Below are 57,671 nucleotides of genomic sequence, written 5' to 3'. Positions count from 1 at the left end.
ACCAGAGCGAAGTACGTGCACAGGCCAGAATCCAGGCATACAACAATACCATCATCAATGCCGGATGGCGTCGCGACAGTGACAAGGGCGGATGTGTGTATGTGCAGGAAAATGCGGCCGTACATGTGTTCAACAACCTGATGGTCAACTGTAAGTTCAGAGCCATGACTCCCGACCTGGACCAGCCGGCATCACCGGAAGACGGCCGCTACGACGATGTAAATTCAGTCATCGACTACAACTACTATGCTTCAGGCAGCCAGAAGGTAGATCCGAACTATGTATATAAGAGAGGTATCGAGTATTCATGGGAAGGATACAACTACGAAGAAGACGGCAAGCCGTTTGATGAATACGATGTAGAAAAGGTAGACAAGCACAGTGTCATTGCCACAGAAGAGGATTCCAAGGATCCGTTGTTCGTGAACTTCCCGATCAACGAGGTTTCACTGACTGAGTATGTCTACAACGATGCGTGGGACTTCCATGTACAGGCCGGTTCTGCAGTACTGAACGGTGCCTACAGCGGCAACGATGCCAAAATGGCTCCATTGTTCGGCACAGAAGGTCTGACCGTAAACCAGAAGGTATATACTTCACCTAGAGTGGAAGCACGCTTCGGAGCTTACGGAACTAAATAACAATCTCTATATACAATAGCACTTTAGTGAAGAAAGGTTCGAAATACCCTCCGAGATTTCGAACCTTCTTTTTACCCCAAAAACAGATTTCGGATTTCAACATTTTTTCAGATTTGCTTCTTTACTTTGCATCAGCAATCAAGAATCTTACAATTATGAATTCAATGAAAAAAACAATTATCACACTTTGCGCACTGTGGATTACAGTATGCGGTTTCGCACAAGATGCGGCAACCTGGAAGAGCTTGGAAAAGCCTGTCAATTTCTATCTGGCCAACGACTTGGGACGTAACGGATATTACGACCAGAAGCCTATCGCTGAGACCATGGGCAAGATGGCAGAAAACGTAGACATTGAGTTTGTGGTCGCTGCGGGTGACGTACATCATTTCGAAGGAGTCCGGAGTGTCAATGACCCGCTTTGGATGACCAACTACGAACTGGTTTACAGTCATCCGGACCTGATGATTCCCTGGTATCCCATCCTGGGAAACCACGAATACCGTGGAAATACGCAGGCAGTCATCGACTACAGTCAGGTCAGTGCCCGCTGGAGAATGCCGGCACGCTATTATACCCGTGTAGAAGAGAATGACGATGTCACTGTCCGCCTGGTCATGATCGATACGCCTTCCCTGCTCGACAAATACCGTAAGGATACCGACAAATATCCTGATGCATGCAAACAGGACCTGAACAGACAGCTGGCATGGATTGACTCTGTTCTGACTGTAGCGAAAGAAGACTGGGTACTGGTAGTGGGACACCATCCGATTTATGCAGATACCGACAAAAGCACGTCGGAACGCACTGACCTCCAGAAGCGTCTCGATACCTTGCTGCGCAAGCACAAGAACGTAGACATGTATCTGTGCGGACACATCCACAATTTCCAGCACATCCGCAAACCGGGAAGCCACTTAGATTACGTGGTGAATTCTTCCGGCTCACTGAGCCGCAAGGTCAGCCCCGTCGAAGGTACTCAGTTCTGCAGCGACCAGGCAGGTTTCTCTCTCATTACGGCCGACAAGAAGGTACTGAACCTGTACATGATGGACAAGAACGGAAAGATACTTCATACGGTAACCCGCAGCAAATAAACCGTTCTCCGGAACCGGAAACTGCACATGGCTGACCGGTACATACAGCAGATCCCCCATCGGAACACATATGCTTTTCCGATGGGGGATCTTTTCTGTCTCATCCAATACAATCCTTGTCGGATTACCGGTTCTCTGAGTTTCTTTCCTTCTCCTTGGCTTCGTTCCAGATTGCATCCATTTCCTCCAGTGTCATATCGGTCAGGTTTCTTCCCTGCTTCAAGGTATGCTCCTCCAGGTAATTGAAACGACGGATAAACTTCTGGTTGGTTCGTTCCAGGGCATTGTCCGGATTGATCTTGTACAGACGGGCCGCATTGACCAGACTGAACATCAGGTCGCCGAACTCCGCTTCGGCCTTGTCACGGTCCATGTGAGCCACTTCCGCTTCAAATTCAGTGATTTCTTCCTTCACCTTGTCCCAAACCTGTTCACGCTCCTCCCAGTCGAAACCGACATTGCGTGCCTTGTCCTGGATACGATAAGACTTGATCAATGAAGGCAAGGCTTCAGGCACTCCGCTCAATACCGATTTGTTGCCTCCCTTCTCCTTCAGCTTGATCTGCTCCCAGTTTTCCGAAACCTGTTCAGCCGTATCGGCCTTCACCTCACCGAAGACATGAGGATGACGGAAGATCAGTTTATCACACAAGCGGTCGCACACATCCTTGATGTCAAAGTCGCCCGTCTCACTGCCGATTTTCGCATAGAAAACGACATGCAGCAACACATCCCCCAGCTCCTTGCAGATATTGGGAGTATCCTTTTTCATCAAAGCATCACAAAGCTCATATACCTCTTCAATCGTATTCGGGCGCAGACTCTCATTGGTCTGCTTACGGTCCCACGGACATTTCACCCTTAACTCATCCAACACATCCAGCAAACGGCCGAATGCCTTCATCTGTTCTTCTCTTGTATGCATCATATCCTCCATTTACAACAAAAGCGTTGAAGCGGCTTCCGCCCTGTCAACGCTTTTGTCCATTATTTAAAACTTCAAATTATTTCAATTTAATCAGAAATTCTCCGTCCTGTTCGTTCAAAACCACCTTGTCTTCTCTCAGCAGCCATCCCAGACCCAGATACAGGTCCTTGTCTGCCCGCACTTTCAAGGCTTTTTTCAAATCTTTCTGTGACAACTCACCTTTTTCGTTCAATGTTTCCCAAATTTTACCTGCAATAATACCTGCTTTTTCCTGTAACATAGTTCATCAAATTTTAAATAAATACTATCATTCTCTTTCATTCACTAAAGAGAAAGTGCTTGTGTTTCTGCAACAAAATTAGTAAAAAAGAAATAAAGAACGAGCATTTTATTTCAAAAATTTTCCATTTTGACGAAGGTTTCCGGCAGAAAATCAGAGTCTTCCGTGCTCTTCCAGGTAATCTCCCCATATTCTGGCAGCCGTTTCCACCATTTTCGCACAAGGACGCTTGGCGTAATACTGGGCGGTACGTACTTCCGGAGTAGCCACAATCGGATCCTTTTTGGTCAGTCCCAGCAGGTCGGCACACCTCAAGGCGCCATTCTTTTCCTTGAACTTTCCAGCCAGTTGCTGCACCAGGGCATAGTTGGCTCCTTTACCTTCCCTGTCGGCTCCGTCCGTCGCTCCGGTCTCCAGTCCCGCCAGCAAGAACATGCCGCAGGCAGCTCCACAGGTCTCACGCATGCGACCGATACCTCCTCCGAAAGAAGCAGACATCCGCAACGCCTGTTCCCTAGTGAAACCATACATATCTGCAAAGGCTGTCACAACCGACTGTGAGCAGTTGAATCCTTCTTTAAACAAGGCTACCGCCTTCTCTATTCTTTGTTCTTTCGTCAACATATTCGATGATATACTGTTAAACTTAACCGTTTCGGTTCTCATTTCTTCTCCCGGTCACTCTCCGGGCATTCAGCCCACCACATTCACCGGACTGCCCGCTACCCAGGCCTTGATGTTTTCCACCACCCGGTCGAGCAGGCGCGCTCTGGCCTCTGCCGTTGCCCACGCAATATGAGGCGTAATGAAACAGTTCGGCAAGTGAATCAGCGGATGATCGGCGGCAGGAGGTTCCGATGTCAGCACATCCAGTCCCGCTCCCAGCAGTCTGCCTGCCTTCAAAGCCTCAGCCAGTGCAGCCTCATCCACAAGGCCTCCTCTTCCCGTATTGATCAGAATGGCTCCCTGCTTCATCTGTGCCAGACGGGATGCATTCACCATCTCCGCAGTCTGCTGGTTCAACGGACAATGAAGAGATACCACATCCGAAGAAGCAAACAGTTCATCCAGCCCCACCTTATGATAGCCTGCCGGCAAAGCCGATTCCGGTTTGCTGGTATACACCGCTACCTCCATGCCAAAGGCAGCTGCCAGACGTGCCGTCGCCGCCCCGGTACGTCCGAATCCGACAATACCGATACGCTTTCCGGCCAGTTCGATTACCGGTGTATTCCGGTAGCTGAAATCCGGCTGGTTACTCCATACGTTGTCACGTACCTCAGCCGCATAATGTCCTACCTGCTGCGTAAGGTTCAGGATATGGGCAAAGACCATCTGGGCAACAGACTCTGTACTGTAAGCCGGCACGTTGGTCACGACAATCCCCTTTTCGGCAGCAGCCTGAATGTCTACAATATTATATCCCGTTGCCAGTACCCCGATGTATTTCAGTTCCGGAAGCTGCTCCATCACCTGACGGTCTATCACACACTTGTTTGTCAGCAGCACCTCAGCCTGCCGTGCACGCTGTACGATATCTGCCTTCTCCGTCCGGTCATATACCACCGTTTCTCCCAATTCATCCAGTGCCCGCCAGTCGTTACGGTCGGCAGACAAGGTATATCCATCCAATACCACAATTTTCATACGCTATATTTTTATAAAATTCATATTCAGTTCCAACCTGCCTTTTACTTTTCGAAACGCTCCCCCCACAGGCGCAGCATGCGCTCCTTCAGTTTCGCTTCCGCCGCATTGTCCTGTGCATGCCAGATACGGTGCTCCTGCAACTCATCGGGCATAAACTGCTGCCGGACAAAATTACCGGGGTAAGCATGGGCATACTTATAGTCCTTGCCGTATCCCAGTTGCTTCATCAATTTGGTCGGAGCGTTTCGCAGGTGCAAAGGCACGGGCAGGTTACCGGTCTCACGCACCAGTTCCAGTGCCGAATTGATTCCCTCATAGGCCGAGTTGCTCTTCGGACTCGTTGCCAGATACACCGTTACCTCCGCCAAAGGAATCCTTCCTTCCGGCCAGCCGATTTTCATGACAGCCTCAAAAGCAGCATTGGCCAGCAGCATCGCATTCGGATTGGCCAGACCGATATCTTCCGAAGCCGAAATCAACAGCCGTCGGGCAATGAAAGCCGGGTCTTCTCCCCCTTCTATCATACGTGCAAGCCAGTAGAGAGCGGCATCCGGGTCACTTCCCCGAATCGATTTGATAAAGGCCGAAATGATATCATAATGCATCTCTCCATCCTTGTCGTAGGCCAGCGGATTCTGCTGAAGCCTGTCGGTCACCATCGCATCCGTAATCTCTATGGGCTCTTTTTCCTCGGCTTCTACCACGAGTTCAAGAATATTCAGCAGTTTCCGTGCGTCTCCACCGGAATACCGGAGCATGGCGTCGGACTCCAGGATACGGATGTCCTTTTCCTTCAGTACCACATCCTTGGTCAGAGCCAGGTGCAACAGTTCCAGCAGGTCCTCCTTCTCGAGGGATTTCAGCACATACAACTGACACCGGGAGAGCAGCGGACGAATCACTTCGAAAGACGGATTCTCGGTAGTGGCGCCAATCAGCGTCACGACACCCGTCTCCACTGCCCCCAGTAAGGAATCTTGCTGAGACTTGCTGAAACGATGAATTTCATCAATAAAAAGAATCGGACTCTGCTGCGAAAAGAAACGGTTGCTGCGGGCCTTGTCAATCACCTCACGTACCTCCTTCACCCCCGAGGTAACCGCACTCAGCGTATAGAAAGGAACCTCCAGACGGTGAGCGATAATCTGTGCCAAAGTGGTTTTTCCTACTCCCGGCGGTCCCCACAGAATAAAGGATGAAATACGCCCGGCGTCAATCATGCGGCGCAAGACTGCCCCTTCTCCTACCAAATGTTTCTGTCCGATATAATCCTCCAATGTACGCGGACGCATTCGTTCTGCCAACGGTTGTGCCATATTCTCAAATAATAAATTACCAATTCGGTAACAAGTAAGATTTTCATGAATTCGAAGACAGTGAAAAGCGAGAGCAGAGACAAAAAGAAAAACCACGTTTTCAGTTTTTGGCCTTGCCGAGCCGCCTCCTGTCTTCGCGTAAGCAAAGATAGTGAAAAGTGAGGGCAGAGACAAAAAAGAAAACGTAGTTTTATTCTTAAGGCTTTGCAGAACCGTATCCGCAGGAAGGTGCAGAACTGAATCAGCAGGGAGGTGCAAAGCCGTATCAGCAGGGAACTGCAAAGCGGCATCACCGGGAAGTTGCAAAGCCGTATCACCGGGATTTTATGCAGCCGTGGCTTATCTTATGAACAAAGAGTGAGCGCCGGCCAGACAACCTACTTCATGGCTTCCACCGTATATCCCTGTTGCTGAAGCAGTTTCAGCAGTCCCCGCGTACCGGGCAGATGTCCGGCACCCACGACAAACAGGGTGGGTGACTGTTTCATGATTTCCGGCAACTGACGGCTCCAGTTCTCATTGCGGTGATAGACAAGGGCATCAATCTCTTCCGGAGTATTGTCACAGACATCGTCCGCCTGTTCTTCCATCACGGCCAAAAGCCCATCCAGGTCCTGTGCCATATAGGCCCGGTTCATGCGGACAGCCTGATCGATTCCCTGTCCGATGTGTGTAGCCGCACAGTACAGCAAACTTGCCTGCCGTGCCAGGCTCTGCGACTGGTAGAGAAGATCGGCCTGCATATCAATGGTTTCCAGGCTACCCACCTTCTTTCCTGCCCGCCGTGCCTGGGCCTGAAACCAGGTATCAAGCTGCTCCTGCGGATTAAATCCCTTCAACGACCTCATGGCCAGTACCACCGACAGCTGTGCCGTAATGGCAGCCGGTTTCACTTTATCCAACATGGCAAGATTTACCCCCATGTAATTCTTCACCACAGCGGCCAGAGTATCATATTCCGCCTGTGTATAAAGACTTTTCAGGGTAGTATCGGCGGGAAGTGTCATGGCCCGCTGCATCACCATGACTGCTTCCGGACTGATGGAATCTCCCATGATGATTTCACCATATACCTGTTCCGTCCGGTCGATGACCTGCTGCAGACTAGCGATGCTGTCCTTGATGCTGAGAGGTGCCAGATGATGGGTTCCAAATACGTACGAAGGACGGTCAAGTCCGTTGCCGGATACCTTCCATAACAGTTGCGCCTGAGCGCCGAGGGTGATGCAGAGCAGCACCACAATTGCCAATGTCTTTTTCATCGTGTTCATTTTTTATTTTAGTGAGACTTCATTCAAAGGTTTTCTGATAGTGCAAAGGTAAGTACAGGAAAGCAGAATTTAGGTTATCACTAAGTTATCTTTAGGTTAATACTTCCACCTTCACCTTACGGTCCACACCGCTACATACGGGTACACCCCGCCCCGACTTCCCCCTTCGGAAAATCCTACATAAAGAAAAAGAAAATCTCCCTTGGAAACAAATCAGAAAAACCGCGGAAACCGGTGGAATACCTCCTGCACTGGCGGCTTTCGGGATACAGAGGCTATAAAATAAAAAAAGGCGCTTTTCACAAAGAGCCTTTTTTAAGTTTTCAATAGGTATTAGTTTTTTTTTAAGGTAAAAAGATTGTTTTCAGGATAACACCGCAAAGATGCAGGCTTTTTTTGAGGTAGGCAAATAAAAAACTATGTCGTTAAACATGTTTTTATTTTTTTCTTCTTTTTCTTTCAAAAAAGGGCCTGTTCACGTCTGGCCGCACCCTACGGTAAGACAAAGATAGTATTTTTTTCAAAAACACAACAGTATCACTTCCTTTTTATAGGTAGTTCAGGAAAGAATCATTAAATTTGCAGAATTAAGTGTAATATAAAGAAACGCTATGACTGAAATGAATACAACTGAAAGTTCAGAAAAGAAAAGCTTGAACTTCATAGAACAAATTGTAGAAAAAGATCTAAAAGAAGGAAAGAACGGCGGCAGAATACAGACCCGTTTCCCGCCAGAGCCAAACGGATATCTGCATATCGGTCATGCCAAGGCCATCTGCATGGACTTCGGTATTGCACAGCGTTATGGAGGTGTATGCAACCTTCGTTTCGATGACACCAATCCTACCAAGGAAGATGTAGAATACGTAGAAGCGATTAAAGAAGATATACAGTGGCTGGGATACCAGTGGGGAAATGAATATTATGCTTCCGACTATTTCCAGCAGTTGTGGGACTTTGCCATCCGTCTGATCAAGGAAGGCAAGGCTTATGTAGACGAACAGACTTCTGAAGAGATTGCGGCACAGAAAGGTACTCCTACCCAGCCGGGAACGGAAAGTCCTTACCGCAACCGTCCGATTGAGGAGAGTCTGGCCCTGTTCGAAAAGATGAACAGCGGAGAAATCGAAGAAGGAAAGATGGTACTCCGTGCCAAAATCGATATGGCCAACCCGAACATGCACTTCCGTGACCCGATCATGTACCGTGTGGTAAAGACTCCTCATCACCGTACAGGCGACAAATGGAAGGCTTATCCGATGTACGACTTTGCACACGGTCAGAGCGACTATTTCGAAGGCGTAACCCATTCACTCTGTACCCTGGAGTTTGTGGTGCACCGTCCGTTGTACGACCTGTTCGTCGACTGGGTGAAAGAAGGCAAGGACCTCGACGACAACCGTCCTCACCAGTATGAGTTCAACAAGCTGAACCTGAGCTATACGCTGATGAGTAAGCGTAACCTGCTGACTCTGGTGAAAGAAGGACTGGTAAACGGCTGGGATGACCCTCGAATGCCGACCCTCTGCGGTTTCCGCCGTCGTGGATACTCACCGGAGTCTATCCGCAAGTTCGTGGACAAAATCGGATATACCACTTACGATGCGCTCAACGACTTCGCCCTGCTCGAAAGTGCGGTACGTGAAGACCTGAACGCACGTGCTACCCGTGTTTCTGCCGTACTGGATCCGGTGAAACTGATTCTGACCAACTATCCGGAAGGAAAGGTGGAAGAAATGGAAGCCATCAACAATCCGGAAGATCCGAACTCAGGTACTCACACCATCGAGTTCAGCCGTGAGCTGTGGATGGAACGCGACGACTTCATGGAAGAGGCTCCGAAGAAATTCTTCCGCATGACTCCGGGACAGGAAGTGCGTCTGAAGAATGCCTACATTGTAAAATGTACCGGATGCAAGAAAGACGAGAACGGAAAAGTAGTGGAAGTATATGCCGAATACGATCCGAATACCAAGAGCGGTATGCCGGAAGCCAACCGCAAGGTGAAGGGTACCCTGCACTGGGTAAGCTGCGACCACTGTCTCCCGGCAGAAGTACGTCTGTACGACCGTCTGTGGAAGGTGGAAAATCCGCGCGATGAGATGGCTGCTATCCGTGAAGCCAAGAACTGTTCACCGCTCGAGGCTATGCAGGAAATGATCAATCCCGACTCTCTGAAGGTACTGAGCAACTGCTACGTAGAGAAGTTCCTGCAGGAAGCCAAACCGCTCGATTACCTGCAGTTCCAGCGCATCGGCTACTTCAATGTCGACAAGGACAGTACTCCAGACCATCTGGTATTCAACCGTACCGTATCTCTGAAGGATACCTGGAGCAAGATCAACAAATAACCGGCACACACCGGATACCGGCTCTCACAGGCCCTGATATTGCCACTTGCCTCACCGCAGGTGGCAATATCTATCTAAACTAGAAATTGCATCAATTTTTTATTCCACCAAGCAGTAATGAGAAATGACATGTCTTCTGCATTCGACAAACCTGAGTTCAAACAGACCCTCCGGCAGTATGAAGAAATGATCAGGGAAAACCGGAAAGCGTATTTCGAAAGTGAAGAGCTGACCCTGCTGGCCGAGTATTATGCCGGCCGCAACGACGTATTCAATTCGGAAAAGGTCATTGAGTACGGACTGGAACTGCATCCGGACAACCTGGACCTGCTGGTTTTCAAGGGCAGAAACCTGATTCTGTCGGGCAAGCTGAAAGAGGCGGAATGGCTGATTGCCTCCCTCCCCGATTCCTCCGACTATGAGGTACAGCTGATGAAGGCCGAACTGTTGCTGGCCAAAGGTGAAAGCGAGGAAGCACAGGCCTTGCTCGAAGGACTGTTTCAGGAAAATCCGGAGACGGATGTCATGCTGGACATTGCACAGGTCTACATGGATGCACAGGAACTGCATACGGCTGCCCGATGGCTCAAAAAAGCGTACCGGGAGAAGCCCGACAGTCCGGACGTACTGGAGATGCTGGCTTCCTATTATTTCTCGTCGGGAGACATGGAGAAGGCTGCTTCCCTGTACAACCGTATCCTGGACGAGAATCCGTACAATCTTGACTTGTGGCAGAACCTGATCAAGTGTTACATCCGGACCATGAACATGGAAAAGGCAATGGAAGCCATGGATTTTGCCATGGCCATCGATGACAGGGACCTGACCAACTGGGAACTGAAAAGTCACTGCATGTTCATCAACGGACAGACGGAAGAGGGATTCCGCTGCCTGAAGCACATCGAAGAAGAGGCTGCCGACAAGACATACATCCAGTCGCTGATACTGATGCATCATTTCATGCTGCAGGATTTCCCTCAGGTGCTGGAATACTGCGACCTGCTGCTGCAGACTCCTTCGCTGAGGAAGGAGGAGATAGCCGATCTCTATCACAAACGGGCACTGGCCAACCTGCATCTGCAGCGGATGGAGGAATGCCGGAAGGATCTGGAAACGGGGTTCTCATACGATGCCTGCCACAGCGGACTGTATCTGGCGCAGGGAGAGTATTTTCTGCAACAGTTGCGGCTGGAGGATGCGCAACAGGCTTTTCAGAAGGCCTTGCAGTATGCCTATTACAGCGAAGGAGAGACGCTGGAAATCATCGGCATTGCTTATCTGCGGAGCAACTACATCCTGGAGACACTGGATTCGTTCCTGGAACTGGAAAGACAGTTTCCCGAAATCATGCAACGGAATTATTACTTTATGGCTTATTGCTATTTCCTGCTCCAGCAGCCGCAGGAAACCTTTACTTATCTGGTAAGGGGTACCGTCTACTGTCCGGAAGTCCTGGACGAGAACGAGCGTGTCTTCGTGGAGCAGACCATGCCCGATCCGGAGTTCTTCACTCTGGCCAACGACATTGCCCGGCAGATTCAGTCCGGAGAGCTGGACCCTTCTCCCTACCTGCCCAAGGAAAGCGGAAAATAAGTGTCCGGCCATCCCCCAGGAAGCATCCGTTACGGATGACGGAAGCCTGACTGAGAGACATACACAATAAGAAACGTCCGGAAGAACCTTTCAAACAGTTCTTCCGGACGCTTCTTATATATATCCTCCATTGATGTCTATCCCATTCCTGATCAGTCTTCCGAGAACTCCCGGATGCGCTGTTCTTCCGACAGGCGGCATATCAGCAAGGTATTGTCTTTCTCGGCAACGATGTATCCGTCCAGTCCCTGTACCACCACCTTCTTTTCCTGGGTAGTGTGAATCACACAGTTGCGGGTCTCGTACACCTTGATGTCATTGCCGATGCAGACATTGTCATGAGAATCCCTGCGCGAATTTTCATGCAGCGATCCCCAGGTACCCAGGTCGCTCCATCCGAACGAAGCCGGGAACACATAGATTTCCTCCGCCTTTTCCATCACCGCATAGTCGATGGAGATGCTCTCGCACGTCGGGAAAAGCTCATCCACCATCTGCTGCTCCTGGTCGGTGAAGTAATAAGGCATCATCCGTTCGAATACCTCCGCAATACCCGGCTGGTAAACCCTCAGGGCATTGATGACCGTAGAGACATTCCAGATGAAAATACCTGCATTCCAGAAGTAATTCTTCCGCTGGATGTAGCGGCGGGCCGTCTCCAGATCCGGTTTTTCCTTAAAGGCATCTACACGGTAAATCTCATGATTCGACGGACAGGCCATGGACAGGTCGGCTTCGATGTACCCGTATCCGGTTTCCGGACGGGTAGTCTTCATACCCAGAGTGACGATGGCATCCGAATCGGCAGTAAACTTCAATGTCGAATTGATGACACGTACAAACTCCGGGACATCCATCACGATGTGGTCGCTCGGAGTGACTACGATATTCGCTTTCGGATTGAGTTTCTTGATTTTCCAGCTTACATAAGCGATGCACGGAGCCGTGTTTCTGCGACACGGTTCCAGAAGTATATGGTCTTCAGCAATTTCAGGCAATTGCTCCTTTACAATATCCGCATAACGTCTGGAGGTCACAATCCAAAGATTCTCGGGAGGGCATACCCCACGGAAACGGTCCACTGTCAATTGCAGCAAAGTTTTCCCGCATCCCAGCACATCAATGAACTGTTTAGGATTTTCAGAGGTACTCATCGGCCAAAACCGACTGCCTATTCCTCCAGCCATGACAACTACGTGATTATTATTTATATTCATGTTGCATTTATTTACATTTATGCAAATATAACAAAATATTTATATGCAAACGAAGAAAAGAACTTAATTCTCTATTTTAACTCAACCGGAAACGGAAAGCGGGTACCGGAACGTTTTTTTATCCCTCCCGAAGTCAATCAGACAGACGGAAATCTTATCTTTGTGCAGGAAACATTACTTAGCGACCATGAAACATTACCCTTGTATACTGACAATTGCCGGTTCCGACTGCAGCGGAGGAGCTGGTATTCAGGCCGATATCAAGGCCATTTCGGCCCTGGGGGCCTATGCTGCCAGTGCCATCACAGCCATTACCGTACAGAATACGTGCGGAGTCACGGGCATTCATCCGGTTCCGCCCGAATACGTAAAGGGCCAGATTGAGGCCGTCATGACCGATATCTGTCCGCGGGCTGTCAAAATCGGCATGGTAAACGATACCCGCATCGTGGAGGTCATCGCCGACTGCCTGCAGCGGTATACTCCCGAATTTGTGGTCTTCGACCCCGTGATGGTGTCTACCAGCGGATGCAAGCTGGTGGAAGACGAGGCCATCGCTGCCATCACTACCCGGCTCATGCCCCTGGCTACCCTGATTACGCCCAACCTGAGCGAGACCGAGGTGTTGCTGGGTTATCCGGTAACGGACGTAGAAGGCATGAAGGCTGCAGCCATTGAGTTGCTGCAGCGCTATGCCTGCCAGGCCGTACTGATCAAAGGCGGACACCTGCCCGAAGGAGGAATGTGTGATGTCCTCCAGCTCAGGGGCGAGGCGCACCCCCATCTCTTCACCGCCGGGAAGGTGGAAAGCCGCAACACCCACGGTACCGGCTGTACCCTGTCGTCGGCCATTGCCACCTATCTGGCACTCGGTCATCCGCTGCCGGAGGCCGTGCAGAAAGCCAAACAGTATGTCCATCAGGGCATCCTGACCGGAAAGGATGTGTGCATCGGACACGGACACGGTCCGCTCAACCATTTCCATTCGCCGGAAAGCATGCACATCCTGGAGGACTGACCCGCAGGCTGTAAATTTATCATCCATACAGCCATTTATTTTATGAATCAAAATAAATCATTAACTTTGCGATATAACTTAAACTTAAAGCATAAATTTATGAAAGCATTTGTATTCCCTGGCCAGGGCGCACAGTTTGTAGGTATGGGCAAGGACCTGTACGACAATTCACCGCTGGCAAAAGAACTGTTCGAAAAAGCAAACGAAATCTTAGGATACCGCATTACTGATATTATGTTCAACGGCACAGACGAAGACCTGCGCCAGACTAAGGTGACACAGCCTGCCGTATTCCTGCACTCTGTCGTCTCTGCACTTTGCCTGGGCGAAGCCTTCCAGCCGGAAATGACTGCCGGACACTCACTGGGCGAGTTCTCTGCCCTGGTAGCTGCCGGTGCCCTGTCATTCGAAGACGGTCTGAGACTGGTATATGCCCGTGCCATGGCCATGCAGAAAGCCTGCGAAATGCAGCCTTCGACTATGGCTGCCATCATCGCCCTGCCCGATGAGAAAGTAGAAGAAATCTGTGCGCAGGTAAGCGCTGAAGGCGAAGTGTGCGTAGCAGCCAACTACAACTGCCCGGGACAGATTGTCATCTCAGGTTCTATCGAAGGCATCAACAAGGCCTGCGAACTGATGAAGGCTGCCGGTGCCAAGCGTGCCCTGCCGCTGAAGGTAGGAGGTGCTTTCCACTCTCCGCTGATGGATCCGGCAAAGGTGGAACTCGAAGCTGCAATCAACGCCACTGAATTCCATACTCCGAAATGTCCGATTTACCAGAACGTAGATGCCAAACCGCATACCGATCCTGCTGAAATCAAGAAAAACCTGGTGGCACAGCTGACAGCTTCTGTACGCTGGACACAGACCGTACAGCAGATGATTGCCGACGGAGCTACTGAATTTACAGAATGCGGACCGGGTGCAGTACTGCAGGGCCTCATCAAGAAGATTGACAAGGAAGCCAATGCACACGGTATCGCCTGAGCGGATACCGTAAGGTCATAAAAAACATCAGGAGCCTGTCAGCCGGAATCCTTTCGGGGAAACCGGCTGACAGGCTCCTTTCTTTTATGCCGTGATGCAGGAAGCAACTCATAATGGAATGTTCCGAAACGCACCGTTATGCGTGACGGAAAAGGCCGCGACGAAAAACAAAGACCTCGCGGCCTTTTCAAAAAACACCGCGAGGTCTCTCCTCTTCCATAACGATGGGTTGACCGTTTTCTGCTTAAAGAAAACTCCTCCCTTCAGGATGTATGGAAATATCGCCAGCCGGAACTTCCGGCCATCGGCTTAGCACTTAATCTTCAAAATCTTGGCACCGTATCCCGGCAAATCCAAAGCCACCGGATGCTCCCAGGTAAACGACAGCGTCTCTGCCTTACCGGTCATCAGGTCCTTGGCCTTGCACTTCTCCTGAGGAGCCATCTCGAAATACTCAAACGCATGCTGCGGCAGATTCAACGAGATATGAGCCTCAGCCGCATCGAAGTTGACGACTACCAGCAGCACTTCCTTCTTCGATTTCCGCAGGAAAGCATACTGACGGTGAGCATTCATCGCCCAGTTGTCCGTATTCACATACATCAGGTCGAAGAACTGTCCCTCGGCCAGCGCCTTTTCCCTGCGGCACAGATTGAGCACATGCAGGTAATATGCCCTCAGTTCACACTCCTCCGGAGTCAGCAGACCCGTATTGAAATGTCCGTCATTGTCCCAGCGGCGGAGCGAATCAACCGTCCAGTAGTCGAAGATAGTGGTACGGCCATCCTGTCCGCTGAATCCTTCACAGTCCATGCCCCTTTCACCCAGTTCCTGTCCGAAGTATACCATCATCGGATTGGTATTCATGCAGGCAGAAACCACCAGTGCCGGAAGCGCCTTCCGTGCATCGCCGGCGAAGAAATCAGAAGCGATACGCTGTTCGTCATGATTCTCCAGGAAGCTAAGCATGTGTCCCTGAATGTCGTTCACCGCCTGCCAGCACCCCGTAATGGCAGTGGCCGAAGTATAGCCGCAGACCACTCCACGCAAGGTATCGTACAGGCCTACCTTGTCGTACAGGTAGTCGAACTTACCGTTGAAAATGTAATTCCGGTATTCGGCCGGATTGTAGACCTCCGCAATGAAAATCAGTTCCGGGAACTTCTCCTTCACCTGTGGGATGGCCCATCCCCAGAACTCACAAGGCACCATTTCCGCCATGTCGCAACGGAAACCGTCAATGCCCTTCGATGCCCAGAACAGGAGGATGTCACGCATCTTCTTCCACGTATCCGGAACCGGTGAGAAATGGCATCCCGTATTGCCCACATAGTCCACTCCATAATTCAGTTTCACCGTTTCGTACCAGTCGTTCACATTCGGATACGCATCAAAACGGTTGTTGCCCGTTGCCCGGGCCGGGTTTTCCACATAAGCCCCCTGTTCGGCATCCCACAAATCGACACCGCCGGCCAGCTGCGTACCCGGAATGTAATAAAAATTATTTTCCGGACGGAAAGCCACGCTCTTGTCGTCCGACGCTCCCAGGTCCTCTACCCCTTCAGGAGCCGCTATCGAGTGATACTCACGGGCCACGTGATTCGGAACAAAGTCAATGATCACCTCCAGTTTGTTACGGTGCGACCGCTTCACCAGGTCCTCAAACTCCTTCATGCGGTGAGCCACATCCGTAGCCAGATCCGGATCCACATCGTAATAATCACGGATGGCATAAGGCGAACCGGCCTTTCCCTTTACCACTGCCGGATGATTCTTCGGAATCCCGTAGGCCGTATAATCCGTCTGTGTGGCATGAGCAATAATCCCCGTATACCAAATATGCGTTGCACCGAGCTGTCTGATTTCCTTCAATGCCCGGTCAGTGAAATCATTCATCTTTCCACAACCGTTCTGTGCCAGTGTACCCCCATTCACGTTGTTCCATGTACGGTTGCCGAACAACCGGGTAAACACCTGATAAATGACCATTTTTTTACTTGAATCCATAGTCTTATTCTCCTTTATCTGATATAATTCATTTTATCTCTCCATCCAATGCCGCTATCTGTCCTTCCATTCCTCGATGGCCTTCAGCGCGGCGAAATAGCCCAGTCCGAAAATATCCTCCGCCTTGTCCAGCTCGTAATTCTGGAAAGCATCCAGTCCATCGGGAGCAATCACCTTGTCGGCCAGTGCCAGGTCGGTCATCGAATTGGCCTGCGACATGAAATGATAGGCACGCATGGCAATGCCGGGCAGGTTCATGTGATAACTGTCGGTATTCAACTTGCACACATTCAGTGCCAGCACCCGCTCGCAGCAGTCGCGTATCGGCGTCACCGGCAGGTTCATGAATACCCCTCCGTCCACATAGTGCACTCCGTCGATCTCCACCGGAGTAAAAAGGACAGGCAGACAGCAGGAAGCCGCTATCCGGTGCGTGATTTCCCCTTCGGTAAAATGCACCACCCTTCCATGATCGAAGTCAGTCGCCGTAATCACCACCGGCACCGGAAGGTCCTCCATGCGCTTCGCCTTCAGGTTGTCCTCCAGGAAATCGATGAAATAATCCATCTGCATCAGGCTCTCCGTACTGGGACGCACCTTGGCAAGGTCGGTAAACGAGCGTTCCGAGAACAGCTGCATGATTTCGAAAGGCTCCTTGCCGTCGGCCACAAAGGCACACACAATCGCCCCCGCACTCGTACCCGAGAGAATCTCCGGACGGATATTGTGCTCAAACAACGCCTGCAGCATCCCCAGATGCGCCATTCCCTTGATAAAGCCCCCGCTCAAGGCAAAGCCGGTATGATATTTCTTCTGTTCCATTATTGTCAAGTTTATTTAAAGACAGGCAAATATACGATTTTTACGCATGTCTCTCCTTCAAATCGGGCAGGAAATAAGCCGCCAGTCCCAGCAACGGCGTAAACGCCACTACCTGATACACATATTCAATGCCGTAGGTATCGGCAAAATTACCCAGTACGGCACTCGCTATACCGGCTACCCCAAAGGCAAAGCCGAAGAAAAGTCCGGAAATCAGTCCGATTTTATAAGGCAGCAGTTCCTGCGCATACACCAGAATGGCCGGAAAAGCCGAAGAAAGTACAAAACCGATAAGGAAGCTCAGCACCACCGTAGGCAGCAGTCCCACATAAGGCATGAGCAAGGTAAACGGAGCCACCCCGAGGATAGCCCCCCAGATGACATATTTCCGGCCGATGCGGTCGCCGATCGGTCCCCCAAGCAGGGTACCGGCAGCCGTGGCAAACAGGAACACAAACAGGTAAATCTGCGAATCCTGAACCGACACCCCGAACTTATGAATGAGGTAGAACGTATAGTAACTGCTCAGACTGGCCATATAGATGTACTTAGAGAAAATCAGTACCACGATCACGCCGATGGCCATCAGCGTCTTCCGCAGGGAATAAGGCCGTTGGTGCGGCTGCGCCTCACTCCGTTTGCGACGCTCGTCCCATTCCTTCAGGCGGACCGAATACCAGCGGCAGATAGGCATCATCAGCACAATCCCCAGTACCGCCAGGATGGCAATCAGCGAGGCATTCTGCCGTCCGTAAGGCGCAATGACCCAGGCAGTAAGCAACGGACCGAACGAGCTCCCCAGGTTTCCACCCACCTGAAACAGCGACTGTGCCAGACCACGCTTGCCTCCCGAAGCCAGGGAAGTGAGCCGCGAAGCCTCCGGATGGAAAATGGAAGAACCGATACCGATACAGGCCACCGAAACCAGCAACAGCCAGAAATGATGTACCCACGCCAGCATCAGCAGTCCGGCAAAGATAAATGCCATTCCTACGGGCAGGGTCCACGGTTTCTGATGGCGGTCCATCACCAGTCCCACCACCGGCTGGAACACCGAAGCGGCAATCTGATACACCATCGTAATCAGTCCCACCTGAGCAAAGCTCAGTGCCAGTTCTTCCTTGACCACAGGATATACCGCCATGATCACCGACTGCAGGGTGTCATTCGTACAATGCGCCAAACTTAGCGCAAATAAAATACCGAGAGCAATACTCCCGGTATTCTTATCTGTTTGTGTTACATTCATCGTTTCAACAAAGAGACTTTCAGATTCAGTTTAAAATAATAGACTCCGTTTTCCCGCTCCAGGTAACCGTATTTGTCTTTTTCGGTAGAACCCTTTTCCAACCGGGAATTATAGAAGAGGAAGTCGGCAAAAGTCTGACGGAACGCCCGCTGATAGCAAAGCACCTCACCGGCTCCGGTCACCAGCAAAAAGCCCCCGATGGCCGAATCCGTTCCGTTGTACATCTTAGCCGGACGCATTCCGTTGGCCAGAGCCAGCAGGAACTCCTTGATCTTATATTCATAGAATCCGTGCTTGTTGATAAGCTCATCCTTAATCTTCAACGGATTGCTCTTCTTGATTTCCTCTGTCAGATCGGAAACACGGGTAATTCCGTCGAGCCACATCAGACGCGTCATTTCAGCCAGCAGACGCCCCATGTGCAGGTCGATCATCGAAAGGTTGCTGCGGAAAATCTTGTCGGCCACGTCATTGTATTTCAACGCTCCTCCCAGACGCTCGATCATCAGCATACGTCCGATGACATCGTCCTCCTCGCCATACGCATTGATCTTGCTGACAGTAGGCGTGGCAAAACGGACACCGGTCTGCTCAAACTTGAAGTTCGCAGCCCGTCCTCCGTCCATAAGAGGCAACATCATTCCCAGGCGCGAGCGTACACAAAAGCCGGTGAGCGGAGCATCCACCGAATAAAACGCCACACTGAAATCCGTGCGGTCGTCGGTCTTGGCCTCAAGGTCGAAAATAGCCACCTCATCAAGGAACTCCTCCACTCCGTCGGGCGAAGTCACCTCGTCCTCCCGGCTATTGCGGATTGCCTCCAGCACCAGGTCGGCCACCGTTCCGAAATCTTCATGCGGGATACGCTTGTCCATATTCTCTCCGACAATATGGATTTCCTCCTTCTCAATGATATAACGACGGGTACCGTCGTGTTCTTCACGCTGCACCATTGCAACCGGCAGGCTGACCGCCTCGTTCGCCGTCACTTCCGGTGTTCCGGCAGCTACCTTTCCGTCTGCCAGCAGGCGAAAGAACGCATACAGTTCGCCCCATTCTCTCTTACTTGCTTCAAATGCCATATCTCTAAATTCTGTTTTCGGGGGCAAAGGTACACAAAAGAAATGTTAATAGGAAGCATTAACAAAGAAGCAAATCTTAAAGCATGTTATAAAACAGATTTTTCTTCCTTTTTAATTTGCAGAATCAGGGAAAGTCCGTATCTTTGCAATGTGTTTTTCATAGTATTAGATTTAAGGTTAACAAAGGTTGGAGTACAGCGGTACTCCTTTTTTTATGCCCGTACGGAAGCATTTCCCCTGTCGCAGTGCAACTAAATCCGCTTTTTCTTGCCGCATCCCTCCGCATTTTTGGGCTTCCCGCCTCGTTTTTCAAGAAAATGATGCTAAATTTGTCAAAAACTAACCATTCACCTTATTGTTTGAACCGTTATGCTGCTGAACGAAAATCCGATTAAGCCCAAATTCAATCCCCTGCCGCGGTTTATCCGCCATGAAAAACTGTACCGCACCATCCACAGGCAACTGATGAGCCGGTGTTTTCAGAGTTTTGTACTGTTTTTCATCGTAGGATGTATCTGTGCCGTAATCTTCAGTTCGTTCTCGTATTCAAAGCCTTACCGCACCGAACTGTTCAAATTCAACTACGTGGCCTCGTTCGTGTTCACCATCGAATATATACTGCGTATCATTGCCGCACCGGTACAGTATCCGCAAAAGGGAGAATGGATGTCACGGCTTACCTATCTTTTTTCGTTCTACGGAATCATCGACTGTGTAGCCATCCTGCCGTTTGTAGTCATTTATTTTTATCAGGAAAGTCCGCACGTACACCTCATCGTACTGGCCTATATCCTGATTATCTTCAAACTGATACGCTACTCCCGTTCTTTCCAGATGATAGGCAGCGTACTGAAAGTGGTACGCAGTGAACTTGTCACGGCTTATACGGCCTGCGGCATCATGCTCTGTTTTTCGGGGATTCTGATGTATTACATCGAATGCAACGCCCAGCCGAAGGCATTTGCGAATATCGGTGACGGATTCTGGTGGGCGATAGTGGCCTTTACGACGGTGGGATACGGAGACATTTATCCGATTACTCCGCTGGGACGCATCCTGAGCAGCGTCATCAGTCTGATAGGCATTGCCATGATTGCCATTCCTACCGGTATCATCAGTTCCGCCTTCATGAACATGATTCTGGAAAAGAAACAGAAGGAGGAGATGGCACTCAAGGAAAAGAAGAAAGAGGAAGAAAACGCACAATAACTAATTATACTCAATCATTATCTTTATTTATGGAACAGGAAATTCAACTCAATGAACACAACAAGCAGGAATATCCGCCCATGCATACCTGCGAACACATCGTCAACCGTACCATGGTCAATTTGTTCGGCTGCGGCAGGGCGGTATCGGCTCATATCGAACGCAAGAAAAGCAAGCTCGACTTTGCCCTTCCCTCGGCTCCTTCCGAACAGGAAATCCAGGAGATAGAGGCAAAGGTGAACGAAGTGATCTCGCAGCACCTGGACATCACGACCGAATTCATCACCCAGCAGGAAGCGGTGAACCGTTTCGACCTCAAGCGCCTGCCGGAAAATGCATCGGAGACCGTACGCATTGTGAAAGTAGGAGATTATGACGAATGTCTGTGCATAGGGGCACACGTACAGAATACTGCCGAAATCGGTACGTTCAAAATCATCAGCCACGACTATAAGGAAGGAATTTTCCGGATGCGTTTCAAGTTGATTCAAGGGTGAGTAAGAAAGTCCGTTTCCAAGGATTACATCCGGAACGGACAAGGGTAAATCAAGAACTGGAAAAATTAAGTGTATGGCAAAAGGAAAAGGCAAGAAGGCTCCTAAGGGAAAGGGCTCAACGGGTTCACTGAAAGGATTCATACTGCTGGTGCTCCTCATCGGGGTGGCACTGTGGGCTTATGAGCACAGACAGCAGGCCAGCGGATTGCTGCAGGGAAAGGAGTTGCAGCAGGAATGGGCAGGCAAGCTGGAGGAAGTCAAGACAGAGGTGACCGAAACCGGTCGTCAGCTATCGGGCAAGGTGGGAGAAGCCCTCAAAGAAAAGACGTCGACTGCCACCGTACAGAGCGGTACTGCCGGAAGCATCAACCGGCTGGAAATTCCTGTCCTTACCCGCAAGCGGGAGGAAATCAGACTGGAAAGGCTGGGGTATTCACTTTCGTACAATCCGCATTATAAGACACCCAACTGGGTGGCGTGGGAACTGACCCGCAAGGAGGTACAGGGTAAAGAGGAACGGAAAGACAAGTTTGTACCCGATCCCGACCTGCCGGAACCCCGGGTGGTGCATGCCGACTATACGGGCTCGGGATACGACCGCGGACACATGGCTCCTGCCGCCGATATGAAGTGGAGCAAGCAGGCCATGCAGGAATCGTTCTACATGAGCAATATCTGCCCGCAAAATCAGAAACTGAACCGTGACGACTGGGGCGACCTGGAGGAGATTTGCCGGAAATGGGCCAAGAAGTACGGAACGGTACACATTGCCTGCGGACCGATATACGACCAGAAGAGTCCGAAGCGTATCGGGAAAAACCGGGTGGCGGTGCCCGACCGGTTTTATAAGGTGGTACTGATCTACAACCGGAAAAATCCGATTGCAATGGGATTTCTGTTCGACAACAAGGCACATCACCAGGCCATTTCGAAATACATGGTCAGTGTAGACTCGGTAGAATCGGTTACGGGCATGGATTTCTTTTCCAGATTGCCGGATGAGGTGGAGAACCGGATCGAGGCGCTGGTTCCGTCTATGCCTTCGTATTAAACCGACAACTGCACATTTTATATCACAACAGACCGCAGGCAGACAGTGGCAAGGGAGTGACTCCTTTTCTACTGTCTGCCTGCGGTCTGTTTGTATTTGTCAGGATTCCTTAAGGCACCCAACGGATGCATACCGGACGTGACATGGCGATGCGTTTTCCGGTATCTTCCAGCAATCCTGTCTGTGCGTTACGCAGATATACCTCAATCTCATTGGCATCACGGCAGGCAACCAGCAGGTATTTCCCGTTGGGAGTGAGTATGAAATTCCGCGGATGGAGACCGGTAGACTGATAACCGACCTTCGTCAACTGTCCGTCGTTTTTACTGACCTTGAATATGGCGAGTCCGTCCCCCTTCAGGCGGTTGGATGCATACAGGAAGTTGCCGTCGGGCGACAGATGAATATCGGCACTGCCTTTTGCTCCCAGGCTGTCGGCCTGAATCCGCTGTACGGGCTGCAAAGTATTTCCGTCGTACGACAGTACGATTACTTCTCCCGAAAGTTCGGTAATTACATAGGCAAATTTTCCCTCAGCATCGAAACAGGCATGGCGCGGACCCGAAGCTGCCGGCAAGTGGATGTCAAAGGCGGAAGCCTCATCCAGATAGCCTTCATTACCGGATGTCTGAGCCGTATTGATGGGGAAAGCATGAATGCAGTCGGTTCCCAGGTCATTCGCCAACAGCAGTTTACCGTCGGGAGTAAACCAGATGTGATGCAGATGAGGTTGTTCCTGCCGGCTTTCATCCGGACCTTTTCCTGTGAAAGGAATGAGATGTCCTTCGCCCAGGCGACCGGAAGATTCCAACGGAAAGACCGTAATGCTTCCTCCCATATAGTTGGCAGTGACTACGAAACGTTTATCGGGGCTGACCGCAATGTGACAGGGAGCTCCTCCCCGGGTAAGACAGGTATTCAGAAAGGTCAGTCTGGCAGAATCCGCATCCAGTGCCAGAGCATTGGCTGTAGCTGTCTGACTGGTTTCATCTTCTCCGACTGCGTAGACTTTTTTTCCATCCGGAAAAACGGTCAGAAAAGAAGGATTCGAGATGCCTTTCAACCCGCCCAGGTAATTCGACTCCCCGGTTTCCTGATTAAAACGATAGATTTTTATACCTTCTTCAGCAGACGAAGCATAGCTGCCCACCAGCATGGTCAGCGTATCGCTTCCGGCACCGGAAGACACCGGCTTTTCATTCCCGGACTTACAGGCAATCAGCATGAGACTGCTCATTCCCAAAACGGCCAATAAATTTTTCTTCATGTTTTTTACGTCGGGACCCCTCCGGCCCCATCATTTACAAGTTAACAAATAGATAGTATAAATACATTTAAAGCAAAGAACCCTGTAAAATGATTTGACAAGATTCCTTGCTTTAGAATATAACGAAAGCCGCACCCGAGGCGTGACGAAACTCCGAAAGACATGTTTTGAGTGCTCTCCCCCTTTGTAATCCACCGGCATAAATGCTACCCGAAGGCGTGGCCCGCCATTGGAAGATGAAGCTGTTCTCGGTATTTCTAATAAATTTGATAAGTTTCCCGATTCTGCAAGTGCGGCTCCATTTTTGTATTACAAATATACTACTTTTATAGTATACTGCAAAATATTTAGGACGTTTATTTCCCCCCTGCCCCACAAAAAAAGGACATCCCGCAGGACGTCCTTTTTATATGACTCAAATGTTTATTTCAACAATTAAGCAGCTTTAGCTTTAGCAACTACAGCCTTGAAAGCTTCCGGATGATTCATTGCTAAATCAGCCAATACCTTACGGTTGATTTCGATACCAGCTTTGTGCAGAGCACCCATCAACTTAGAGTAAGACATACCTTCCAGACGAGCTGCAGCGTTGATACGCTGGATCCACAATGCACGGAAGTTACGTTTTTTGTTCTTACGGTCGCGGTATGCATAAGTCAAACCTTTTTCCCATGTGTTTTTAGCAACGGTCCAAACGTTCTTTCTTGCACCAAAATAACCTCTGGTTAAACCTAAAATTTTCTTTCTTCTTGCTCTAGAAGCAACGTGATTTACTGATCTTGGCATAGTTTTAATTCTTTTTTGAATGATAGCGCCGATATTTCTCAACCGGACTTGAGGCTAATACATTCGGTTAATAATTTAAATGATACGTTTACGCTTTTGTAAGATTACTTCATGCAAAGAAGTTCCTTAACCTGACCCAAGTTGGCATTGTCTACCAAACCAGCGTGTACAAGGTTTCTTTTCTGCTTTTTAGTTTTCTTAGTCAGAATGTGACTGTGAAAAGCGTGCTTTCTCTTGATTTTACCTGTTCCGGTAAGAGTGAATCTTTTTTTAGCACCGGAGTTAGTCTTGATCTTTGGCATCTTGTTTAATTTTTAATTATTATTATTCACGGGTGGCAACGCACTATACCGGCGCGTTACGCACATCTTCTCATTCTTGGGTTTCTTCGGCTTTTTTCTGCACCTTAGGCGCTGCTGCAGCTGCAGGTTTCTTCGGAGCTGCTCCAGTCTTCTTCGGAGAAAGCGAGATAGTCATTCGCTTACCTTCGAGCAAAGGCATCTGCTCTACCTTCGCATATTCTTCCAGGTCGTTGGCAAAACGGAGCAGCAGCACTTCACCCTGCTCTTTGAAAAGGATGGAACGTCCTTTGAAGAATACATAAGCCTTCACTTTATCACCATCCTGCAGGAAGCCGATGGCATGTTTCAGCTTGAAGTTATAATCGTGCTCGTCGGTCTGAGGTCCGAAACGGATTTCTTTCACATTGACCTTCACCTGCTTCGCCTTCTGTTCCTTTGCACGCTTCTTCAACTGATAAAGGAACTTAGAATAATCTATAATTCTACAAACTGGAGGAACAGCATTAGGTGAAATCTCGACCAAATCAGCTCCATGTTCTTCAGCCATTTTCAATGCCTGACTAATTGGATAAACTGCTGATTCAATATCATCTCCTACAATGCGGACTTCTTTGGCGCGAATCTGTTCATTGATCCGGTGTTGCCCTTTTAAACTGTCATTCTTCATTAAATATTTCTATTCCTTTGTTTGTTTTTGATTTATAAATTTTCCTGTTTCGTTTATCAGTTTGCAGAAATAAATTGCCTTATTTCCGCAAACGGTTGCAAAGTTACCATTTATTTATCATATTATGAACTTCTTCTGCAATATTTTTTGCAAATTCTTCGATTTTCATGGTTCCTTTGTCGCCTTCACCCTGCTTGCGGACAGCAACTTCGCCGTTTTCGGCTTCTTTTTCGCCCACAATCAGCATGTAAGGAATACGTTTCATTTCGTTGTCACGAATCTTACGGCCGATCTTTTCGTTACGTTCGTCGACAATGGCACGGATATCGCTCTTTGCCAGTTCCAGACGAACCTGGTTGGCGTAGTCATTGAATTTTTCAGAGATAGGCAGGATAGCCACCTGATCCGGAGTCAGCCACAACGGGAACTTACCGGCAGTGTGTTCAATCAATACGGCAACGAAACGTTCCATTGAACCGAACGGAGCACGGTGAATCATAACCGGACGGTGTTTCTGGTTGTCAGAACCCATGTATTCCAACTGGAAGCGTTCCGGCAAGTTGTAGTCAACCTGGATGGTACCCAGCTGCCAGCGACGGCCGATAGCATCCTTCACCATGAAGTCGAGTTTCGGACCGTAGAATGCAGCTTCACCATATTCTACCTTAGCCGGCAGACCTTTTTCCTGGCAAGCCTCGATGATAGCCTGTTCAGCCTTTTCCCAGTTTTCATCACTACCGATGTACTTGTCGCGGTTCACTTTGTCGCGCAAAGAAATCTGTGCTTCAAAGTTAGCCAGTCCCATAGAACTGAACACGATAGAGATGATATCCATTACACGCAGGAACTCATCCTTCACCTGGTCAGGACGGCAGAAGATATGCGCATCATCCTGAGTAAAGCTACGTACACGAGTCAGTCCGTGCAACTCACCACTCTGTTCGTAACGGCATACCGTACCGAATTCAGCCAGACGCAAAGGCAGGTCACGGTATGAACGCGGTGAGTTCTTGTAAATCATACAGTGATGAGGACAGTTCATCGGTTTCAAGAAGTATTCCTCACCTTCTTCCGGAGTATGGATAGGCTGGAAAGCATCCTTACCGTATTTAGCATAGTGACCGGAAGTCACATACAACAGCTTGTTACCGATAGGAGGACACATTACTTCCTGATAATCGTAACGGGCCTGAATGCGGCGCAGGAAATCCTGCAGGCGGATACGCAAGGCAGTACCCTTCGGCAACCACATCGGCAATCCCTTACCTACTGTATCAGAAAACATGAAGAGGTCCATTTCCTTACCGATCTTACGGTGGTCACGTTTCTTGGCCTCTTCCAATAAAGTAAGGTATTCATCCAACATTTTCTTCTTAGGGAAGGTAATACCGTAGATACGTGTCATCTGCTTGCGGTCTTCCTGTCCTCTCCAGTATGCTCCGGCTACAGACAACAGCTTGATAGCCTTGATAGGAGCCGTTGAAGCCAAGTGCGGACCACGGCAGAGGTCGGTAAACGCACCCTGAGTATAAGTAGTGATATGTCCGTCTTCCAGTTCAGAAATCAGCTCGCACTTATAAGTCTCGCCTCTCTCACCAAACATCTTCAAGGCATCTTCCTTGGCAATGCTGGTACGGACCAGTGTTTCTTTCTTTGCAGCCAGTTCTGCCATTTTCTTTTCGATAGCAGGCAGGTCACCTTCCTTGATCACTGCATCTCCCGGATCTACATCGTAATAGAATCCGTTCTCGATAGCCGGACCGATACCGAACTGAATGCCCGGGTACAGTTCCTGCAAAGCTTCTGCCAGCAAATGGGCACTTGTATGCCAGAACGCATGCTTTCCTTGTTCATCTTCCCACTTATACAATACGAAATTCGCATCTTCGTTAATCGGTCGAGTCAGATCGATAGTCTCGCCGTTTACCCCACAAGCCAAGACATCCTGTGCCAGACGAGAACTGATGCCTTCTGCAATCTGCAGACCAGTTACTCCTTCGTTGTACTCACGAACGGAGCCATCAGGAAATGTTATCTTAATCATAGTTCTTATGTATTTATCTATTTTGAATTGCAAAAATAAATAAAAGTTTTGGTTATCCGTAATATTTTATTGAAAATGATTCTATCCATAAAGAAACAAAAGAAACAGCCGCTTCATTTTACAAACCTTTTACAGACAGCAACGGACACAAAAAAATCATCCCCGACAGATACAGTCAACAGCCTGCCTAGTCCTCAGGCCCTTACCCTATCTATCCGGAATGATTTTTACGTTCTCCAAAGAATCGGAGAAAAGAAATAATCTATCTATTCTTCCACTCTCTATCCTTAATTAGCCACTTTATGATACGTTACCCGTTCCCAGTAATCATCATCACTGTCTTCCATCACCAATTCGGTTGCGGTCAGACTAATTACTTTCATGCTGCCCCATCCGTCGGCTTCTGTACCTATATACAACCGGTCGCCTTCCAGTCTCCACCCCGAAAAGGAACGTCCCAAGTGCCAGCCATCCTCATAATAGTGAAACTCCAGACTAGACTCACCGATAATGATTCTGCTGGGATCGCAGGTATTGGATGCAGCTACCACGTCCATATCCCATTCTTCATAAGTGCCTCCTACCCCTTCGTGTCCGGTTACGTGTACAGGATCCCAGGTGCCATACAATAAAGTGACATCACCGATTTCCCCTCCTTCATCATCTTTACTACAGGCTCCCAACAAGACAGGCACCATCATGAGCAACAAATAAATCAACTTTTTCATAGCTTCTAATTTTAAACCGTTGACACAAAGGTACTCGTTCAGAAGGAGAATAAAAATTCAGTTTTTCGGGCATGACGGCATAAAAGGCCCGTTCAGTGTATTAAACCAACAAAAAGAGAGATTATCCGAGCATAAAAAAATACAGCCGGGCACATCTCCCTATCAGACATTGCAGCTCATGGCGGCCTCTAGCCCATTTTCCTTTCTCAAAGGCCTTCGGACACAACAAAAAAAGAGTGGCGGTCGCTTCTTTCAGCGCCCCACCACCCTTTACTCAGCTTTCAAAACCGTATGTATCGTTGCAACTTACTTCTCTTCAACCGTCGTAAAGCGCTTGATTACATTATAGGCCGAGAATATACCCAACTCTCCCGCCTTACTCAAATCCTGAATACCCTGACGGTTATTACCCAGGAAGATATTCGTAAGTCCGCGGTTGTAATACGCCTCCGAAAAACGCGGATCCAGCTCGATGGCCTTATTATAATCCACCAAAGCAGCCCGGTAATCCTTCATCACGGCCAGAATATTCGCACGGTTATAATACGCGTAGATAAAATCCGGATTCAGCTCAATCACCTTATCCAGGTCGCGGCGTACCATGGCATAATCCAGAGCCCTTACTGCAGGAGCCGCTTCCTCTCCAGTCTTCATTTCATATCCCGTATCCCGTTTACGGTATTCCAGTTGCTTGTAGTGAATCACCGCACGGCTGAAATAAGCCGGGAAGAACGAAGGATCTTTTACAATCGCACTGTCCAGGTCGCGCAAAGCATTATCAAAATCCTGTACCAGATAGAAATCCATGGCACGGGCATAATAATTCAATGCATTCCCCGGATCATTCACAATCTTTTCCGTATTCTTGTCGATGCTGGCAAAATGATGCTTCACCTGACTTTCAGTCAGCGAGACCTCACTGTTGGTCAGCAACAAACGCTCCGGAAGCACATGACGGTTATTCAGGTCATCGATGTATTTGGAATAATTAATCTGCCGTCTCACCTCGTCCGCACGCTCGTAGTAACTGAGAACGAACATCGGCTGAGGAAGAATCGTCACATTCTTATCCTGTACTCTTCCGCGATAATCCGTCTTGTATCTGGAAGTCTCCTCATCCGTATCGGCCACCACCATCTTACGGTAGTTGTTCATGTTCTTATCCGACTTCTTACGGGTCTTGTCGGCCGATGCCGTCTGCTGACTGCTTTTTCCGTTCTGTGCATCCAGCTGGGCTTTCAGCACCTTGAACTCATCCGCATCAGCCCCCTTCAAATCTCCCAGTTTACGAAGAGCCTGCGCACGGTACTGATACCCCTGAAGGAAATTAGGATATTCCTCCAACACCCGGGAATAATCGGATACTGCCCCACGGCAGTCGCCGGTCTTATCCCGCAGCACACCCCGGTTAAAGGTAGCCATCATGTTATCCGGCTCCATATTCAGCACGAAATCAAAGTCCTCAATCGCCCGGTTATCGTCTCCCACCTGTGCACGAAGCAATCCCCGGTTGTAATGTCCGATGAAATTGTTCTTGTCAATATCCAGTGCAATATCATAATCACTCATCGCCCCGCGCAGGTTATTCTGATGATAACGCGACAAGGCACGGTTGATAAACAGCCCCGCATTCTTCACCGAAAGACGAATCGCCTCCGTCAGGTCGCTCTCTGCATCCGGAAACTTATTACGCTGCAGGAAAAGCATTCCCCGCGAAGCCCAGGTATCGGGATTGTAACGGTCCATTTCGATTGCCCGGTCGGCATCCGTCATGGCCTGAAGAGTATCCTTCTGCTTCAGGGAAACCTCCGTTCGCATCAGATAGGCATCCGTATAACGGGGGGCAATCCGGATCAGCGTATCCAGGTCGGCCTTCGCCTGCACAAAATCCTCCTCCTGCATTCTGCAAAGAGCCAGATTATGCCAGAGACCCACATTCTCAGGATCCAGCGTCAGTGCCTTTTCATAATCCTGTATGGCCCCCTGATAATTCTTCTGGCGGATACGCGAGATTCCTCTGATCTGATACGCATTCGGCACAAACGGATTCCGGTCGATAGCCTCCGAACAGTCCGCCTCGGCTCCCTGATAATCATCCAGATTCATCTTGGCAAGTCCCCTGTAGAAATAAGGCTCCGCCAAATACGGCTTCGCATTGATTACCTGATTAAAATATTGGATAGAAAGAACATAATCCTCAAAATAGAGCGCATTTCTTCCGATAGTCATCACCCGGTCAGTATTGATCTGGGCCACTGACACTACCGGAAGAAAAAAAGCAGCGACAATTATATTCAATAAATTCCGAATCATTTCACAGTCTTCACCTTGTAAGAACAACGGGCTTTGCCCTTCAGCATATTATTCAGTTTTCCCTTTATCATCTGTTTGCGGAGAGCAGAAAGATGATTGATGAACATGGTTCCGTCCAGGTGGTCAAACTCATGCTGCATTACCCGTGCCAGATAGCCTTCTACCCACTCGTCGTGCGGATTCATATCCTCATCCAGGTAAGTTACGTGAATACGGTCGGGACGCTTTACCGTCTCGTGAATTCCCGGCAAGCTCAGACAGCCTTCCTCCATGGAAACCAGTTCACCTTCCGTTTCCAGGATATGAGGGTTGATATACGCTTTACGGAATCCCTTGAACTCAGGCATGTCATCCGAAAGCACATCCAAATTAACCACTACCACACGAATCGGCAATCCGATCTGCGGTGCAGCCAGTCCCACACCGTCGGCACGGTCCATGGTTTCGTGCATGTTAGTAATCAGTTCTTTCAGGTTCGGATAATCCGGAGTAATATCCTGCGCCTCCTGACGGAGCACAGGCTGTCCATATACATAAATAGGTAAAATCATAATTATTCTTTAGAGTTAGAGTTGGTTATTAAATTTTCTAGATTCCATATATGATTGCAGAATAATCGTCGCACTGATTTCATCCACCAATGCCTTATTCTGTCTGTCCTTCTTCTTCAGTCCTCCTGTCAGCATGGCCTGATGCGCCAGTACAGAAGTAAAACGCTCATCCACCAGTTCCACCGGAATATCCGGCAACTGCTTTTTCAGACGGTTCATGAACGGAACAATATTCTTCATATTCTCCGAATCCTCATTATTCATCTGCTTGGGATGTCCGATAATAATACGTTCCACCTTTTCCTGCTGCACGTATTTCATCAGAAAATCCATCAGCTGATGGGTCGGTACGGTGGTCAGTCCGCTGGCAATAATCTGCATCGGATCTGTCACGGCAATTCCCGTCCGCTTTCTTCCATAATCAATTGCTAAAATTCTGCTCATAGTTGACTGCAAAAATACAAATTTATTCCATACGCGTTTCTATATAAAACTTAAAATTCACTCTACAACCATTAAGACAAGGCCGTTTCGGTAAATCTTTTACGCATCCCGTCTTCCTGCCAGTCCTGCCTCAGCCGCATTTCCCTTTCCGGTACCGGCTGTATTCTTCGAGACCAGATGACAAAAAATCCCTTTGTTTCCTCCTCGGGTACATACCAGCACCGCGAGATGGAAACAAAGGGATTTTCCAACCAATCAATCCGTCAGCATCCGAACCGGAAGCACCGAAAACCATTTTCGTCCTCCCCGGCCGGGATACCTTATTATTTATCAATAGACAAGAGCTACATTGTCAACCCACAAAGTATTGCCCGGAGAGCCTACGAAAGCCCCTCCCAGACTGGAAGTAAACTGAAGTACGAGGTGAGTCGGCGTTTCATCCGAATCCGCCCATCCCGTCTCCTGTATCAACTTGCTTTCTCCCTTGCTGTTGCGCGCGTAATATCCCCCTACGCCCAGACTCATCAGACTGGCATTGTAGAAAGATTTATCCGATATATCACCGTAATGAATTTCGTAAGTGGCCTGATTGTTCCATCCTTCCGTACGACTATAGCAGACAACTGCCGTTCCTACGCGCTTGGCGATGATATTTCCATCGGCATCCTCCGTACGCTTCTGCAGCAGACAAGTCATAATCGCACAGTCTTTCCCCGGCACAGTCGATTTCCGGCTGAAGCCGGTAAGACGGATACGGTTGGGCTCGCCCGACATCTTCACCTTATAATCATAGCGTACCGCCTTAGGACGTTTGGTAAAAGGCACTCCCGAATTCAAGGCCTTCTCCCCATCCTTGGTACCTGTAATAGGCTCTTTCATATCTCCCAGGAACATGGAACCGGAAGCCAGCACCGTAATATTCACCAGTCCCAGCACCTTCACGCTTTCAATATGCGTTTCCAGGCGGGCACAGTATCCATTACCTCTCCGTTCCGGATATACACTGGTATTGGTCTTCACAATCCCCATCACCTTGGCCATCACATTAGAATTCGCCCATGGAGAACCACCCTGATTCACATACGCCTCATTGCCCGTAATCTCTTTTGTCGGTCCTACCTCATAAAGCGACTTGGTATGACCACCTATAATACCCGATTCCTGAATTTTCCGTGTTACCCACTGATCCATATCCCCGTATCTAAAAGGGACCACAGTCTCTTGTGCTTTCGCCGTGCACCACAGCAGCAGCAAAGCCAACCCTATCAAAACCTTTACCTTCATAGTTGAATTTTTATAAACCATACCTACAAAGGTATAAAAAAAAGCGACAGCTTCCATGCCATCGCTTTAATTCTATCGATATGTAATAGTTATTCTTACTTATAGACAATTATTTCACGCGGTACAACAACCAAGATTCCTGGAAATCCTTACGGTTAGGATATTTTGCCTTGAATGAATCTCTGGCGCTTGCAGCCTCACTGCGAGTATCAAATGAAGACACTACTACACGATACATGTTTCTTTCTGCATTGTAAACCACCTTTGCATTGTATCCGTCTGCATCCAACCAGTTTTTCAGACCTTCTGCATTGGCCTTTACACCAAAGCTGCCACATACCACGCTATAAGCCTTCAGTCCGTCACCAGACACCAGTTCAACCTTTTCTTCGCGGATAGGAGTCGTATCTACAGTATTTACAGGAGCTACAGGCGCAACCGGAGCTACCGGAGCAATTGTTTCAGCCGGTGCCTCTGTCGATGCAGAAGAAGCTTCAGCCAACTCTTGCTGTTTTGCCTTTTCATAAGCCTTTTTATAAGCACTTTCACTTGATTTACAGGAAGAGAATGCAAATGCCGCAAACAATCCCATTCCTAAAACAACACCCTTTTTCATGTCGCCGAATCTATTTTAAGTTAATTATTATAATTTCCAAACCGAAATTCATTGCAAAAGTAGCAATATAAAAGAATGTAGCTTATTAAAATCTGTTAATATTGAGAAAGAATCAGCGTTTGCCCAAATATTCCTTTACCAAACTCCCCGATTATCCAAATTAATTCGTAAGTTTGTAGATGTAATAACCAAAAACAAGGAAAAACATGAAAGCATTAAACGTTGTAGCTGCCTTCTTAGGAGGACTTGCCCTAGGTGCAGCAGCCGGTGTATTATTCGCTCCGGAAAAAGGAGAAGACACTCGTAACAAGATCGCAGAACTCCTGCGCAAGAGAGGTATCCGTCTGAACCGTGAAGAAATGGACGATCTGGTTGACCAGATTGCCGCAGAAGTTAAAGATGCAGAATAAAATCTCAAGTATGCAGGCAGACTAATGCTTCACAGGCGATAGTCTGCCTTTTTTATCATTCATCAAAAATCCTCTTTATGTTTGCAAACGATAAAAGTATCGACAACTTGGAAGCGCTGTTCAAGGAAGTCAAAAAATACATCAACCTGCAAGGCCAATACCTGAAACTGGAACTGGTAGAAAAACTGACCATCCTGCTGTCAACCCTGATACTCGTATTTGTACTGGGCATGCTGGGCATCATGGCTCTTTTTTATTTTTCTTTCATGCTGGTATACGCCCTGGACTCCTTTACCAATAGCCTGATTGCAAGTTATGCCATCATCGGAGGAGGACTGCTCATCATTGCTTTCATCATTTACAAAATGCGGCAGACACTTATCTTCCAGCCCATGGTCAATTTCCTGGCCAAACTGTTCCTCGACGAAGACAATGAACCTAAAGCTACAGACAAACCATGAATACCCCGCAGACACCCTATACGATCAACGGAATTATCCGCCGCCGTCTTGAGAAGAAAGAAGAAATCAGACAGTCGAAAGAGCGGATGCAGCATATCACCCAGGAATTATTTGCTCCGCAAAAGAGCAAGACCAAAATAGAAGGGCTCATGCAGCACGTCAATACCGGAATTGCCGCATACGACGGAATCATGACCGGCATGAAAATCCTCCACCGGATACGTAAAATATTCAACCGGAAATAAGCGGCATCCTGATACAGAAAGTGTTCCCGCTATCCATGCCTCACTGCCGGTGTTGCCAGACGCACGATTAAAACAAATCAGAAGAATAAGCGCCGATATTACTTATAAAACTTAAAACTACGGAAAAAATCTTGGAATTTTCATGCCAATCTGTTAAATTTGTAAGACATTATCAATTGAGTACAGACAGATTCAATGAAATATACAGATGAAACAGATTCATTCGCTTGACACAATACCCAATGATCAGGATATGCTTGCCGGTATTGACATTACCGGGAACCTGAAAAAACTGTTCAGCACTTCCGTGCAAATGCCCGGTTGTCTGTTCCTGCTTTGTACACGGGGAAGTTGCATGGCTACCATTCATTTGAGCCAATACCAGATACAGAAAGGATGTACGGCCATCGTATTTCCCAACCAGTTTTTCCAGATTACCGAACAGAGCGCCGACTGCCGGTTCATGTTCATTGCCTTCACCGAAAAGCTGGTCCAGTCGCCGAACCTGTTTTCCAAGATAATTGAATACGCCCCTTCCATATTTGAAGATCCGGTAATTTGCCTGGACGAGAAGATTACCCGTATCTTCCACGACTATCTGATGGTAATTATCAGAGCCTCAAAAGACATGAAGCTCATGTTCAATCCCGAACATGTGCAACTCCTGTACACGCAGCTCATCATCGGCCTGGGAGGTACCTATAAACAGGATGAATCCTGCAACCGTAAAGCCTGCTACAACCGCAATCAGGAAATTGTAAAAGACCTGATGCGAATCGTTGTAAAGCATTATCATACGGAGAGAAATATTTCCTTCTATGCCGAAAAAATGCATTTGTCTCCCCAGCACCTCAGTACCACCATCAAAAAGACTACCGGAAAGACACTTACTGACATCATTTCCAGTTTTGTGATACGCGATGCCCAGGGAAAACTCCGCTCTACGGAACTGTCCATCCAGGAAATTGCCTATTCTCTGAACTTTCCGGACATTTCCTTCTTCGGGAAATACTTCAAGCGCTATACAGGAGTATCCCCCAAGAAATACAGAAAAATGGGATAGTGATGCACTATCCCTCAATGATTTCCACATCCGTCACCCCCTTATTGCGTTCACGACGATAGCGCAACAGCCGGATCAGGTCGGTAATACCGTATATAATAGCCGATACTCCCAGGATGATGAACGGTACGTTTGCCGCTTCAAACGGATTGAACAATATCAACAGTCCCGATCCCAGCACCAGCACCGGAATCACATACAGAATGACCGGTACGTGTACCTGATTCCGCACTGCAATCAGACGAATCAGCTGATTCAGTCCGCCCAACACCAGCAAAGCCCCCAGCAAATACATCAGAATGCCTACAAAGAAAGCCGGCATCACCATCAGCCACAATCCCAGCAGGGCACTGCCCAATGCCACTATCGGAAACATCGGCCTTGCCTGAGCCTCCTGCTTTCCGGAAGACATAAAATAACCGAATACCCCCAGCACCCCCGGAAGGAAAAACAAGGCTCCGATGGTAATGACCAGGTAATTGACGGCCACTTCCGGCCATACGACCAATAAAATACCCACCAGCAATGCACAAATGCTGCTTATGGCTGCGTAGTTCAATGTTCTCATAATTCTATCTTGTTTTTATAACGTTATTACAAAAATACATTTTTCGTCGTACAAAACATCCTAAAAAGGAGATTTTTTAAAGCCCCTCTCTCCTTTCATTCTTTTCCTTCCGCTTTCCCCTGAAAAGTCCGTTTCGCTTACACTGCCAGACACTTCATTCAAGGCAATTGTATTATTTTTAAGTAATTTCTATGCAAGAAAAGCAAGTGCCACCAAGCATTTTGTCATTTTCGCCCAGAATCTTTTTCAAACCTAAAGTAGTTTTACTATCTTTGTGACAAATTCAGGCAAAAAGATAAAAGATGTATGATTAAACCAGATTACCCTTCCGTCTTGCTTATTTATACCGGAGGCACTATCGGGATGATGGAAAACCCGGAAACCGGAGCATTGGAAGCTTTCAATTTCGACCAGCTTCAAGAGAATGTTCCCGAACTGAAGCGTTTCAACTATCGAATTTCATCTTACCAGTTCAACCCTCCCATCGACTCCTCGGACATGGAGCCGGCTTTGTGGGCCAAACTGGTGAAAATCATCCATTACAACTACGACAATTTCGATGGATTTGTCATCCTGCACGGAACGGATACGATGGCTTATACGGCATCTGCCCTCAGTTTCATGCTTGAAAACCTGAGCAAGCCGGTGATTCTGACCGGAAGTCAGCTTCCTATCGGTGTATTGCGTACCGACGGCAAGGAAAACCTGATTACCTCCATCGAAATCGCCGCTGCCAAATACCCGGACGGCAGGGCTATTGTTCCGGAAGTATGTATCTTTTTCGAGAACCACCTGCTCCGCGGCAACCGCACCACCAAGATCAATGCCGAGAACTTCAATGCGTTCCGTTCGTACAATTACCCGGCACTGGCTACTGCGGGTATCCACATCAAATACGAATACGACCGTATCCGGAGAGCCGATCCCAATATTCCCATGCATCCGCACTATGTGTTCGACACCAATGTCATGATCATGACTATTTTCCCGGGCATACAGGAGAACATCATCCGTACGATACTCTACACACCGGGACTGAAAGCGGTGGTTCTGAAGACATACGGCTCGGGTAATGCCCCCCAGAAACCCTGGTTCATCCGCCTCCTCAAGGAAGCGACCCAAAGGGGTATCATCATCGTCAATATCTCACAGTGTCAGACCGGTATGGTAGAGATGGCACGTTACGAAACCGGACTTCACCTGCTCGATGCCGGTGTCATCAGCGGATACGACGCCACCGTAGAATGTGTGGTAACCAAACTCATGTTCCTTTTGGGACACAACCTCAGTCCGCAGGAAATCCGGAACGAAATGAATCACGCCATTGCAGGCGAATTCACCCGCCCGGAACTGATGTAACCGTTTTGTAACATTTATTTCATAAAGAAGAAACACAGACATGCGAGATTTGCACACGTAAAATAAATGAAGAATCTTTGATAATATTTACAAAAAGATAAATGCCCTATGAACGATTACCGTATTCTTGTGGTGGACGATGAAGAAGACTTGTGCGAAATTCTCAAGTTTAACCTTGAAACAGAAGGATATCTAGTAGATACTGCCAATTCTGCGGAAGAAGCACTCAAACTGGACCTGACCCGATACAACCTTCTGCTGCTGGATGTGATGATGGGAGAAATCTCCGGTTTCAAGATGGCCCGTATCATGAAAAACAACAAAGATACGGCCAACATTCCTATCATATTCATTACTGCCAAAGATACTGAGAACGATACCATTACCGGATTCAATCTTGGGGCTGACGATTACATTTCCAAACCTTTCTCTCTCAGGGAAGTTGTCATGCGAGTGAAAGCCGTATTGCGCCGCACGGCAAGTCCGGTACAGAGAGAAGAACAACTCATCTACAAGGGACTGGTCATCCACATCCCACAAAAGAAAGTCATGATAGACGGAGAAGAAGCTCCGCTGACCAAAAAAGAATTTGAGATACTGCTCCTTCTGCTGCAGAATCAAGGAAGAGTATTTTCCCGCGAGGACATATTGACGAAGGTCTGGAACGACGAAGCCTTTGTGCTCGACCGTACCATCGACGTAAATATCACCCGTTTAAGAAAAAAAATAGGCAATTACGGCAAGCACATCGTCACCCGTCTGGGATACGGATACTGCTTCGAATGCGAATAACTACAAAACTCTTCCAATGACAAAATTATCCTATAAACTGCTTCCTTTCAGCAAAAGGCTTTTTCTTTCGGTGGTTTCACTTTTCATAGCGTTCGCCATCTGTTTCATTCTGTTCCAGTATCAGCGCGAAAAGGCCTATAAAAGCAATTTGCTCAATACACAGCTGCAGGACTACAATGCACAGCTGTATGATTTCATTATCGAAAACGGCATTCATCAGGACTTGCTGCAGAAATACGTGGCACGTCACATGATTCCCGATCTTCGACTGACCCTCATTGATCCTAAGGGAAAGGTGATTTACGACAATTTCTCAAAAGATTTCGACAAGTTCGGCAATCACTCATCCCGTAAGGAGATTTCCGATGCCCTGATTTATGGAAGCGGATACGCCATCCGCCGACATTCCGAAAGTATCGACGGAGAAGAATATTTCTACTCTGCCCATTACTATCCCATGCACCAGATCATCGTCCGTTCGGCCCTGCCGTACAACCTCAGTCTGAGCGAGCACCTGCAGGCCGACTCCAAATACATCTGGTTTACATTGTTTGTCAGCTTGCTGCTGATAATCATCTTCTACCGTTTCACCCATAAACTGGGAATGTCCATCACCCAGCTTCAGGAATTTACGCTCAGAGCCGACCGGAACGATCCCATCGACCCGAGTATCCTCGATGCGTTCCCCAAGAACGAACTGGGAGAGATTTCGCAACACATCATCAAGATATACAAGAGGCTCCACCGTGCCAAGGAAGCCCTTTACATCGAGCGTGAAAAGTTGATTTCGCACCTGCAGACCTCCCACGAAGGTCTGGGAGTCTTTACCAAGGAGCGAAAGGAAATACTGGTCAACAGCCTGTTCACCCAGTATGCCAACACCATCTCCGACCACAACCTGAGTTCGACGGAAGAGGTGTTCGCTATCCCCGAACTCACCCCGGTGACCAACTTCCTGAACCACAACGAAGGCAATTTCTCGAAAGAAGAAAAGAGATACGCATTCCACATCCACAAGAACGCACGTTCTTTTTCGGTAGAATGCATCATCTTCCAGGACAATTCGTTCGAAATCTCCATCAGTGACATCACGACGGAAGAAGAACAGGCCCGGTTGAAGAGACAGCTGACCCAAAACATCGCCCACGAGTTAAAGACACCGGTGAGCAGCATACAAGGGTATCTGGAAACCCTGCTGAACAACCCCAACATGCCGGCTGAAACCGCACATACCTTCCTGGAGAGAAGTTACGCACAAAGCAACCGTCTGACACTGCTGCTCAGAGACATATCGGTACTGACCCGCATGGACGAGGCCCCCGACCTCATGGTCAAAGAATACGTAGACCTCAGTCAGCTCGTCAAGAACATACTGAACGAAGTAGCGCTTAATATCGAAGAAAAGCAGATTACCGTTCTCAACCGCCTGCCGGAAAACCTGAAGATCAACGGCAACAGTTCGCTGCTCTACTCCATCTTCCGCAACCTGATGGACAATGCGATAGCCTATGCAGGCATCGGCATAACGGTTACCATAGAGTGCTTCCGCGAAGACGAGAACTTCTACTACTTCAGTTTCTCCGACACCGGAGTGGGCGTGGCCGAAGAACACCTGAACCGACTTTTCGAGCGGTTCTACCGGGTAGACAAAGGCCGTTCACGCAAGTTGGGAGGTACCGGCCTGGGACTGGCCATCGTGAAGAATGCGGTACTGTTCCACGGAGGAACCATTTTTGCAAAGAACAATGTACACAAAGGACTGGAGTTTGTCTTTACGCTTCAAAAAATCTGATGATTATTCACAGGAGGGCTGCAAGCCGACGCTCCAGGTACATACGAAATCAGGGTCGACCCAGTAAGACAGGTCGAATTGCATGCGGGATGAAGTGCGGAACTCTATCCCGCGTATTTTTTTTACGGCCGTATCTGCCTGCGTACGGATAATCCGGAAATGCCGGACAAAATCCACCTCCTGCGCACCGAGCATCTTGTACATCGTTTCCTTGGCACACCAGTGGAGCAGAAGGTCCACCGTAGTCTCTGCCTCCTCTTCCGGTCCCAATATCCGGGAAGCAATCTTCCCTACTCTTTCCGACATATACTCGATATCGATTCCCACCTCCCGTTCGGGATGCAGGCCGACAGCCACAAACCCTCTGGTATGCGAAACCGTAATCCGGAAACTGCCGTCCTCCAGATAAGGCTTTCCCGACGGATAATGCAAGATCCGCTTCTCGCTGCCGGTCAGTGCAGCCAGCAACACACGCACAGCCACGTATTCCACCTTGCGCGACAGAGCCTTCATCGAAGCCAGTTCCTCGTCATAACGAAAATCAGCCGAAAGCATTGCTCTCAATGCTCCCGGCTCTTCGTTTACTTTCCAGATACCGAAGTATCCGCCCTCATATGTCCATTTCCGGTACAAAGGCATCAGTCTTCCTCTTTTTTTACCGGTTCAGAAATCACTACCTTCACCTTCAGAATACGTCTGGCATCCATTTCCAGTACCTCGAAACGGAAGTTCTCGAATTCCAGCACTTCATGACGGGAAGGGAACTCTCCCTTCAGTTCCAGCAGCAGACCGGCAAGAGTATCCGCATCGCCAGCCACCGATTCAAAGACATCGGCATCGATATCCAATATTTTATAGAAATCCGACAACAGTGTCTTTCCTTCGAACACATACACATTGTCGGCCAGTTTGACGAATGTCTTCTGCTCCTCATCGTATTCGTCATTGATTTCTCCAACGATTTCCTCGATGATATCCTCCATGGTCACGATACCCGACGTACCTCCAAACTCATCGACCACGATGGCAATGTGAATCTTATTCGACTGAAAATCACGCAACAGGTCGTCAATCATTTTGGTTTCCGGTACGAAAAAGGCCGGACGAATCAGCTTCTGCCATTCAAAATCGGCCCCTTGAGACAGGTAAGGCAACAAATCCTTGATGTACAGGATACCCTTGATATTGTCGCGCGACTCCTCGTACACCGGAATGCGGGAATACGCATTGTCGACCACACACTTCAGTACCTCCGGAAAGGCCGTATGAATCTCCAGGTCCACCATATCCAGACGCGAAGTCATCACCTCCTTCGCCGTTTCCTCACCGAAACGGATGATACCCTCCAGCATGTTGCTCTCCTCGGAAATCTCACTCTTGTCGGTCAGTTCCAGTGCCTGAGAAAGCTCATCGACCGAAAGATTATGCGTTTTCTTCCTGTGTGTCAGACGGTTGAACAGGAAAGTAGAATGTACCAGCAGATTGGATACCGGAGAAAAGACAGAGCGCAAGACCCAGATTACCGGAGCCGCTTTGCGGCAAAAAGCCAGCGTATGCTGAGCCGAATAAATCTTAGGCATGATTTCTCCAAACAAAAGCAGCAGAAACGTAAGGACCACCGTAATCAGGATAAACTCCAGCAGCTGCGCTCCCCCAAAGTCAATTACCTCTGCAAAGAAATAATTGCACAGCATGATGATGGTCACATTCACAAAGTTGTTCGATATCAGAATAGTAGCCAATAAGCGCTCCGAATCATCCAGCAGTGCCTTAATACGCTTGTCGGAAGGATGCTCATCCTCCTCTATCTTATTCAAGTCGGAAGGCGACAGCGAGAAAAACGCAATTTCAGATGCCGAGACAAAACCGGAAGCATAAAGTAACAAAATCGCCAGCAGCAAGGCTACCACCGCTCCTGCCGACGGAGGCATGACGGTCACACCGTCATACAGATCCTTAAAATAGGATATACACGAATCAGGGTCCAAGGAATTAAGTTTTAGTTAATAATATTTTGCCTCCTCACATCACGAGCCTGCCATACATCTTACTGTTCTAGAGAAGTACGGCAAGGCAGAATGTTCGGTACGGCGAGTCAAATCCCGGTTACAGTACCGGGAGGTCCGTAGCGGACAGTATGTATCAGAAAGGAAGATCGTCCGATGCATCCTGTTCCGACGGCCGTATGGGAGTCGGAGAAACGGCTGCAGCAGGACTTACCGGCTGTGCAGCAGCAGGCTGTACCGGCTGCTGGCGAGGTGTCAGCATTTCCATGTTGTCGCCGAAAATCTCTACCACATAGCGCTTCATGCCGTTCTGGTCGTCGTAAGAGCGTGAACGGATTTTTCCTTCAATATACAGTTTATCTCCTTTGTGAACATATTTTTCGGCAGTCTCGGCCAGCCCTCTCCACAGCACGATGTTGTGCCATTCGGTGCGTTCCGGAACCTGGGTACCGTTAGGCAGTGTATAAGCACGGTCAGTAGTTGCCAGCGGAAACGTTGCTACCGCCACTCCACTGTCCAGATACCTGACTTCCGGATCTTTTCCCACATTACCGATTAATTGAACCTTGTTTAAAGACATACTTATTCATTTTTATGATTTGGTTTCAAAATTAAGGAAAAAAAATGAGAAATCAAGTTTGACACAGGAAATTTCTCAAGTTCGCTGAACCTCACCTTCAAAAAGCCTTCCGGCACAAAATGTCCGTCTTTCAAAAGGATTTCAATGCACGATGCATAAATACGGCGGTGAGAAAGCACATGCTTGCGGCCGGCTTCCACCAGCGACACCTTTTCTACCTCCCGGTCTCCCCACAAAGCGCGGCAGGCCGGCAGCGACAGCAATTCCCCCAATTCGTAAGAGCGGCTGGTTTCCAGCAAGGGAAACTCATACAGGTTCTGCCAGATATCTCCCTTTCCCCGCTTGTGCAGCCAGCAGGCATCGCCGGTATGAATGAAGAAATAATTGAAAAAACGGTCTGTCACCTTGGTCTTGCGAGCCTTACAGGGCAAATCCGCCACCCGTTTCCCGGCATAGGCCACACAACTGTCCTTCAGCGGACAGTCCTCGCAACGGGGAGCCGCTGCCGTACAGACCAATGCCCCGAAATCCATAATCGCCTGGTTGTACGCCCCCGGACGGTCACGGTCGAGAAGCGCATCGGCCAATGCCGCAAACTCCTTTTTCCCCTCGGTCGTATCAATCGGCGTATCCACCCCCATCCAGCGCGAAAGCACCCGGTACACATTTCCGTCGACCACCGCATGCGGCAGTCCGTAGGCAAACGAACAGATGGCTGCAGCCGTATACTCCCCCACTCCCTTCAGTTTCAACACCTCTTTATAAGAGTGCGGGAAACTTCCGGCCGCGTGTATCGAACGGGCAGCCTCGTGCAGGTTCCTGGCCCTGGAATAATAACCCAGCCCCTGCCAGTATTTCATCACCTCATCCTCCCCGGCCTCGGCCAGAGAAGCCACGTCGGGGAAGCGCCCGATGAAACGGCAGTAATAATCATATCCCTGAGCCACACGCGTCTGCTGCAGAATAATTTCAGAAATCCATATCTTATACGGGTCGGTTGTCTGCCTCCAGGGCAGATCCCTTCCGTTCCGCTCATACCAATCAATCAGCACATCAGCCAAGTTATTCATCCTCTAAACATTAATTAAATATAATATTTCATTTATCCGGCCACAAAAATAAAGGATTTAGGAGAGGATTACACACTTTTTTATAAATTTGTAGGTTAGAAATTTCTTAAAGAACAAGAAAAGCTATATATTTGCAGTCCAAAAAATTAAGATAACGTATAACAATAATTATTAGCGAAATGACTAAAGCAGATATTGTAAACGAGATTTCAAAGAACACAGGTATTGACAAACAGACTGTCTTAACTACACTCGAAGCCTTTATGGATTCTGTAAAAGACTCTTTGTCAAACGAAGAGAATGTATACCTTCGCGGCTTCGGAAGTTTCATTGTTAAGAAAAGAGCGCAGAAAACTGCACGCAACATTTCTAAGAACACAACAATCATTATTCCTGAGCACAATATCCCGGCGTTCAAACCGGCAAAGACATTTACACTTTCAGTGAAAAAATAATTAACATTTAGTATTAACCCTATAAAATTTTGAAGCTATGCCAAGCGGAAAGAAAAGAAAAAGACATAAAATGTCTACACACAAGCGTAAAAAAAGACTGAGAAAGAACAGACATAAAAGCAAAAAATAATTGTTAGTCTGTCCGACTTCAATAAAGAACAAACTTGTAAAGCACTTTTATGGTCTTTCAGGTTTGTTCTTTATGTATGCAGCAAATTGAATATTCTAATTTAAAACCAAGTAACCAAGTGACAAGCGAACTAGTAGTAGACGTACAGCCGAAAGAGATCTCTATCGCGCTTCTCGAAGACAAGAATCTGGTAGAGTTTCAGAAGGAAGAACGGAACCTTTCGTTCTCTGTAGGCAACATGTACCTGGGAAAAGTACGGAAATTAATGCCCGGACTGAATGCCTGCTTCGTGGATGTGGGCTTTGAAAAAGACGCTTTCCTTCATTATTTGGACTTAGGACCTCAATTTTATTCATACCAGAAGTATCTGAAACAGGTTATCAGCGACCGTAAGAAACTGTATCCCATGTCCAAGGCTTCCATGCTGCCAGACATTGAAAAAGACGGAGCCATTTCTTCCGTATTGCAGCAGGGTCAGGAAGTCATCGTGCAAATTGTCAAGGAGCCCATTTCTACCAAAGGGCCGCGTCTGACATGTGAACTCTCTTTTGCCGGACGATATCTGGTGCTGATACCGTTTAATGACAAGGTTTCGGTTTCTCAAAAAATCAAGTCGAGCGAAGAGCGCGCACGACTCAAGCAGTTGCTGCAAAGCATCAAACCGAAGAATTTCGGAGTCATAGTACGCACCGTAGCCGAGGGCAAGCGGGTAGCCGAACTGGATGCCGAACTGAAGGTGCTGCTGAAACATTGGGAAGAAACCATTACCAAAGTGCAGAAGGCCACTAAAATGCCGGCTTTGGTATACGAGGAAACAAGCCGCACAGTAGCAATGTTGCGCGATTTGTTCAATCCTTCTTACGAAAATATTTATGTAAACGATGAAGCCGTTTACAATGAAGTAAAAGATTACGTTGCGCTGATTGCTCCGGAACGTACGGGTATTGTCAAACTATACAAAGGACAGTTGCCTATTTTTGACAACTTCGGCATTACCAAACAGATCAAGTCGTCGTTCGGAAAGACGGTGTCCTACAAGAGCGGAGCCTATCTGATCATCGAACATACAGAGGCATTGCATGTAGTGGACGTAAACAGCGGAAACCGTTCCAAATCAGACAACGGACAGGAGGCTAATGCACTCGATGTCAACCTGGGAGCAGCCGACGAACTGGCGCGCCAGCTCCGGCTTAGAGACATGGGGGGCATCATCGTAGTAGACTTCATTGATATGAACCTGGCAGAGAACCGTCAGAAACTGTATGAACGGATGTGCCAGAACATGCAGAAAGACAGGGCCAAGCATAACATCCTGCCTCTCAGCAAATTCGGACTGATGCAGATTACCCGCCAGCGGGTACGTCCGGCAATGGATGTCACTACCGATGAGAATTGTCCTACCTGCTTCGGGAAAGGCAAGATCAAGCCTTCCATCTTATTTACAGATACGTTGGAAAGTAAAATTGACTACCTGGTCAACAAACTGAAGGTAAAGAAATTTACATTGCATATCCACCCTTATGTGGCAGCTTATGTCAATCAGGGAATCGTCTCGCTGAAACGCAAATGGCAGATGAAGTTCGGCTTCGGCATTAAAGTCATTCCGAACCAGAGCCTGGCCATGCTGGAATATAAATTCTATGATGTATTCGGCGAAGAACTGGATATGAAAGAGGAGTTTGAGATGAAATAGCATTTGTACTCAAAATCTCCAGTAAAGGTATTATACGGAGAGGTAAGTTCCTGACTTGCCTCTCCGTTCTTTTTTCAGGAAGGTATCATGACATTCTTTAAATGACGGCGGCAGATTCTCCAGCCAATCAAGTTCCCAAAACTTCTGAAAGAAAGAAAAGAACAACAGCGACATCGCAGTTTATAAAAATCCCTCCTCTGATTATATAATCCACGGCGTGGATTATATAATCAGAGGAGGAAATCAACATTCTCTTTTCCTTACGGATAAAAAGTTACTTTCTTCGTAAAGGTTATATAAACAGATGCATTAAACTATCAAAAGCTAAATATATAGATACATTTAATTATTTCCAAGACCAACCTCAAAAGTTAATTATTGTAAACAAATAAAAGTATTTTAAGAAATCTCCAAACAAATAAAACACTTTTTTGTTATTAATATACAAAGAAAATGCACTTAGGCTTAACTAACCAGGGAATATAATCTGAATATCAGGTTAAATACTAAATAAGGACACAATATAATCAGACTTTAAACCTTAAGGAACATAAACTATGATTTGAAGAATTTTAATACTTTGTAAATCAAGTATAGACACATAGACCAATTACAGGGAATCAACATTTAAATGCATATTATTAACCTTAAAATTTTATTTATGAAAATCCCCTTTAAACTTATAAGTATATTCCTTATACTTATATTGACGGATTCATGTACGAAGAATTCACTTACAGACGTACCGATTTTTACACAAGAACCCGCTGCTTCTATTGAAGCATCTTTGACAATTTCAATCAAAAATCTTCCACAAAGCAAGACTGAAGAATATTGTATCGGAATCCTGCAAAGGAATATTTTTGATGAGTCCGGTAAGTATGAAAAGGTTTCAGAAGCAGATTTCCTATTGTCTCAGCCAATAAACTCAAGCAATGTTACCTTTAAAGATTTATCCGAATATTACAAATCGGAAATTTTCATCAATATCTTTCAGAAAGCCTCTGACGGATCTTATATTCCTGTTACACACTCAGGAAACCAACTGGAGTACTTCGTCGCTTTTGGCCATATAGAAAAAGAAATAGACTGTAACATTTCCAAACCGGATGGTATCAGAAAAACAACTATCAATGTCAATGTACCACAGGAATATCTTCATAAAGAAGTTTTTCTGGTAAAGGAAGAAAAACTGACGATGTTTACTACACAACTGGAAGCAGGAAAAATGCCGGACAGCGACAGTTATATACACAAAATGACCATAGAAAGCCCGGATTTCCAATGGATTATTAATTCACCATTGCATCCGGAGAAATACTTTTTATTACTGTCAAGACCAGTGCCAGAAATCCCTTATCTAAAATATCCGGTAGAAGAAATTAATTACGAAACTTCTTCTGTACAGGTTGTCATCACCAAGGAGACAAAGAAAAAGATAAATATCACCGCCATAAGAGGAGGAGAAAAACTGAATCAACATGAAATTTATCTTATAGAAAAAAATCAATGGCCGCAGGTAGAACGTATCGTAAAAGAACTGCACGGACATCCAGAAAAAGATATGTATGTGGAGAAAGGTACCCTTACAACTGGAGAAGCACGGTTTGAAGTTTACTGCACAGAAGGAACAAAAGAGTACGTTGTCTACATCCCCAAATGGAATACTGAATATTATGACAGCTATCAAAAATTGGAAGTTGCGGTTAATTCGGAAACACCAGAATACACACTGGAATTTGACTTTCCGTACAATCCCCCTACATCGGGCGGAGCAACCCAGAAAACAATCAGTATGGCTATCACTGTAGAAGACATGGAAGGATACACTTTTGGCTGGAGTGGAGGAAAAGTCTACGTACTAAATGATGCTGAGAAACTGAAAGAAGCAATTTACAGCATCGGATATGGAGAATTCGAAGGACTTTACAGTTCAGATACATCCATCAATACTCCCGATGACCTGCCCGTTACCTTGACTTTGAATCAAATCGAAATCAGTTCGGACAAAGAAGTAGCCATTTTCATGTATCCGGTGGTTCAAGGAGGCTTCAACTTCCGGCTTGCAGTCAAAAGAATACCGGGTGCCAACCTTACCGACGGATATAAGGTAACCCTTACAAAAGACAATTTGGAAAATATACCTTTTTAAACCAAGATATTACCTAAGAATATGAAACATAGAATAATCATGTGGCTTTGCAGCCTCTTCTGCCTTTGTGGAGCCATACATGCACAATCAATCGTTGTCCAGGGACAGGTAACCGACAATACCGGATTACCTCTGATTATGGTCAACATCATAGAAGAAGGAACTACAAACGGAACCGTAACTGACATGGACGGGAATTACACACTTACCGTAACCGAGGGGGCCACAATTGAATTCTCTTTTATCGGCTATGCCAGTCTTAAAAAAGTAGTAACTCCAGGAACATCAAGAATAGATGTCGTGCTGACCGAAGATACCCAACTGCTGGACAATGTCGTCGTCACCGCACTGGGAATCAAAAGACAGGAAAAGGCTCTGTCATACAATGTACAGAATATCAAACAGGATGAGCTGACCCGGGTGAAGGATGCCAACCTGATTAACAGTTTGAACGGAAAAATTGCAGGAGTAAATATCCAAAGCAGTTCTTCTGGAGCAGGTGGAGCCACCAAAGTAATTATGCGAGGTGTAAAATCAATAGAGGGAAACAACAACGCACTCTATGTAATCGATGGGATTCCAATGTACAACTCCGTAGGAGAAGAAGGTACGGGTAGATATGCTTCAAAAGGGTCCACAGAAGGAATCGCTGACCTTAATCCGGAAGACATTGAATCGATGACCGTACTGACAGGAGCTTCAGCAGCAGCGCTATATGGTTCGTCAGCTGCTAACGGAGCCATCCTTATTACCACTAAAAAAGGACAAGAAGGAAAACTGGAAGCCACCTTCACGACTTCGGCGGAACTGGCTGCCCCCTTCGTTATGCCCCAATTCCAGAACACGTACGGAAGTTTACCTAATGCAGCTGTGAGCTGGGGGGCACACCAACCCTCGAGTGGGTATCACCCGAAAGACTTTTTCAAGACTGCTGCCACATACACTCATTCGCTCACACTGTCAATGGGAAATGAAAAAAGTCAGACCTATGTTTCTCTGGCTGCCACCAATGCAAACGGATTAATTCCCAATAATATATACGACCGTTATAACATGACACTGAGAAATACCAGTTATGCGTTAAAGCAACGGCTAAGAGTAGACATCGGTGCCCAGTACATCGTACAAAGAGACCAGAACATGGTCAATCAGGGGGAATATATGAATCCGCTGGTAGCAGCCTACCTGTATCCCAGAGGGAAAAGTTGGGACGAAGCACAATATTTCGAGATGTGGGATGAAGACCGTGGACTCCTTGTAGCAAGTCCTTTCCCTCAAGGCGACTATACGATGCAGAATCCATACTGGACAGCTTACCGGAACATACGTACATCCAGACGTAAGAGATTTCTGGTTACATTAGGAGCCTCGTATACTATTAAAGAATGGTCTGCATCCGAGAAGTGGGACATTACTGCCAGATACAGAATTGACCGCACCCAACAGGAGTATCAAGACAAACGTTTCGTAGGAACCATCCCTACTTTGCTGGACGGTGGAGTAAAGAATGGCTTTTTCGGACTTGAAAACAGTTCGGACATGCAAAATTATGTAGACATTCTAAGTAATTTTACCAAAAACATAGGAACTGACTATACGCTTATGCTCAACCTGGGAGGCAGTTTGACCGACCAGATAAACGACGGGCTTATTAATCAAGGACCACTAAGAGACAACGGACTGCCTAATGTATTTAACGTCCAAAACATAGAACAAGGAGCTCAAAAGGCACAATTCTATCAAAACGGATGGAGAGAGCAGACCCAGTCGGTTTTCGGAAGCATGGAACTCAGCTGGAAAAGACTGCTGTTTCTTACTCTCACCGGGCGCAACGACTGGGCATCACAGTTGGCCGGCTCAGCCCACAAGTCGTTCTTCTATCCGTCCGTAGGAATTTCCGGAATTCTGACAGATATGCTGCCTGATCCGATGAAAACCAAAATAGAACCGATTTTGTCTTTTGCAAAACTACGGCTGGCATATGCCCAGGTAGCCTCACCGTTCCAAAGAGGACTTACCATGCAGCTGAATACCTTCAGTCAGGATGATAAAAAATGGGTAAAGGAAGGATTCTATCCGCTTAAGGAACTGAAGCCGGAGCGTACCACATCTTTTGAAATCGGACTCAGCAGTAAATGGATACAGAACAAGTTGAATTTTGACATAACCTATTACAGGACCAATACCAAAAACCAGACCATCAAGGCTGCCATGTCGGCCTCATCCGGATACAATTATACGTACGTACAGACTGGAAATGTACAAAATGAAGGAATAGAGATGGCATTAGGTCTCAGTCTGGTATCACGTAAAGGCTTTGGATGGGACTCGAACATCACTTATGGATACAACCGAAACCGGATTATTGAATTGGTAGCCAATGTCAGAAACCCACAGAACCCCGAAGAAGCCTTATTTGAAAAAGATGAACTGCTGAAGGACAATTTCGGAAACGCACAGGTAATCTTACGCCCGGGAGGAAGTCTGGGAGATATCTATGCAAAAACCGATTTTGTACGAGATGCCTATGGACACATCGACCTTTCACAAGACTTGAAACCCCGAAGTGAATATCTTAAATTAGGAAGTCTCCTGCCAGATGCCAACATCGGATGGAGAAATGACTTCCGGTATAAGCATCTCCGTTTTGGCTGCATGATAGCTGCACGTTTGGGAGGAATTGTCATTTCAGGTACCCAGGCTGCCATGGACTACTCAGGAGTATCAAAAGCTACTGCCGATGCCCGGGATGCAGGAGGAGTGGTACTGGCGCCAGGAATTGTAGTACCGGCACAGAATTACTATCAGTTGCAGGGACGTCCGAAAGATTTCCTGACACAATATTATACCTACAGTGCTACCAATGTGCGGCTGCGTGAAGCATATATCTCATACGATATACCTTCGAAATGGCTGGGAAATATCTTGGACCTGACTGTTTCGCTAACTGGGAAAAATCTGCTGATGCTCTACTGCAAAGCACCATTCGACCCAGAATCAGTATCCTCAACCGCAAATTACGCACAGGGACTGGACTATTTCATGCTGCCTTCACAAAGAAGTGTAGGTTTCAGTCTGAGGGCTAAATTTTAACTCAATAACATAACAAAAATTGCATTAAACCATGAATAAAATATTATTTCTAACCCTTCTGACCGGAATGATGACTGTTAGTTGTACAGAAAATTTTCTGGAATACAACCGCAATCCTTATGGCGTATCCGATGCAACCTTGGCTTCAGGAGGTATTGCTGAACAAATGGCAAACCACTGTGGAGTCTTGTCCACTCTTGTTATTCCTCTTCAGGAAAACCTGTTCCAATATTCGATGAGTCTGGGATGTGAAACGCTTTCAGGCTATATGGGACAGACCAAACATTCTGACTTAGGAAGATACAATTACAATATTGGATTTATCGAGTATCCGTTTACAGACGAACAGTCTCTGGCAAAGGTCATAAAACAATACAACGCCTTGTCACTGGTTACCGGTGCCAGTCAGGAAAATGTATTCTATGCCTGGGGAACAATTTTAAAAGTCGGCATTCTCCATCGGCTCTCTGATATGTACGGTCCCATTCCCTATGAATTTTCGGGTACCGAAGCACAAAAAGCCTATCAGACTCAAGAATATATTTACCGGAAAATGATAGAAGAATTGGGCTGGGCCGGAGAAACTCTGGCTAAAGCAACCCTAAGTGCTTCTGAGAAAAAAGCATGGGCTGTACAAGATGACATCTATCGTGGAGATATCAGTAAATGGGTAAAGTTTGCTAATTCCCTGAAACTGCGTCTGGCTATCCGTGTCTCCGCAAAGCTTCCGGAAGAAGCCCGGAAATGGGCAGAAGAGGCTGTGAAAAAAGGAGTCATTGAACATAATACAGAAAATGCCTGGAAACCCACAAGTGACAATCCATTCTATAAGATGAGTCAGAACTGGGGAGATACCCGATGTGGAGCAGACATCATCGCATATATGAACGCTTTTGAAGACCCGCGGCGGGAAGCCTACTTCGAAAAGACCGGACGGGGAGGAAACGAAACCTATTTCGGACTACGGGCTGGAGTAAACTTACCGGCTAAAGAAGAACTGATAAGTACCGCTACCAACCTGTATTCTAAGCCCAAAGTATCCATGACTGACCCTGTAGCATGGATGACTGCCGCTGAAGTTTATTTTCTCCGTGCAGAAGGTGCCTTGAAAAAATGGAACATGGGGGATCAAGCACAGAACCTCTACCAAAAAGGTATCGAAACTTCTTTGGGTATGTACAATCTGACTGCAGGAGAATACCTGAACAATCAGAAAAAAAGAGGCAGTTTTCGAGACAGTCATTATCCCGCTTTCAATAACCCGTCATTTACCTCAGACATTCAGGTGAAATGGGCCGATAATGAAGAAGCCAATCTGGCACAAATTATCACACAGAAATACATTGCCATGTACCCTTACGGAAGTGCAGAAGCATGGGCTGAATGGAGACGTACCGGATACCCGAACCTATTACCGGCTGTTGACTACAACCATGAGGTCAACAACATTGAGCGTGACGGAAAAGGTGCAGACACTAAAGGATACCGAAGATATCCTCTTCCACAAATTGAACATGCAGTGAACAGTATCCATGTTACTAATGCGATTACAGAAGATCTGGAAGGCAACGATTCTCCCAATACTAATGTATGGTGGGCACGAAAATAACAATAATCAACTTAAAGCAGCTTTTATATGAAAAATATCATAATCACACTAATTGCAGGTCTGTCAATGGTAGGCTGTACCGAAATCGAACCTGTACGGATGGACATTCACCCGGCAGAAAAAGATCTCACAGCCCTGAGAAACTATAAAACCGGTGAACATTTCCTGTCCATTACATGGTTCTCCAACTGGAAAGCCGACGGCAATATGAATACCTATCTGAATACGTTGCCAGACAGTCTTGATGTCATCATTCTGGAAAATAATTTCGAATCACTTTCACTAGCCCAATATACGGATCTAGAAACGGTAAAACAGGAGAAAGGCACTAAAGTACTGATATCTCAAAACATGGATATGGTATACGAAAATTATCAGGAAGATCTGGAACAGGCAGAAAAGGAAGGAGAATATCAGGCTGAAAAAGCCGCAGCTGAAAAGGGACAGGAAGCAACCCCCGAAGAAATCACAGAATCCGTAAAAAAAGAACAAGATAAAGTTCTTGAAAAATACAAACAAACTATTGCAGCACTTCCTCTGAAATTAGCTGAAGTGCTGCAGAAAAATGGATTGGACGGTATCAGCCTTCGTATCACCAATACTGGAGATGCTTTTTTCAGAGAGCAGATTTATCTGTTATTCGACAGAATAGCTGAAGTGCTCAAGGATTCCCGTTCATCCAAACTACTGATATTTGAAGGATACATCGGTTATGTCAATCACTATTGCCATGTTTTTGACTACCTTATCAGCACAACCCACAGTTCCGACAGACTGGCCGATACACAGGAGGTATTCTACAGACTGACCGATATGAAAGATTTTTCACCTAAACAGTTCATTGCCTATCTGTCGATAGAAAACGACTCTTGGAAAACTCCGTATTCAGATCTTTTCTCTTCGGAAGAAATTACAATGCCTAAGCACCAGTCACTGGCATTATGGCTACCTGCAGGTAACTTCCGGACTGGTGGCATTGCCCTCCGGGGAATCGAGAAGGATTATGAAAATAACTACGGAATATTGAGACAAACCATTCAATTTGTAAACTTGAAATAACAACCATGAAAAAATTCACTATACTAGGATTATTGTTCCTGCTGTTACTGCATACAGGTTGCAGAGATGAATTTGGAAAGACCTTGTTCGGACCAGAAAAGACAGTAGCTCCGGAAAGACTGACAGACAAGAAACTGATCTTTGTCAATACGACCGGTGTAAATGATATTACCGAAGGAAAAATAGTGTCTGACGATCCTACAGATGTTATTTTCTCTTCACAGCAGCCTATCGGACAAACAAAAGAAATAACGGTTTCTGCCAGACTGGAAGAAGGAAAAAGCCATGTTAATGAAAACTTTGTATTAACTCCTCTCAAGGAGACATCCTTGCTTGAGAACTACAGAAAACAACACGGATATGCAGTCCGCTTTCTGCCCGAATCGGCATACAAGATAGTCAATGACATGATTTGCATTGAAAAAAACGGTACTCAAGCCATCAATCACGGTACCATACGGATAACCAATGCCTTGGATCTGGAAATTAATCAGGACTATCTGTTAGCCATACAACTGCAAAATGCCCCTGGATTTCTGCTGGCTGAAGACAATCGGTTGATTTATCTTCATATCAAGCGGAAAGGTGGATCCGGAGAAATGAGTGGAGCTGCAGATTTTAACCCCATGCCAGGAGATAACGTACTCGACCCAGACGGAGTAGACAAAGGTATTAACCGCAACAACCTGTATTACGAAACAGGAGGAGAGCTGTTTAAAAACCTGAATGCCTGCACAATAGAAGGATTAATATTTGTGGATGCCTTCAAAGCTGAAGAAGAGCGTGCTGACGGAACTTTGGCCGGAATTTCATCGCTCTGGGGTAATGAAAAAGGCGGTGAACCGGTCAACTTCCTACTCAGACTGGGAGATGCTGGTGTATCAACCAATATGCTACAACTTGTGGTCAATGACCGTAAATATCTCATCAATTACAAGTTGAAAGAAAAACAGTGGTATCACCTAGCCATGACTTATGACGGCACAGAAATCAAGTTCTTTATCAACTATAAAGAAAAACTTTCTGTAAAGCAAACCGGAGACATCAGTCTGTCTGGTTCTTCATTCTGTTTGGGACAATCTTTCAACCAATGGAGAGGATTTAACGGAAAAATGTCTGAGGTACGAATCTGGAAAACAGCCAGAACTGCAAAAGAGCTGAAAAACAATGCACTGGACATAATCATGTTTAATGCAGAAAAAGAACTGCTACTGGCTTATTGGAAAATGAACAAAGCCATGGAAGGATCAGGTAATAAGAAAATCTCAGACCTCAGTCAAAACGAGAACCACCTGACCGTAAAAAGACAAGGAGCATCGGGCGGTACAGTTCAGGCTGAAATCATCATAGATAATGATATTGACATCAACATTTAAATTTTTGAATCATATGAAACTGCATAATTTCATTCTTATCTTTTGCTTCCTTACGCTGCTGGCCGGATCCGGATGTCAGGAAGAAGTTCTTACAGCAGAAATTCCTTTGGAGAACAATATGTCCTCCAAAGGTGAAATACAATTTGTATTCCCTGGAGAAGAACACGCCATCGGACACAGACTGAATGGGGAAGAAATGGTGTTTGAACTAAGACAAGGAAAATATAACAATGAAACAATAACTGCTGAATTTGATACTTCGGAAGAAAATCTGCAAAAACTGACAGAACAATTTGCTGAAATAAAAGGCATAAATTTTTATGAACTACTTGACAAGGAAAGCTATACCCTCCCTGCATCAGTAACATTAAACAAGGATCAACTCAGCGTTCCGGTCACTATAAAAATACATTTGCAAAAAAAAGGTATTTATCTGTTGCCCCTTATTCTAAAATCCGGAAACAAGGAAATCGGTGTACAGTTCATTGAAATCATAGATCCGGAGACCTCAGCCATCGACCTTTCATGGTTGGAACGGACTCCGTCAGTTGCAGAGCCACGTATGACAGCCATCGTGGAAGCCACGGAAAATGACTTGCGCAATATTGGAAACTATATGCTTTACCCTTATGGACACAGTCGGCCAGAACTGAAACGACCTCTGTTTGATATGGCAGTCATTTTTTCGGCCAATATTAATTTCGATGAATTTTCCGGTAAACCCGTATTATACTACAACAGCCATGTGCAACGGATACTGGACAACCGGGATATATTTGTCAAGCCATTACAGGATAAGGGAATAAAAGTACTGCTTTCCATCATGCCAAACCATCAGGGAATAGGTTTTTCTAACCTTGACATCAACGGTGAACGGAGCATGGTGAAGAATTTTGCTGCCGATATCTTTCATGCAGTTCAACGATACCAGCTTGATGGGGTAATGTTTGATGACGAATATGCTGACTACCCGGAATCTGCTGAAGCTGTCCAACCTGGAAGACCTATGGTACAGTTTGGAAGTTTCCACTTTCTGATCAAAGAACTTCGAGATCTGATGCCTTATAAAGCAGGAGAAACTTGGAAAGACCGTCATAATATTATTGCCATGTATAATATTGGATTTTACAGCAATGCACTGATAGGCGACCGAGGATGGTGTCTGTTTAGTAATGATTTCGATTATATTAAGAACGGAAAAGGAAAATGGGCAGACACTGATTCATACGGCAATCCTATCAGGGAAGACCGAAAAGCTGTAAAAGAGTGGGTAAAAGACAGCAAAAACCAGACTTTGCTGGATGAAATTGCTCAAATTAAAATTGGAGAACAATTGGATTATATATGGAATGCCAATTACCAAAGAGGAGACAATTACAACAGTTCCAATGAAGGAAAGGGTGAAAATTGGATTGCAGGCTTGAATGCAGAAACAGCCAAACAGAAATTTGGCGTGGCTTCTTTCGAAATGAGTCTTGAAAACGATCCTTACATCGGTATCAAACACATGACTCGCTTTTGGGAAACCAGCAATTACGAAGCTGGTATAGTAGGAAGAACAGAAAGCCGGGCACAAACGTTAAGCAAACAGAAAAATGCAGGACAGACCTCGATGATTGTATTCAATCTTCAATATGTACCTGATTCCTGGAACAATCAGCCTTTCACCAACATTTATCTGAGGGATTTCAACGAATTTTTCCGTGGGCTGGGCAATAGAAATTCACCACAAATAACCTACGAAGGCGAAAATTTCAATACGGTAACCCCTTCATATCTTCGGTAAACAGTATATTCCAAAGAAAAAGAATATGGTCTATCAATAAAGAGGGACACTCAGTAAATAGTATAAAATTAGCCAACTAATTCATACACAATGTATTGCGAATTAGTTGGCTTTTTTGTATCTTTAGATATTCCCCCGAAAATAAGGTTTGGCAGCCAAAACGGGGGAAATACCCCAACAAAGATATGGCTAAGATACAAAATATTTCGGAAATACAGCCCACTTTGGGCTTTACAGAATTTGATGTTCTGGAAAAATATCGCAAGAGTTTTCATGAGAGTGAACTGGGCAAGCTTCACTCAGTTTTCCCGTTTGACCGTATGGCAAAAGCCATAGGCTTGTCGGAACAGCGTCTTGGACGCAGGAACATTTTTAGCCCTCTGGCAAAGATAGCCCTTATGGTCCTGAAAGCCTACACCGGATTTTCCGACAGACAGCTGGTGGAACATCTCAACGGCAACCTCCACTACCAGATGTTCTGCGGAATCATGATAGATCCGGCCTTTCCCGTAACCAACTACAAGATAGTCAGTGCTATCCGCAATGAGATAGCATCCCGTTTTGATATTGACTCCCTTCAGGAGATACTGGCCACACACTGGAAGCCATATCTTAAGAACCTTCACGTGTGCATGACTGATGCCACGTGTTATGAAAGTCACATGCGTTTTCCTACAGACATGAAACTGCTTTGGGAAAGT

52 protein-coding genes (1 of these 52 running past the window's edge) are annotated in these 57,671 nt (G+C 47.0%); 25 read left to right on the top strand and 27 right to left on the bottom strand.

The features are described 5' to 3' along the window. Both H3001_RS03060 and H3001_RS03055 read left to right on the top strand, forming a co-directional pair. Positions 1 to 641 carry the end of a right-handed parallel beta-helix repeat-containing protein gene (locus tag H3001_RS03060; RefSeq protein ID WP_178244764.1) on the top strand. Its footprint begins 748 nt before the window's first position, so only the last 641 of its 1,389 coding nucleotides appear in the window; its start codon lies beyond the left edge, outside the window; the stop codon is at positions 639 to 641. A 155-nt stretch (positions 642 to 796) separates the two neighbouring features. Continuing rightward, positions 797 to 1,741, top strand: a complete 945-nt coding sequence (locus H3001_RS03055; RefSeq protein ID WP_178244765.1) for a metallophosphoesterase — start codon at positions 797 to 799, stop codon at positions 1,739 to 1,741. 124 nt (positions 1,742 to 1,865) lie between these two features. Here the strand turns inward: H3001_RS03055 and mazG are convergent, their stop codons facing one another. From mazG to H3001_RS03025, 6 genes are all read right to left on the bottom strand, one after another. After that, positions 1,866 to 2,669 carry a nucleoside triphosphate pyrophosphohydrolase gene (gene mazG, locus H3001_RS03050; protein ID WP_178244766.1) on the bottom strand — a complete coding sequence of 268 codons (804 nt, stop codon included), beginning with the start codon at positions 2,667 to 2,669 and terminating at the stop codon, positions 1,866 to 1,868. Positions 2,670 to 2,745: 76 nt separating this feature from the next. Continuing rightward, complete coding sequence (locus tag H3001_RS03045; protein WP_178244767.1) at positions 2,746 to 2,949, bottom strand: winged helix-turn-helix domain-containing protein; 204 nt, start codon at positions 2,947 to 2,949, stop codon at positions 2,746 to 2,748. A gap of 153 nt (positions 2,950 to 3,102) precedes the next feature. Further along, entirely contained in the window at positions 3,103 to 3,573 is a 471-nt protein-coding gene (locus tag H3001_RS03040; protein ID WP_219915831.1) for a C-GCAxxG-C-C family protein, read from the bottom strand. 69 nt (positions 3,574 to 3,642) lie between these two features. Beyond that, the gene (locus tag H3001_RS03035) at positions 3,643 to 4,596 is read right to left on the bottom strand and encodes a D-2-hydroxyacid dehydrogenase (RefSeq protein ID WP_178244768.1); all 954 of its coding nucleotides are present in this window, start codon (positions 4,594 to 4,596) and stop codon (positions 3,643 to 3,645) included. A 44-nt stretch (positions 4,597 to 4,640) separates the two neighbouring features. Next, the gene (locus H3001_RS03030; protein WP_181214050.1) at positions 4,641 to 5,915 is read right to left on the bottom strand and encodes a replication-associated recombination protein A; all 1,275 of its coding nucleotides are present in this window, start codon (positions 5,913 to 5,915) and stop codon (positions 4,641 to 4,643) included. A gap of 377 nt (positions 5,916 to 6,292) precedes the next feature. Beyond that, the gene (locus tag H3001_RS03025) at positions 6,293 to 7,177 is read right to left on the bottom strand and encodes a TraB/GumN family protein (RefSeq protein WP_181214049.1); all 885 of its coding nucleotides are present in this window, start codon (positions 7,175 to 7,177) and stop codon (positions 6,293 to 6,295) included. A 620-nt stretch (positions 7,178 to 7,797) separates the two neighbouring features. Here H3001_RS03025 and H3001_RS03020 point away from each other — a divergent pair. Continuing rightward, positions 7,798 to 9,537 (top strand): glutamine--tRNA ligase/YqeY domain fusion protein, encoded by a 1,740-nt coding sequence (locus H3001_RS03020; RefSeq protein ID WP_181214048.1) that lies wholly within the window; start codon positions 7,798 to 7,800, stop codon positions 9,535 to 9,537. A gap of 117 nt (positions 9,538 to 9,654) precedes the next feature. Next, the gene (locus tag H3001_RS03015) at positions 9,655 to 11,130 is read left to right on the top strand and encodes a tetratricopeptide repeat protein (RefSeq protein WP_181214047.1); all 1,476 of its coding nucleotides are present in this window, start codon (positions 9,655 to 9,657) and stop codon (positions 11,128 to 11,130) included. A 152-nt stretch (positions 11,131 to 11,282) separates the two neighbouring features. Here the strand turns inward: H3001_RS03015 and H3001_RS03010 are convergent, their stop codons facing one another. After that, positions 11,283 to 12,347 carry a mannose-1-phosphate guanylyltransferase gene (locus H3001_RS03010; RefSeq protein WP_178244773.1) on the bottom strand — a complete coding sequence of 355 codons (1,065 nt, stop codon included), beginning with the start codon at positions 12,345 to 12,347 and terminating at the stop codon, positions 11,283 to 11,285. Positions 12,348 to 12,534: 187 nt separating this feature from the next. On the opposite strand from H3001_RS03010, the gene thiD reads away from it, so the two are divergent. Together thiD and fabD are read left to right on the top strand one after the other, a co-directional pair. After that, complete coding sequence (gene thiD / locus H3001_RS03005) at positions 12,535 to 13,365, top strand: bifunctional hydroxymethylpyrimidine kinase/phosphomethylpyrimidine kinase (RefSeq protein ID WP_181214046.1); 831 nt, start codon at positions 12,535 to 12,537, stop codon at positions 13,363 to 13,365. A 99-nt stretch (positions 13,366 to 13,464) separates the two neighbouring features. Continuing rightward, positions 13,465 to 14,352: an ACP S-malonyltransferase gene (fabD, locus tag H3001_RS03000; RefSeq protein WP_181214045.1), complete on the top strand. Its 888-nt coding sequence runs from the start codon at positions 13,465 to 13,467 to the stop codon at positions 14,350 to 14,352. Positions 14,353 to 14,661: 309 nt separating this feature from the next. On the opposite strand, the gene H3001_RS02995 is transcribed toward fabD, so the two are convergent. The 4 genes from H3001_RS02995 to H3001_RS02980 are packed head-to-tail and all read right to left on the bottom strand — an operon-like array spanning position 14,662 to position 19,512. After that, positions 14,662 to 16,359: an alpha-amylase family glycosyl hydrolase gene (locus H3001_RS02995; protein ID WP_181214044.1), complete on the bottom strand. Its 1,698-nt coding sequence runs from the start codon at positions 16,357 to 16,359 to the stop codon at positions 14,662 to 14,664. 54 nt (positions 16,360 to 16,413) lie between these two features. Further along, positions 16,414 to 17,181: a patatin-like phospholipase family protein gene (locus tag H3001_RS02990; RefSeq protein ID WP_181214043.1), complete on the bottom strand. Its 768-nt coding sequence runs from the start codon at positions 17,179 to 17,181 to the stop codon at positions 16,414 to 16,416. Between the two features lie 40 nt (positions 17,182 to 17,221). Continuing rightward, positions 17,222 to 18,430, bottom strand: coding sequence for an MFS transporter (locus tag H3001_RS02985; protein ID WP_181214042.1), 1,209 nt, complete (start codon positions 18,428 to 18,430; stop codon positions 17,222 to 17,224). Continuing rightward, positions 18,427 to 19,512, bottom strand: coding sequence for an HpaII family restriction endonuclease (locus H3001_RS02980; RefSeq protein ID WP_181214041.1), 1,086 nt, complete (start codon positions 19,510 to 19,512; stop codon positions 18,427 to 18,429). Before H3001_RS02980 ends, H3001_RS02985 begins: the two co-directional genes overlap by 4 nt. 369 nt (positions 19,513 to 19,881) lie before the next feature. Between H3001_RS02980 and H3001_RS02975 the strand changes: the two genes are divergently transcribed. From H3001_RS02975 to H3001_RS02965, 3 genes are all read left to right on the top strand, one after another. After that, positions 19,882 to 20,721 (top strand): ion transporter, encoded by an 840-nt coding sequence (locus H3001_RS02975; RefSeq protein WP_181214040.1) that lies wholly within the window; start codon positions 19,882 to 19,884, stop codon positions 20,719 to 20,721. A gap of 29 nt (positions 20,722 to 20,750) precedes the next feature. Continuing rightward, positions 20,751 to 21,218 (top strand): alanyl-tRNA editing protein, encoded by a 468-nt coding sequence (locus H3001_RS02970; protein ID WP_178244279.1) that lies wholly within the window; start codon positions 20,751 to 20,753, stop codon positions 21,216 to 21,218. A gap of 73 nt (positions 21,219 to 21,291) precedes the next feature. Beyond that, positions 21,292 to 22,269 (top strand): DNA/RNA non-specific endonuclease, encoded by a 978-nt coding sequence (locus H3001_RS02965; protein WP_178244280.1) that lies wholly within the window; start codon positions 21,292 to 21,294, stop codon positions 22,267 to 22,269. Between the two features lie 109 nt (positions 22,270 to 22,378). On the opposite strand, the gene H3001_RS02960 is transcribed toward H3001_RS02965, so the two are convergent. From H3001_RS02960 to H3001_RS02910, 11 genes are all read right to left on the bottom strand, one after another. Beyond that, complete coding sequence (locus tag H3001_RS02960; protein WP_181214039.1) at positions 22,379 to 23,536, bottom strand: lactonase family protein; 1,158 nt, start codon at positions 23,534 to 23,536, stop codon at positions 22,379 to 22,381. A gap of 435 nt (positions 23,537 to 23,971) precedes the next feature. Continuing rightward, positions 23,972 to 24,322 (bottom strand): 50S ribosomal protein L20, encoded by a 351-nt coding sequence (gene rplT, locus H3001_RS02955; protein WP_007560377.1) that lies wholly within the window; start codon positions 24,320 to 24,322, stop codon positions 23,972 to 23,974. Between the two features lie 104 nt (positions 24,323 to 24,426). After that, positions 24,427 to 24,624, bottom strand: a complete 198-nt coding sequence (gene rpmI, locus H3001_RS02950; protein WP_178244282.1) for a 50S ribosomal protein L35 — start codon at positions 24,622 to 24,624, stop codon at positions 24,427 to 24,429. 70 nt (positions 24,625 to 24,694) lie between these two features. Further along, positions 24,695 to 25,291 (bottom strand): translation initiation factor IF-3, encoded by a 597-nt coding sequence (gene infC / locus H3001_RS02945; RefSeq protein WP_181214038.1) that lies wholly within the window; start codon positions 25,289 to 25,291, stop codon positions 24,695 to 24,697. A 103-nt stretch (positions 25,292 to 25,394) separates the two neighbouring features. Further along, positions 25,395 to 27,335, bottom strand: coding sequence for a threonine--tRNA ligase (gene thrS, locus H3001_RS02940; protein WP_181214037.1), 1,941 nt, complete (start codon positions 27,333 to 27,335; stop codon positions 25,395 to 25,397). A gap of 287 nt (positions 27,336 to 27,622) precedes the next feature. After that, positions 27,623 to 28,063, bottom strand: coding sequence for a hypothetical protein (locus H3001_RS02935; protein ID WP_181214036.1), 441 nt, complete (start codon positions 28,061 to 28,063; stop codon positions 27,623 to 27,625). Positions 28,064 to 28,369: 306 nt separating this feature from the next. Beyond that, positions 28,370 to 30,376, bottom strand: a complete 2,007-nt coding sequence (locus tag H3001_RS02930; RefSeq protein ID WP_181214035.1) for a tetratricopeptide repeat protein — start codon at positions 30,374 to 30,376, stop codon at positions 28,370 to 28,372. Further along, entirely contained in the window at positions 30,373 to 30,927 is a 555-nt protein-coding gene (gene def / locus H3001_RS02925; protein WP_181214034.1) for a peptide deformylase, read from the bottom strand. Before def ends, H3001_RS02930 begins: the two co-directional genes overlap by 4 nt. A 15-nt stretch (positions 30,928 to 30,942) precedes the next feature. After that, a complete protein-coding gene (ruvX, locus tag H3001_RS02920) occupies positions 30,943 to 31,371 on the bottom strand; it encodes a Holliday junction resolvase RuvX (protein ID WP_178244288.1) in 429 nt (142 codons plus the stop codon). A 330-nt stretch (positions 31,372 to 31,701) separates the two neighbouring features. Beyond that, positions 31,702 to 32,655, bottom strand: a complete 954-nt coding sequence (locus tag H3001_RS02915) for a PCMD domain-containing protein (protein WP_181214033.1) — start codon at positions 32,653 to 32,655, stop codon at positions 31,702 to 31,704. Between the two features lie 109 nt (positions 32,656 to 32,764). Next, the gene (locus H3001_RS02910) at positions 32,765 to 33,271 is read right to left on the bottom strand and encodes an SPOR domain-containing protein (protein ID WP_178244290.1); all 507 of its coding nucleotides are present in this window, start codon (positions 33,269 to 33,271) and stop codon (positions 32,765 to 32,767) included. A 206-nt stretch (positions 33,272 to 33,477) separates the two neighbouring features. Here H3001_RS02910 and H3001_RS02905 point away from each other — a divergent pair, with 206 nt between their 5' ends. The 4 genes from H3001_RS02905 to H3001_RS02890 all read left to right on the top strand — a co-directional run bounded on the left by H3001_RS02905 (position 33,478) and on the right by H3001_RS02890 (position 35,450). Beyond that, a complete protein-coding gene (locus H3001_RS02905; protein ID WP_178244291.1) occupies positions 33,478 to 33,681 on the top strand; it encodes a YtxH domain-containing protein in 204 nt (67 codons plus the stop codon). A gap of 77 nt (positions 33,682 to 33,758) precedes the next feature. Further along, positions 33,759 to 34,142 (top strand): phage holin family protein, encoded by a 384-nt coding sequence (locus tag H3001_RS02900; RefSeq protein WP_178244292.1) that lies wholly within the window; start codon positions 33,759 to 33,761, stop codon positions 34,140 to 34,142. Further along, the gene (locus H3001_RS02895; RefSeq protein WP_178244293.1) at positions 34,139 to 34,387 is read left to right on the top strand and encodes a hypothetical protein; all 249 of its coding nucleotides are present in this window, start codon (positions 34,139 to 34,141) and stop codon (positions 34,385 to 34,387) included. Before H3001_RS02900 ends, H3001_RS02895 begins: the two co-directional genes overlap by 4 nt. 208 nt (positions 34,388 to 34,595) lie before the next feature. Next, the gene (locus H3001_RS02890; protein ID WP_181214032.1) at positions 34,596 to 35,450 is read left to right on the top strand and encodes a helix-turn-helix domain-containing protein; all 855 of its coding nucleotides are present in this window, start codon (positions 34,596 to 34,598) and stop codon (positions 35,448 to 35,450) included. Between the two features lie 7 nt (positions 35,451 to 35,457). Here the strand turns inward: H3001_RS02890 and H3001_RS02885 are convergent, their stop codons facing one another. Further along, positions 35,458 to 36,018 (bottom strand): HdeD family acid-resistance protein, encoded by a 561-nt coding sequence (locus H3001_RS02885; protein ID WP_181214031.1) that lies wholly within the window; start codon positions 36,016 to 36,018, stop codon positions 35,458 to 35,460. Between the two features lie 306 nt (positions 36,019 to 36,324). Here H3001_RS02885 and H3001_RS02880 point away from each other — a divergent pair, with 306 nt between their 5' ends. From H3001_RS02880 to H3001_RS02870, 3 genes are all read left to right on the top strand, one after another. Continuing rightward, positions 36,325 to 37,377: an asparaginase gene (locus H3001_RS02880; protein ID WP_178244296.1), complete on the top strand. Its 1,053-nt coding sequence runs from the start codon at positions 36,325 to 36,327 to the stop codon at positions 37,375 to 37,377. A gap of 108 nt (positions 37,378 to 37,485) precedes the next feature. Beyond that, positions 37,486 to 38,169 (top strand): response regulator transcription factor, encoded by a 684-nt coding sequence (locus H3001_RS02875; protein WP_178244297.1) that lies wholly within the window; start codon positions 37,486 to 37,488, stop codon positions 38,167 to 38,169. A 16-nt stretch (positions 38,170 to 38,185) separates the two neighbouring features. Continuing rightward, positions 38,186 to 39,961: a sensor histidine kinase gene (locus H3001_RS02870; protein WP_181214030.1), complete on the top strand. Its 1,776-nt coding sequence runs from the start codon at positions 38,186 to 38,188 to the stop codon at positions 39,959 to 39,961. Between the two features lie 3 nt (positions 39,962 to 39,964). On the opposite strand, the gene H3001_RS02865 is transcribed toward H3001_RS02870, so the two are convergent. From H3001_RS02865 to mutY, 4 genes are all read right to left on the bottom strand, one after another. Continuing rightward, positions 39,965 to 40,600, bottom strand: coding sequence for a 4'-phosphopantetheinyl transferase family protein (locus H3001_RS02865; protein WP_181214029.1), 636 nt, complete (start codon positions 40,598 to 40,600; stop codon positions 39,965 to 39,967). Then, on the bottom strand, positions 40,600 to 41,949 hold the full coding sequence (gene gldE, locus H3001_RS02860; RefSeq protein WP_178244300.1) for a gliding motility-associated protein GldE: 1,350 nt from the start codon (positions 41,947 to 41,949) through the stop codon (positions 40,600 to 40,602). Before gldE ends, H3001_RS02865 begins: the two co-directional genes overlap by 1 nt. A gap of 154 nt (positions 41,950 to 42,103) precedes the next feature. Next, positions 42,104 to 42,547, bottom strand: coding sequence for a single-stranded DNA-binding protein (locus H3001_RS02855; protein ID WP_181214028.1), 444 nt, complete (start codon positions 42,545 to 42,547; stop codon positions 42,104 to 42,106). Positions 42,548 to 42,549: 2 nt separating this feature from the next. Continuing rightward, positions 42,550 to 43,617 carry an A/G-specific adenine glycosylase gene (mutY, locus tag H3001_RS02850; protein ID WP_181214027.1) on the bottom strand — a complete coding sequence of 356 codons (1,068 nt, stop codon included), beginning with the start codon at positions 43,615 to 43,617 and terminating at the stop codon, positions 42,550 to 42,552. A 179-nt stretch (positions 43,618 to 43,796) separates the two neighbouring features. Here mutY and H3001_RS02845 point away from each other — a divergent pair, with 179 nt between their 5' ends. The 9 genes from H3001_RS02845 to H3001_RS02805 form a co-directional block, all read left to right on the top strand. Continuing rightward, entirely contained in the window at positions 43,797 to 44,072 is a 276-nt protein-coding gene (locus H3001_RS02845; RefSeq protein WP_178245329.1) for an HU family DNA-binding protein, read from the top strand. 248 nt (positions 44,073 to 44,320) lie between these two features. Continuing rightward, positions 44,321 to 45,895, top strand: coding sequence for an Rne/Rng family ribonuclease (locus tag H3001_RS02840; RefSeq protein WP_178245327.1), 1,575 nt, complete (start codon positions 44,321 to 44,323; stop codon positions 45,893 to 45,895). A 661-nt stretch (positions 45,896 to 46,556) separates the two neighbouring features. Beyond that, on the top strand, positions 46,557 to 48,047 hold the full coding sequence (locus H3001_RS02835) for a hypothetical protein (protein WP_178245325.1): 1,491 nt from the start codon (positions 46,557 to 46,559) through the stop codon (positions 48,045 to 48,047). A gap of 21 nt (positions 48,048 to 48,068) precedes the next feature. Continuing rightward, positions 48,069 to 51,140 carry a SusC/RagA family TonB-linked outer membrane protein gene (locus H3001_RS02830; RefSeq protein ID WP_181214026.1) on the top strand — a complete coding sequence of 1,024 codons (3,072 nt, stop codon included), beginning with the start codon at positions 48,069 to 48,071 and terminating at the stop codon, positions 51,138 to 51,140. Between the two features lie 31 nt (positions 51,141 to 51,171). Beyond that, the gene (locus tag H3001_RS02825) at positions 51,172 to 52,749 is read left to right on the top strand and encodes a SusD/RagB family nutrient-binding outer membrane lipoprotein (protein WP_181214025.1); all 1,578 of its coding nucleotides are present in this window, start codon (positions 51,172 to 51,174) and stop codon (positions 52,747 to 52,749) included. Between the two features lie 27 nt (positions 52,750 to 52,776). After that, positions 52,777 to 53,808 carry a glycoside hydrolase family 18 gene (locus tag H3001_RS02820; RefSeq protein ID WP_181214024.1) on the top strand — a complete coding sequence of 344 codons (1,032 nt, stop codon included), beginning with the start codon at positions 52,777 to 52,779 and terminating at the stop codon, positions 53,806 to 53,808. Positions 53,809 to 53,813: 5 nt separating this feature from the next. Beyond that, positions 53,814 to 55,184 (top strand): DUF1735 and LamG domain-containing protein, encoded by a 1,371-nt coding sequence (locus H3001_RS02815; RefSeq protein ID WP_181214023.1) that lies wholly within the window; start codon positions 53,814 to 53,816, stop codon positions 55,182 to 55,184. Positions 55,185 to 55,197: 13 nt separating this feature from the next. Beyond that, positions 55,198 to 56,970, top strand: a complete 1,773-nt coding sequence (locus tag H3001_RS02810; RefSeq protein ID WP_181214022.1) for a BT_3987 domain-containing protein — start codon at positions 55,198 to 55,200, stop codon at positions 56,968 to 56,970. Between the two features lie 185 nt (positions 56,971 to 57,155). Beyond that, positions 57,156 to 57,671: transposase (locus tag H3001_RS02805; RefSeq protein WP_394367786.1), on the top strand; the 516-nt coding region annotated here is incomplete at its 3' end.

The sequence above is a fragment of the Phocaeicola faecicola genome (genome assembly GCF_013618865.1).
Classification (GTDB): domain Bacteria; phylum Bacteroidota; class Bacteroidia; order Bacteroidales; family Bacteroidaceae; genus Phocaeicola; species Phocaeicola faecicola.
Note: the sequence above shows the minus strand (reverse complement) of the source record. Positions and strands in the feature narration are given on the sequence as shown.

Excerpts from the sequence above, each read along its gene's own strand:
- H3001_RS03055 (WP_178244765.1), top strand. The coding sequence starts at position 797 with ATGAATTCAATGAAAAAAACAATTATCACACTTTGCGCACTGTGGATT.
- mazG (WP_178244766.1), bottom strand. The coding sequence starts at position 2,669 with ATGATGCATACAAGAGAAGAACAGATGAAGGCATTCGGCCGTTTGCTG.
- H3001_RS03045 (WP_178244767.1), bottom strand. The coding sequence starts at position 2,949 with ATGTTACAGGAAAAAGCAGGTATTATTGCAGGTAAAATTTGGGAAACA.
- H3001_RS03040 (WP_219915831.1), bottom strand. The coding sequence starts at position 3,573 with ATGTTGACGAAAGAACAAAGAATAGAGAAGGCGGTAGCCTTGTTTAAA.
- H3001_RS03035 (WP_178244768.1), bottom strand. The coding sequence starts at position 4,596 with ATGAAAATTGTGGTATTGGATGGATATACCTTGTCTGCCGACCGTAAC.
- H3001_RS03030 (WP_181214050.1), bottom strand. The coding sequence starts at position 5,915 with ATGGCACAACCGTTGGCAGAACGAATGCGTCCGCGTACATTGGAGGAT.
- H3001_RS03025 (WP_181214049.1), bottom strand. The coding sequence starts at position 7,177 with ATGAAAAAGACATTGGCAATTGTGGTGCTGCTCTGCATCACCCTCGGC.
- H3001_RS03020 (WP_181214048.1), top strand. The coding sequence starts at position 7,798 with ATGACTGAAATGAATACAACTGAAAGTTCAGAAAAGAAAAGCTTGAAC.
- H3001_RS03015 (WP_181214047.1), top strand. The coding sequence starts at position 9,655 with ATGAGAAATGACATGTCTTCTGCATTCGACAAACCTGAGTTCAAACAG.
- H3001_RS03010 (WP_178244773.1), bottom strand. The coding sequence starts at position 12,347 with ATGAATATAAATAATAATCACGTAGTTGTCATGGCTGGAGGAATAGGC.
- thiD (WP_181214046.1), top strand. The coding sequence starts at position 12,535 with ATGAAACATTACCCTTGTATACTGACAATTGCCGGTTCCGACTGCAGC.
- fabD (WP_181214045.1), top strand. The coding sequence starts at position 13,465 with ATGAAAGCATTTGTATTCCCTGGCCAGGGCGCACAGTTTGTAGGTATG.
- H3001_RS02995 (WP_181214044.1), bottom strand. The coding sequence starts at position 16,359 with ATGGATTCAAGTAAAAAAATGGTCATTTATCAGGTGTTTACCCGGTTG.
- H3001_RS02990 (WP_181214043.1), bottom strand. The coding sequence starts at position 17,181 with ATGGAACAGAAGAAATATCATACCGGCTTTGCCTTGAGCGGGGGCTTT.
- H3001_RS02985 (WP_181214042.1), bottom strand. The coding sequence starts at position 18,430 with ATGAATGTAACACAAACAGATAAGAATACCGGGAGTATTGCTCTCGGT.
- H3001_RS02980 (WP_181214041.1), bottom strand. The coding sequence starts at position 19,512 with ATGGCATTTGAAGCAAGTAAGAGAGAATGGGGCGAACTGTATGCGTTC.
- H3001_RS02975 (WP_181214040.1), top strand. The coding sequence starts at position 19,882 with ATGCTGCTGAACGAAAATCCGATTAAGCCCAAATTCAATCCCCTGCCG.
- H3001_RS02970 (WP_178244279.1), top strand. The coding sequence starts at position 20,751 with ATGGAACAGGAAATTCAACTCAATGAACACAACAAGCAGGAATATCCG.
- H3001_RS02965 (WP_178244280.1), top strand. The coding sequence starts at position 21,292 with ATGGCAAAAGGAAAAGGCAAGAAGGCTCCTAAGGGAAAGGGCTCAACG.
- H3001_RS02960 (WP_181214039.1), bottom strand. The coding sequence starts at position 23,536 with ATGAAGAAAAATTTATTGGCCGTTTTGGGAATGAGCAGTCTCATGCTG.
- rplT (WP_007560377.1), bottom strand. The coding sequence starts at position 24,322 with ATGCCAAGATCAGTAAATCACGTTGCTTCTAGAGCAAGAAGAAAGAAA.
- rpmI (WP_178244282.1), bottom strand. The coding sequence starts at position 24,624 with ATGCCAAAGATCAAGACTAACTCCGGTGCTAAAAAAAGATTCACTCTT.
- infC (WP_181214038.1), bottom strand. The coding sequence starts at position 25,291 with ATGAAGAATGACAGTTTAAAAGGGCAACACCGGATCAATGAACAGATT.
- thrS (WP_181214037.1), bottom strand. The coding sequence starts at position 27,335 with ATGATTAAGATAACATTTCCTGATGGCTCCGTTCGTGAGTACAACGAA.
- H3001_RS02935 (WP_181214036.1), bottom strand. The coding sequence starts at position 28,063 with ATGAAAAAGTTGATTTATTTGTTGCTCATGATGGTGCCTGTCTTGTTG.
- H3001_RS02930 (WP_181214035.1), bottom strand. The coding sequence starts at position 30,376 with ATGATTCGGAATTTATTGAATATAATTGTCGCTGCTTTTTTTCTTCCG.
- def (WP_181214034.1), bottom strand. The coding sequence starts at position 30,927 with ATGATTTTACCTATTTATGTATATGGACAGCCTGTGCTCCGTCAGGAG.
- ruvX (WP_178244288.1), bottom strand. The coding sequence starts at position 31,371 with ATGAGCAGAATTTTAGCAATTGATTATGGAAGAAAGCGGACGGGAATT.
- H3001_RS02915 (WP_181214033.1), bottom strand. The coding sequence starts at position 32,655 with ATGAAGGTAAAGGTTTTGATAGGGTTGGCTTTGCTGCTGCTGTGGTGC.
- H3001_RS02910 (WP_178244290.1), bottom strand. The coding sequence starts at position 33,271 with ATGAAAAAGGGTGTTGTTTTAGGAATGGGATTGTTTGCGGCATTTGCA.
- H3001_RS02905 (WP_178244291.1), top strand. The coding sequence starts at position 33,478 with ATGAAAGCATTAAACGTTGTAGCTGCCTTCTTAGGAGGACTTGCCCTA.
- H3001_RS02900 (WP_178244292.1), top strand. The coding sequence starts at position 33,759 with ATGTTTGCAAACGATAAAAGTATCGACAACTTGGAAGCGCTGTTCAAG.
- H3001_RS02895 (WP_178244293.1), top strand. The coding sequence starts at position 34,139 with ATGAATACCCCGCAGACACCCTATACGATCAACGGAATTATCCGCCGC.
- H3001_RS02890 (WP_181214032.1), top strand. The coding sequence starts at position 34,596 with ATGAAACAGATTCATTCGCTTGACACAATACCCAATGATCAGGATATG.
- H3001_RS02885 (WP_181214031.1), bottom strand. The coding sequence starts at position 36,018 with ATGAGAACATTGAACTACGCAGCCATAAGCAGCATTTGTGCATTGCTG.
- H3001_RS02880 (WP_178244296.1), top strand. The coding sequence starts at position 36,325 with ATGATTAAACCAGATTACCCTTCCGTCTTGCTTATTTATACCGGAGGC.
- H3001_RS02875 (WP_178244297.1), top strand. The coding sequence starts at position 37,486 with ATGAACGATTACCGTATTCTTGTGGTGGACGATGAAGAAGACTTGTGC.
- H3001_RS02870 (WP_181214030.1), top strand. The coding sequence starts at position 38,186 with ATGACAAAATTATCCTATAAACTGCTTCCTTTCAGCAAAAGGCTTTTT.
- H3001_RS02865 (WP_181214029.1), bottom strand. The coding sequence starts at position 40,600 with ATGCCTTTGTACCGGAAATGGACATATGAGGGCGGATACTTCGGTATC.
- H3001_RS02855 (WP_181214028.1), bottom strand. The coding sequence starts at position 42,547 with ATGTCTTTAAACAAGGTTCAATTAATCGGTAATGTGGGAAAAGATCCG.
- mutY (WP_181214027.1), bottom strand. The coding sequence starts at position 43,617 with ATGAATAACTTGGCTGATGTGCTGATTGATTGGTATGAGCGGAACGGA.
- H3001_RS02845 (WP_178245329.1), top strand. The coding sequence starts at position 43,797 with ATGACTAAAGCAGATATTGTAAACGAGATTTCAAAGAACACAGGTATT.
- H3001_RS02835 (WP_178245325.1), top strand. The coding sequence starts at position 46,557 with ATGAAAATCCCCTTTAAACTTATAAGTATATTCCTTATACTTATATTG.
- H3001_RS02830 (WP_181214026.1), top strand. The coding sequence starts at position 48,069 with ATGAAACATAGAATAATCATGTGGCTTTGCAGCCTCTTCTGCCTTTGT.
- H3001_RS02825 (WP_181214025.1), top strand. The coding sequence starts at position 51,172 with ATGAATAAAATATTATTTCTAACCCTTCTGACCGGAATGATGACTGTT.
- H3001_RS02820 (WP_181214024.1), top strand. The coding sequence starts at position 52,777 with ATGAAAAATATCATAATCACACTAATTGCAGGTCTGTCAATGGTAGGC.
- H3001_RS02815 (WP_181214023.1), top strand. The coding sequence starts at position 53,814 with ATGAAAAAATTCACTATACTAGGATTATTGTTCCTGCTGTTACTGCAT.
- H3001_RS02810 (WP_181214022.1), top strand. The coding sequence starts at position 55,198 with ATGAAACTGCATAATTTCATTCTTATCTTTTGCTTCCTTACGCTGCTG.